The organism is Pseudonocardia kujensis (assembly GCF_021283305.1).
Lineage (GTDB): Bacteria > Actinomycetota > Actinomycetes > Mycobacteriales > Pseudonocardiaceae > Pseudonocardia > Pseudonocardia kujensis.
Genome location: NZ_JAJSOK010000042.1, coordinates 1 through 55962 on the forward strand (window position 1 = coordinate 1; position 55962 = coordinate 55962).

Genomic DNA, 55962 nt, shown 5'->3' on the forward strand with positions numbered 1-55962 from the left:
GGCCTGGCGCGACGGGGCCGGTGCGCTGCACGTCGGGCCCGCGGCGTGCCCGCATCTCGGCGCCGCCCTGTGCGACGCCCCCGTCCACGACGGACAGCTGGTCTGCCGGTGGCACGGGCTCGCCCTCGGCGCCGACGGGCGGCCCGGGTGGTCGCCGCTGCCGGCCCACGACGACGGCGTGCTGGCCTGGGTCCGGCTCGACGAGCTGCTCGCGCCCGGGGAGAGCCCCACCGACGCGCCGTTGCTGGGCCCGCGGCCGCCGGCGGAGGGCTCGTTCGCGGCCGTCGCGACCGTGATCGGGCGGTGCGAGCCGGAGGACGTGGTCGCGAACCGGCTCGACCCGTGGCACGGCGCCTGGTTGCACCCGTACTCGTTCGCCTCGCTGCGGGTGCTCGACGCGCCCGCCCCCGGGGTCTCCGAGGCCGAGGACCGCTTCCTCGTGGAGGTCGGCTTCCGGGTGGCCGGGCGGATCGGGGTGCCGGTGCACGCCGCGTTCAGCTGCCCCGAGCCGCGCACGGTCACGATGGAGATCGTCGACGGCGAGGGCACCGGCAGCGTGGTCGAGACGCACGCGACGCCGCTCGGTCCCGGCCCCGACGGCGCCCCCCGCACCGCGGTGATCGAGGCGGTCGTCGCGTACTCGGACCGGACCGGGTTCGCGCACGTCGCGAAGGTGGGCAGCGCCCTGCGCCCGCTGGTCCGCGGCACCGCCGCCCGGCTGTGGAAGGACGACATCGCCTACGCGGAGCGCCGCTACACGGTCCGCACGCGCTGACGGCTACTCCTCGTCCACGCCCCGGTCGTCCTCCCCGCGCACGGCCTCGCGCTCCGACCGGCGCGGCCACGGCGAGCCGGGCGGCTCGGTGGGGGCGGCGCTGCGACGGGGGGCGCGGAAGAGGTTGCGGACGCGGCTGGTGGCCGCACCGCGTGACGGGTCGGGCTCGGGCTCGGGTTCGGGCTCGGGCTCGGGCTCGGGGCGAGGCTCGGGCTCCCGCTCCCGCTCGGACTCGTCGCGCGGCTCCGGTCCCGGCCGCGGTTCGGCGGGCGGGACCGCCTCGGCGTCCCCGACCTCGGCGTCCCCGACCTCGGCGTCCCCGACCTCGGCGTCCCCGACCACGGCGTCCCCGACCACGGTCGCGGCCTCGGCCTCCGCCGGGCGGTCGGCCTCCCGCTCCTCGCTCTCGACCACGGGCAGCCCGGCCGGCGGGGTCTCGGCGTCGGGGTCGGCGTGGGTGAACAGCACCCTCTCGTCCGGGTCGTCGAGGTACTCCGTGCCGTCGAGGTCGTGGTTGTCCTCGAACTCGTCCATGTCGGCGTACGAGGTGGGCAGGTCCGAATCCGTGTCCGGGTCGTCGTCCCGCGCCCCGTACCCGGCCTCGTCCCCCTCCTCGTCGAGGTCGAAGACGTCGTCCCGGTCGTCCTGCTCGTCCCCGTCCCCGGGGTCGGCGCGCTCGTCCCGCCGCGACGCCGGGCCCCACTCCGGGCGCACCGACGGGCTCGGCCGCGGCACCGGGACCGGCGCGGCGGGCGGCGTTCCCCTGCCGGTGTCCCTGCCGGTGTCCCTGCGGCCCGCCCAGGTGTCCGTGTCGGCGTCGGCCGGGTCGCCGGCATCGAGGTCGTCGAGCGGCTCGTCGGCCTCGTCCTCGGGCTTGCGGCCGAGGAAGGTGTAGAGGATGTGCTCCTGCCAGCCGCCGACCGTCTGCACCCGGACGTCGGTGAACCCGGCGACCTCGAGCCGCTCCTTGAACGTGGTGGCGGAGTCGAAGCGCAGCACCGAGTGCCACAGGAACGACGCCATCCCCGGCACCCGCCCGCGCATCCGGATCCGCGGCAGGTAGTCCAGCCAGCACGCGGCGGTCCAGCGCGCCCGGGCCGCGCGGTCGCCGCGCACCGAGTACTCGTGGACCGCGAGCGGGGCTCCCGGCTCGAGCAGCTCCAGCAGGTAGTCGAGGGTGTCGTCGAGGTTGCGCTGGTGGCGCATCTGGAACACCACGAGGATCCCGTCGAAGCGCGGCTCGATCCCCTCGGCGCGCAGGGCGTCGTCGAGCGTGCCGAGGGTGCCGTGCAGGAACCGGTAGTCCGGCGCCCAGTCCAGCCGCCGCGCCATCCCGACGAGCTCGGCCGACTCGTCGACGGCCACGACCTTCCACCCCGGCGCCTCGTCGACGACCCCCTGCACCGGCGCCCCGCTGCCGCAACCCAGGACCAGCAGTGTGCGCTTGCGCCCGCTCAGCCCCATCCGGTGGATCGTGGTCCGCAGCTGCGCGCGGTACGCGTCGCTGGTGCGCACGATCCGGTCGAACGCCCGGGCGGGCTGGTCGAGGGCGGTGTCGGCCGCCGGGAGGACGGTCTCCGGCGCGCTGGTGTCCGTTCCGCTCACCCGCACGATCCTGGCCCATGCGAGGCCGTCACCCAAGGGGACGCGCGCCGCGACGAGAGCGAATAGGCTGGTCGGGCGATGGTGCGAACCCTGGCCGTGGCCGACGAGGAGATCCCCGGACTGCGCTGCGGCGCAGCCCGGCGCAGCGGCGTCGACCTCGTCCTGGCTGCGGGCGACCTCCCGTTCGACTACCTCGCCGCGATCGCCGACGCCGTGGACCGGCCCGCGGTGATGGTCCCCGGCAACCACGACCGCGACCTGAGCGGCTTCCGCCAGCGCCGCGGGCTGTGGACCAGCGCCGGGCACCCGTGCGAGTGGCCGGGGCCGGCCGGTTTCGAGAACGCCGACGGCCGCGTCGTCGACGCCGGCGGGCTGCGGATCGCCGGGCTCGGCGGCTGCCTGCGCTACCGGCCCGGCCCGAACCAGTGGACCGAGGCGGAGCAGACCCGGCGGGCGAAGCGGCTGGTCCGGCTGGCGAAGCGCGCCGTGCGGAAGGACGGCCGGGGCGTCGACGTCCTGCTCACGCACGCCCCGCCGCGGTACTGCGGCGACCGCGAGGACGGTCCGCACCGCGGCTTCGTCTGCCTGCACGGCGTGGTCGCGCAGCTGCAGCCGCGATTCCTGGTGCACGGCCACATCCACCCCTACGGTGAGGCCGTACCGGACCGGATGATCGGCACCACCCGGGTCGTCAACGTCGTCGGCAGGAAGGTGCTGGAGCTCTAGTGGAGGCGGAGGCGGAGCTTGCGGAGCCGATCAGTGGACACGGGTTTCCCGCAGGCCGACGCGGAGCACGACTTCCTGCGCCAGCGCCGCCGGCAGGTGCTCTCGCGCCTGGTGGCGTGGCTGCGCCACGAACCCGACGACGTCTCCGAGATCCTCCCGTTCGACGAGGTCGTGGCCGCGCTCGGCCGCACCGGTGAGCGCCGGTTGCCGGGCATCCAGGTCGTGGACCTCGACACGGTCGTCGGGAGCGTGGACCGCACCACGGACTTCGACCGCTGGTTCCGGCCGCGCAGCCGACACAGCCGGGAGCGCTGGGAGCGGCTGGCCCGTGCGCAACGCCGTGGCGAGACCATCCCGCCCGTCGACCTCTACCGGGTGGGCGGGCTGCACTTCGTCCGGGACGGCCACCACCGCGTGTCGGTCGCGCACGCCCTCGGCCTGCGCACGATCGACGCGCTGATCACCGAGGTCACCACGAAGATCGACCCGAACGGCATCGTGCACCGCGGCGACCTCATCACGAAGGACCTGCGGCGGGTCTTCCTCGACCGGGTGCCCCTCGGCCGCGCCCAGCTGGCCACGATCGAGGTCGCCGACGCCTGGAACTACGCCGAGCTGTCCGAGACCGTCGAGGCCTGGGGCTTCCGGCTCATGCAGAGCGAGGGCCGCTACCTCGACCGCGAGACCGTCGCCCGGCGCTGGTGGGCCGAGGAGTACCGCCCGGTCGTGCGGCTGCTCACCCAGGCCGCGCTGATCGGCGACCGCACCGAGACCGACGCCTACCTGCACCTCACCTGCCAGCGCTACCGCCTGCTGCGCACCCACCGCTGGGACGACGAGGTGGTCGAGCGGCTGCGCGCCGACCCCGGCTGAGGTCGTCGCTCAGCCGCCCCCGAAGGCCGAGTCGAAGGCCGCCCCGGGCGGGTCGAACAGGTTGCGCCGCACGAACGCCAGCGCGTCCGGTGCCCCGACGAGCCGGTCCATGCCCGCGTCCTCCCACTCGATCGACACCGGCCCGTCGTAGCCGATCGTGTTAAGCATCCGGAAGCACGCCTCCCACGGCACGTCGCCGTGCCCGGTGGAGACGAAGTCCCAGCCGCGCCGCGGGTCCGCCCACGGCAGGTGCGAGCCCATGCGGCCGTTGCGCCCGTTGCCGACCTGGCGCTTCGCGTCCTTGCAGTCGACGTGGTAGATCCGGTCCTTGAAGTCCCACAGGAACCCGACCGGGTCGAGGTCCTGCCACACGAAGTGGCTCGGGTCCCAGTTCAGCCCGAACGCCTCCCGGTGCCCGACGGCCTCCAGCGCCGCGACCGTGGTCCAGTAGTCGTAGGCGATCTCGGACGGGTGCACCTCGTGCGCGAACCGCACGCCCACCTCGTCGAACACGTCGAGGATCGGGTTCCAGCGCTCGGCGAAGTCCCGGTAGCCCGCGTCCACCATCGACTGCGGGACGGGCGGGAACATCGCCACCGTCTTCCAGATCGACGAGCCGGTGAACCCGACGACCGTGCGCACCCCGAGCTTCGCCGCGGCGCGGGCGGTCACCTGCATCGCCTCGGCCGCCCGCTGCCGGACGCCCTCGGGCTCGCCGTCGCCCCACACCCGCGCGGGCACGATCCCCTTGTGCCGCTCGTCGATCGGGTCGTCGCAGACGGCCTGGCCGGTGAGGTGGTTGGAGAGGGCGAAGACCTGCAGCCCGTGCTTCTCCAGGATGTCGCGCCGCTGCTGGACGTAGCCGTCGTCCTCGACGGCGGCCCACGGGTCGAAGTGGTCGCCCCAGCAGGCGATCTCCAGCCCGTCGTAGCCCCACTCCCCCGCGAGCCGGGCCACCTCGGTGAAGGGCAGGTCGGCCCACTGCCCGGTGAACAGCGTGACCGGTCTCATGACGCGTCCCCCTCGATCGTCTCCCAGCAGCTGCCCCCGGCCGCGGACCGTTCGACCGCGTCGAGCACCAGCTGCACCTGCAGCCCGTCGGCGAACGACGGCACCGGGTCGGTCCCGGAGCCGATGTCGCGCACCAGGTCCGCGACCTCGTGCACGAAGGTGTGCTCGTAGCCGAGCCCGTGCCCCGGCGGCCACCAGGCCTCCAGGTACGGGTGCGTCGGCTCGGTGACGTGGATGCGCCGGAAGCCGGCGGTGTCGGCCGTCTCGGTGCCGTCGTGGAACCAGAGCTCGTTCATGTTCTCGAAGTCGAACGCCAGCGAGCCGTTGCCGCCGTTGATCTCCAGCCGCAACGCGTTCTTGCGCCCGGTCGCGAAGCGGGTGGCCTCGAAGGAGGCGAGCGCGCCGCCGGCGAACCGGCCCACGAACAGGGCCGCGTCGTCGACGGTCACCGGGCCGCGCTCCGCTCCCCCGGCGCCGGACAGCCCGCCGGAGGCCGTCGCCAGCGGCCGCTCCTTCACGAACGTCTCGGTGACCGCCGAGACCCCGCTGAGCCGGTCGCCCACCACGTACTGCGCGAGGTCCACGATGTGCGCGCCGATGTCGCCCAGCGCCCCCGACCCCGCCTTGTCCCGCTGCAGCCGCCACACCAGCGGGAACTGCGGGTCGACGATCCAGTCCTGGAGGTACACCGCACGCACGTGCCGCACCGGGCCGATCCGGCCCTGCTCCACCAGCCGCCGGGCCAGCGCGATCGCCGGCACCCGCCGGTAGTTGAACCCGACCATCGACCGCACTCCGCGGGTCCGCGCCCGCTCGGCCGCCGCGACCATGGCCCGGGCCTCGTCGACGCCGTTGGCCAGCGGCTTCTCGCACAGCACGTGCTTGCCGGCGTCGAGCGCCGCGATCGCGATCTCCGCATGCGTGTCGCCCGGGGTGCACACGTCGACGAGCGCGACGTCGTCCCGGGTGAGCAGCTCCTTCCAGTCGGTCTCCACGTCCCGCCACCCGAGCTTCGCCGCGGCCGCCCGGGCCGCCGCGGGGTCGCGGCCGCACAGGACCGCCATGTCGGGGGCGAGCGGCAGGTCGAACACGTGGGCCGCCGTGCGCCACGCCTGCGAGTGCGCCGCACCCATGAAGGCGTAGCCGATCATGCCGACGCCGAGCCGCGGCGTCACGACTCGAAGCCCAGCGGCAGGTAGTCGGCGACGTTGTCCCTGGTGATGGTCGCCGAGGCCAGCGTGATCGACGTCGGGACCTCCTTCTCCACGAGGTCGCCCATCCCGCGGTTCTGCGCGACGAGCCGGGCCAGGGCGATCGCCGACGACGCCATGGTCGGGCTGTAGGTCACCGTCGCCTTGAGCACGGTGTTGTCGGCCTGGATGTCGCGCATCGCGTTGGCCGAGCCCGCGCCCCCCACCATGAAGAACTCGGTGCGCCCGGCCTGGTTGACGGCGGCGAGCACGCCGATGCCCTGGTCGTCGTCGTGGTTCCACAGCGCGTCGAGCTTCGGCGCGGCCTGCAGCAGGTTGGCCGTGACCCGCTGCCCGCCCTGCGCGGTGAAGTCCGCCGCCTGCCGGGGCCCGACCGCGAAGCCGTAGGAGGCCAGCGCGTCGGAGAAGCCCCTGCTGCGCTCCTGGGTCAGCGGGAGGTTGTCGATGCCGGCGACCTCGCCGATGACCGGGTTCGTGACGTTGGCGGCGCGGAGCCGCTCGCCGATGTAGGTGCCCGCGCTGACGCCCATGCCGTAGTTGTCCCCGCCGATCCACGTCCGGTAGGCCAGCGGCGAGTCGAAGACGCGGTCGAGGTTGATGACGGGGATGTCGGCGTCCATCGCCCGGCGGCCGAGGCTGGTGAGCTGGCTGCCGTCGTTGGGCAGGATGACCAGCGCGTCGACCTTCTGGTTGATCAGCGTCTCGACGGCGGCGATCTGCTGCGCGACGTCGTTGGTCGGGTTCACCGGCGCGAACGTGACGTCGGGGTACTGCTCGGCCTGCGCCTTGGCGTTGTTCGCGATGGCCGCGATCCAGCCGTGGTCGGCCGCGGGCGCGGAGAAGCCGATCGTGACGGGGGCGCCCGGGGTGGCGTTGTCGCCGGCGGCCGCGGCGACGTTGGCCCCGGACCCGCTCGACGGGGCCTCGTTGCTCGTGCAGGCGGCCACCGTGGCGGCCGCGCCGACGCCGAGCGCCGCGAGGAAGCCGCGGCGGCCGAGGCCTCCGGGCAGGAGGGAATCGGACATGGCTCTCGCACTCCTTCGTGGACAGCGGCCGGATCAGGTGGTGGACGAGCGCCGGGCGCGGGCCTGGATCAGCACCGCGACGACGATGATCGCGCCCTTGGCGATGTTCTGGACCTCGATCGCCAGGTTGTTCAGCACGAACAGGTTGGTGATCACCGTGAACACCAGGACGCCGAGGATGGAGCCGACCAGCGTTCCGCGGCCGCCGGTGAGGAGCGTGCCGCCGATGATCACCGCGGCGATGGCGTCGAGCTCGTAGAGCGTGCCGTGGGTGCTCGAGCCGGTCGTCGTCAGCGAGGCGATCATGATCGCCGCGATGCCGCAGCAGAGCCCGGACACGACGTAGAGCAGGACGGTGTGCCGCCGCACGTCCACGCCGGCCAGCCGGGCCGCCTCGGCGTTGCCGCCGATCGCGAAGGTCCGGCGGCCGAACGTGGTGCGGTTCAGCACGACCCAGCCCACGGCGATGACCACGGCGAAGAGGTAGACCAGCAGCGGGATGCCGAGGATGCGGGTGCTGGCGATCGCCGCGATCACCGGGTCGGTGACGATCTGGCTGCGCCGCCCGGAGATCAGCTCGGCCAGGCCCTGCGCCGAGATCAGCATGGCGAGTGTGGCGATGAACGGGACGATGCGGCCGTAGGCGATGAGCACGCCGTTGACGAGCCCGGCGCCGACGCCGACCGCCAGCGCGCAGAAGATCATCACGAGCGCGCCGAACGACTGGGTCGCCACCGTCGTCGCCCACACCGACGCCAGCGCCATCACCTTGCCGACGGACAGGTCGATGCCGCCGCCGATGATCACGAACGTCACGCCGACCGTCAGCACCCCGATGATCGACGCCGAGGTCAGCACGGTCAGCAGGTTCGACACGGTCGGGAAGGTCCGCGGGGCCGTCACGACGCCGACCACCGCGAGCAGCACCAGCACCGCGACCAGGCCCATGTTGCGCCCGACGCCGCCCTCGAACAGCACCCGCACCAGGCGCGAGGGTTCCGGGCGCGCGGGCGGCCGGGCCTCCGGTGCCTCCGGCGCCCGCGCCTGCGAGGTCGGGCTCTGGTCGTTCACGACCCCGCCCCCGCGAGTCCGTCGGCGGTCATGTCCGCTCCTTCCATCACCAGGTCGAGCACCCGGTGCTCGTCGAGCTCGGCGGCCGGGCCCGCGTGCACGATCCGGCCCTCCCGCACGACGAGCACCCGGTCGGCCAGCCCCAGCACCTCGGGCACCTCGCTGGACACCAGCACCACCGCGACGCCCTCGCCCGCGAGCCGGCGGACCAGCGCGTAGATCTCGCTGCGGGCGCCGACGTCGACGCCGCGGGTGGGCTCGTCGAGCAGCAGCACCGTGCAGCCGTGCAGCAGCCACCGGGCCAGGACGACCTTCTGCTGGTTACCGCCGGAGAGCGTGCGGGCGGGACGGCGCGGGTCGGCGGGGCGGACGTCGAGCTGCGCGGTGACCACGCCGGCGTCGGCCAGCTCGGCCTCGCCGCCGAGGAAACCGCCGCGGGCGAACCGGCGCAGGGAGGCCAGGGAGACGTTGCGCATCACCGGCTCGTCGAGCAGCAGCGCCTGGGTCTTCCGCTCCTCGGGGCACAGGCCCAGCCCCGCCCGCACCGCGGCGGGCACCGACCCGCGCGGCAGCGCCCGGCCGCGCACCCGGACCCCGCCGGTGTCCGCGCGCCGGGCGCCGTAGATCGTCTCGAGGATCTCCGAGCGGCCCGAGCCGACCAGGCCGGCAAGGCCCACCACCTCGCCCGCCCGCACGGTGAACGCGACGTCGGCGAACTCGCCCGCGCGCCCCAGGCCGTCGACCTCGAGGACGACCTCGCCCGCCGGGCCGGTCGACGGCGGGAACACGTACTCGAGCGCGCGGCCGGTCATCAGCCGGATGACGTCGGCGGTCGGGGTGGTCCGGGCGGGGAGGTTCCGGGCGACCGTCCGGCCGTCCTTCAGCACGGTCACCCGGTCGCCGATCTCGCGGATCTCCTCCAGGCGGTGCGAGATGTAGACGACGGCGACGCCGTCCGCGGTGAGCTCGCGGATGACGCGGAAGAGGTTGCGCACCTCCTCGGGATCGAGCACGGCCGAGGGCTCGTCCATCACGATCAGCCGGGCGTCACGCGCCAGTGCGCGGGCCATGCCGACGATCTGCTGGCCCGCGGCGGACAGCTCGCCGAGCTCGCGGCGCGGCGGGATCTCCGGGTGGCCGAGGCGCGCCAGCAGCCGGCGGGCGGTCTTCTCGGCGTCCCGGGGGCGGGTGAACCCGAGCCGGGCGGGCTCGTGGCCCAGCACGACGTTCTCCGCGACCGACAGGCCCGGGACCAGGTCGAGCTCCTGGTGGATGGTGGCGATGCCGGCGGCGTCGGCGGCGTGCGGCGAGCCGAAGGCGACCGGCGCGCCGGCCCAGGTGATCGCGCCGGCGTCCGGACGGTGGGCGCCGGCCAGCACCTTGATCAGGGTCGACTTGCCGGCCCCGTTCTGCCCGAGCAGGCAGTGCACCTCGCCGGCCGCGACGTCGAGATCCACACCGTCGAGCGCGCGCACGCCGGGGAACGTCTTCACGATCCCGCGCATCGTCAGCAGTGACGCCACGGGGGAAACGTAGAAGCGTTGACCAGCGCCGTACAACGACCGAATAATGCCGCTTCACGCTGTTTATCGGACGATATCGGGGCGTGACGATGGCGTTGCCGCACTCGACCGCACCCCGGGCCCCGCTGCCCGGGCCCACCCTGCTGCCGCCGTTGCGGCTGAGCGCCCCGTCCCAGTCCGGGCGCATCGTCCCGGCGCTGCTGCTCAGCACGGTCGCCCGGCTGGTCGCGTCGGACACCGCGGTGAGCAAGGCCGACCTCGTCGCCGCGACCGGCCTGGCCAGGACCACTGTGAGCACCGCGGTCGACGAGCTGCTCGCCGGCGGCCTCCTCCGCTTCGACGGGCTGCGACCGACGGCCGGCCGGGGGCGCCCCGCCGAGCGGCTCGCGCTCGCGGCGGAGGGCGGTCAGGTGCTGCTCGCCGACGTCGGCGCGCGGGGCGCGCACCTCGCCGTGACCGACCTCAGCCAGCGGGTGCTCGCGCACGCGCACGTCGACCTCGACGTCACGGACGGGCCGGACACGGTGCTCCGGACGGTGGAGACGCAGCTCACCCGGCTCCGCGGCGACTCGACCGTTCCGGCCCGGGCCGTCGTGATCGGCCTGCCCGGGCCGGTCGACAACCATCTCGGGATCCCGGTGCGGCCGCCGATCATGCCCGGCTGGCACGCCTACCCCGTGACCACGCGGCTCCGGCAGACCTTCGGCTGCCCGGCGGTGCTGGAGAACGACGTGAACCTGCGCGCGCTCGGCGAGGCCCGCGCGCTGCCGGCCGACCAGGTCCCGCTGCTGTTCGTGAAGATCGGGACCGGCATCGGCGGCGGGCTCGTGACCGGCGGCGGCTCACTGCACCACGGCGCCGACGGGGCGGCGGGCGACATCGGACACGTCCGGGTCCGCGGGGCGCCCGACGACGCGTGCGTCTGCGGCAACGTCGGGTGCATCGAGGCCGTCGCCTCGGCCGGGGCCATCGCGCGCCGCCTCGGCCACCGCGACGCCGCGCCGTCGATCGCCGACCTGCGGGCGATGCTCGGGCGCGGCGACGCGCGCGCGGTCGCGGCGGTGCGCGAGGCGGCCGGGCTGATCGGCGAGCTGGTGGCGACGCTCGTGCACCTCTACAACCCGGCCCGGGTGACCATCGGCGGCTCCCTCACCGCCGCCAGCGACGAGCTGCTCGCCGGGGTCCGCAGCGTGGTCTACCAGCGCGCGCTACCCCTCGCAACGCGCAACCTGGTGCTGACCAACAGCGTGCTCGGCGAGTACGCGGGCGTCGCCGGCGCCACCGTCCTCGGCATCGAGCGGGTGCTCTCCGCCGAGTCCATCGGCCTCCTCCTCCCCGCCCCCCGACCCGCTCTCCCTCCCGCGGGTCGCGAGCACTGACACCGCGAGTCGCGAGCATTGGCACCGCGAGTCGCGAGCATTGACACCGCGAGTCGCGAGCTCTGACTCCGCGAGTCGGGAGGTCCTGCATCTCGCGACTCGCGGCGCAGGAGCTCCCGACTCGCGGTGCAGGAGCTCCCGACTCGCGCGAGGGCCTCAGACGGTGGCGGGGGCGGCCTCGCTCGTCGTCAGGTTCTTGCCGGTCTTGGGGTCGAAGACCTGCAGCTTCGAGGTGTCCACCCACACGTCGACGGACTGGCCCTCACGGGCCGAGGACGTGGCGGACAGCCGGGTGACCAGCTGGCCCGCGTCGCCGCCCGGAACGTCGGCGGTACCGGCGTCGGCGGCCAGCTCGGCGAGCTCGTCCGAGGTCGCCTGCTCCTCCACGCTGAAGTAGGCGAACTTGTCCGAGCCCATCGACTCCAGGACGTCGACCTGGGCGGTGAAGGTGGAGCCCTGGTGGCGGATGCCCTCGTCGATCAGGGCGGAGTCCTCGAAGTGCTCCGGCCGGATGCCGACGATCACGTCCCGCTCGGCGCCCGACGCGGACAGCGTCTGCCGCAGCTGGTCGGACAACGCAAGGTCACCGAGGGCCGTGCGGAGCGAGTCGTCCTCCAGCCGCGCCGGCAGGAAGTTCATGGCCGGCGAGCCGATGAACCCGGCGACGAACAGGTTGGCCGGGTTGTCGTACAGGTGCTGCGGCGAGCCGATCTGCTGCACCACACCGCTGCGCATGACGACGATCCGGTCCCCGAGCGTCATGGCCTCGGTCTGGTCGTGCGTGACGTAGACCGTGGTCGTCTCCAGCCGCTGCTGCAGCTTGGAGACCATCGTCCGCATCTGGACGCGCAGCTTGGCGTCGAGGTTCGACAGCGGCTCGTCCATGAGGAAGGCCTTGGGGCTGCGGACGATCGCGCGCCCCATCGCCACGCGCTGCCGCTGGCCGCCGGACATGTTGGCGGGCTTGCGGTCCAGGTGCTGGGTGAGGTCGAGGATCTTCGCCGCGTCGGTGACCTTGCGGTCGATCTCCGCCTTGTCGACCTTGGCCAGCTTGAGCGGGAAGGCCATGTTCTCCCGCACCGTCATGTGCGGGTAGAGCGCGTAGGACTGGAACACCATGGCGATGTCCCGGTCCTTCGGCGCGCGCTCGTTCATGCGCTGGCCGCCGATGCGCAGCTCGCCGTCGGAGATGTCCTCGAGCCCGGCGATCATGTTGAGGGTCGTGGACTTCCCGCAGCCGGAGGGCCCGACGAGGATGATGAACTCGCCGTCGGCGATCTCGATGTTGACGTCGTCGGCGCCGAGGGTGCCGTCGGGGTACCGCTTGTAGACGTGGTCCAGGACGATGTCGGCCATCGGGTTATCCCTTCACTGCGCCGGAGGTCAGCCCGGCGACGATCCGGCGCTGGAAGAACAGCACGAAGACGATGATCGGAATGGTGAGCAGCACGGCCGCGGCCGCGATCGAGCCGGTCGGCTCGGCGAACTGCGAGGCGCCGGTGAAGTTCGCGATCGCCACCGTCGCCGTCTGCGAGCGGCTCGTCGACGTCAGCGAGATCGCGAACAGGAAGTCGTTCCAGCAGAAGATGAACACGAGGATCGCCGTGGTGAACACGCCCGGCGCGGCCAGCGGGACGATGACCGAGCGGAAGGCCTGCAGCGGCGTGGCGCCGTCCATCTTGGCCGCCTTCTCCAGCTCCCACGGGATCTCCCGGAAGAAGGCGGAGAGCGTGTAGATCGCCAGCGGCAGCGCGAACGTGATGTACGGCAGGATCAGCCCGATCCAGGTGTCGAAGATGCCGATCCCGCGGAAGATGTCGAACAGCGGGCTGACCAGCGAGATCTGCGGGAACATCGCGATCAGCAGCGAGACGCCGACGAGGACCTTCTTGCCCGGGAAGTCCAGCCGGGCGATGGCGTAGGCCGCCATGGTCCCGATGACGACGGCGAGCACCGTGGAGATCAGCGCGATGCCGATGGAGTTCCGCAATGCCGCCGTGAACAGGCCGATCTGGAAGATCTGGGCGTAGTTGTCGAGCGTCCAGCTGCGCGGGAAGAAGTTCCCGTCCGTGATCGTGTCGGTGGTCTTGAAGCTCAGCGACAGGATCCACAGCACCGGCACCAGCGCGTAGAGCAGCACGACCAGGTCGGCGACCGCCCACCAGGTCTTCTTCTGCCCCTCGGACATGCCCGCGCCCTTGGACGAGCCCTTCGCCGGGGCGGCCGGTCGGGACTCCACCGCTGGGCTGATCGTGCTGGCCATCAGCGCTTCCCCTCGTCGGACCCGGGCGCCGCGGCGCCGAATATCTTGATGAACAGGAACGCGATCAGCGCGACGGCGATGAAGATGAGCACGCTGATCGCCGAGCCGATGCCCAGGTTGAAGGCCTTGAACAGGTTGTCGTAGCCCAGCATCGACACCGAGCCGGTGCCGTTGGAGCCCTGCGTGAGGATGTAGATGTTGTCGAACACGCGGAAGGCGTCGAGCGTGCGGAACAGCAGCGCGACCAGGATGGCCGGCTTCATCATCGGCAGGATGATCCGCGTCAGCCGCTGCCACGGACCTGCGCCGTCGACCTGGGCGGCCTTGAGCAGGTCGTCCGGCACGAGGGCGAGGCCCGCCATCAACAGCAGCGCCATGAACGGCGTGGTCTTCCAGACCTCGGCCAGGATGATCAGCAGGATCGCCGACACCTGCCCGGTCAGCGGCGCGGCGCCCTCGGGCAGCATCGCCGCCAGGTAGCCCTTGTCCGGCGTCCAGGCGAACTGCCAGCTGAAGGCCGCGACGACCGTGACGATGCCGTACGGGATGAGCACGACGGTCCTGGTCAGGCCGCGCCCGACGATCGTGCGGTGCATGACCAGCGCCAACGCCAGGCCGAGCACGAACTCGATCGCCACCGAGACGATCGTGATGATCATCGTGACCAGGAAGGCGCGCCACCAGTACTCCGACGTGAGCACGGCGGCGTAGTTGGCGAACCCGGCGAACGCGCGGTCGGCCGGGAACCGCAGGTCGTAGCGCTGGAAGGACAGCCAGATCGCGTAGACGATCGGGTACGCCGTGACCGCGACCATGATGATCGCGGCGGGCGCGCAGAGCAGGAGCCCGAGCCGGCGCTCGGCCTTCTTGCCCTCCGACAGCGCCGGCTTGCCCTTCCGGTGCGCCCCGCCCTGCTGCTCGGTCTGCTGTGTCGTCGAGGCCGCGAGGGCCCCGCTGTCGATGCTCACGGGACCAGCCCTTCGGAGTTCTGCGCGCGGACGATCTGGTCGGCGAGCTCGGCCGGGACCGCCGCGGGGTCGATGTCCGCGGGCGGGTTGAGCTGGTCCGAGATCACGATCGAGATGCTCTGGTAGGCCGGGGTCTTGGGCCGCACGCCCGCGTTGTCCAACGACTCCTTGATGGCCTGCCAGGCCGGGTACTCCTGCTGGAAGGACGGGTCAGAGTACAGCGCCTCCAGCGTCGGCGGGACGCCGCCGTCGACGGCGTTGCGCAGCTGGTTCTGCCGGTTGCGCAGACACTGCACGGCCTCGAACGCCAGGTCCTTGTGCAGCGACGTGCTGCTCACACCCAGGTTCAGGCCGCCGATGGTGACCTTGGCGGGCTCGCCCGGGTTCACCGACGGGTACGGCGCCCACTTGAACACGTCGACGACCTGGCGTCCGGTGTCCGTCGCGGCGGGCCTGCCCTGCTCGTCGATGAAGGTGCCGCCACCGCCGCCGTCCGGCGGCGGAGTGTTGATCGAGGCGTAGACGAACGGGTAGTTGATCTGGAACGCGGCGGTGCCGGCCTCCATCGCCAACCGGCCGTCGTTCTCCTTGGCCACCGACAACGACGGGTCCGACGCCGGCGACGCCGCCACCCGCTTCATGATCGCCGCGGCCTTCTCCGCGTCGCCCGAGCCGGGCTGCTCGGCGATGAGGACCTTGCCGTTCTCGTCGACGATCTGGCTGCCGGCGCTGTTGACCAGCGTGTTGAACCAGACGGTGAGGCCCTCGTACTGGGCGCCCTGGACCTCGATGTAGGAGGGCAGGCCCTTCTGGTGCAGCTCCTCGGACATCTGGATCATCTCGTCCCACGTCTTCGGCGGGGTGGGCACGAGATCCGAGCGGTACCAGAGGATCTGGGTGTTGGTGTTCAACGGGGCCGCCCACAGGTCGCCCTGGTAGGTGCCGGTCTCGAGCGGGCCGGCGAGCGTGCCCTGCTCGACCTGCGCGCGGACGTCCGGCGGGAACTTCTCCAGCCAGCCGGCCTTGGCGAACTCCGCGGTCCAGGTGACGTCGATGCCCACGATGTCGACGGCGGTGTCGCCCGCGACGAGCCGGCGGGCCAGCTGGAGCCGCTGGTCGTCCGCGCCCTTGGGGAGGGTCTGCTGGGCGATCGTGTACCGGCCGTTCGCCGCCGCGGTGCAGTCCTTCGCGGCCTCGGCGTACTGGGTCGCGCCGTCGGCCGGGGTGTAGAAGTTCAGCGTCGGCGGCCCGGCCGCCTCGGCCCCGCAGCCGGCCAGCATCGCCGCGGTGAGCACCGCACCGCCCGCGGCCGCCCAGCGGCCCCGCCCGCGACGCCGTCTGCGGCGCCGCACGTCGGTTCCCCCGCCCCTCGTGCCCGGCGGCTGCCCCATTCCGGCCTCCCGTTCCGTCGACGCGCAGGCGCCGGTAGGGACGCGGCGGCGCAGCATCGCACAGTCGTGTGACCCCGATCACGTGGAGCGATCGGTAGGGGAAACCTATGTCGGGTCCGGGCACCCCGCAATCCGAGATGGCGGCAGTGACCAAGCCGAGACCTGATCAGACCGAAATGGACACCAACGGACGAGTCCGGCTTGCGCTCAGGCGCCCGCGGCGGTACCCATCGCCAGCTTGGCCAGCAGCTCGCGGGCCTTCTCGGCGTTGCGCGGCTGGCACAGCACGTCGTACCGGCCGGCGACCATCTGGCTCGACGAGGTGAAGTCCCGGCGACCGCGGGTGCCCCAGTACTGGGCCGCCGCGAAGGCGAGGCCGAACACGATGCCGCCGAGCAGGGCGACCACGATTCGGACGATGCCACCGCCCCCGGTGCTGAACAGGCTGAGCAGCAGGCCCACGAACAGACCGAACCAGGCGCCGGACGCCGCGCCCGACAGGAGCACACGACCCCAGGTGAGCCGCCCGACGATCCGCTCGACGAGCATCAGGTCGACGCCGACGATCGTCACGTCCCGCACGGGGAAGTCGCTGTCGGCGAGGTGGTCGACCGCCCGCTGCGCCTCCTCGTAGGTGGCGTACGAGCCGACCGGCCAACCGGTGGGCGGGGTGGGCAGGTTGGGCAGGCCCGGTGCGGGCTGTCCGCTTCCGCCGAACGGGGTGGTCACGGGCTCTCTCCTCGGTACGGCCGACTGGACACCTCGGACATCTCGGTGCCCATGGTGTCAACGACCGGGACCGCGCCGAAGTGCCCTCCGCGCTGGTCACGATAGAGGCACACCGCCTGCAGCGCTGCCACCACGCCCATGATCACCGCGCCGGACCCCGGTTCGGCCGGCGTCGTGGCCGTCCGAGGTCACCCCCGGCGTACGTCGGTCGGCCGAGTCGGGTCGTTCGGAGGTGTGCCCGCACGACGCGAACGTCGGCCCTGGGATCCGGGGGACGCACGGAAAAGGCCTGGCAAAGGCGGACGGCGCCTCCCGGGCGGGAGACGCCGTCCGCACGAGCGGGCTCAGCGGGAGCGGTACTCCTTGAGCAGGCCGCGGGAGATGATCGTCTTCTGGATCTCGGAGGTGCCCTCGCCGATCAGCAGGAAGGGCGCCTCGCGCATCAGGCGCTCGATCTCGTACTCCTTCGAGTACCCGTAGCCGCCGTGGATCCGGAAGGCCTCCTGGGTGACCTCGGCGCAGTACTCCGAGGCCAGCAGCTTGGCCATGCCCGCCTCGACGTCGTTGCGCTCGCCGCGGTCCTTGAGCCGGGCCGCGTTGACCATCATGAGGTGGGCGGCCTCCACCTTGGTGCCCATCTCGGCCAGCTTGAACGCGATGGCCTGGTGCTCGGCGATCGGCTTGCCGAAGGTGGCGCGCTGCTGCGCGTACTCCACCGCCAGCTCGAAGGCCCGGATCGAGATGCCGCAGGCGCGGGCCGCGACGTTGACCCGGCCGACCTCGACACCGTCCATCATGTGCGAGAAGCCCTTGCCGGCCTCCCCGCCGAGGATCTGCGAGCCCGGGATCCGGAAGCCGTCGAACACCGCCTCGGTGGTGTCGACGCCCTTGTACCCCATCTTGTCGATCTTGCCGGGGATGGTGAGCCCGGGGACGACCTCGCCGAAGCCGGACGGCTTCTCGACCAGGAACGTGGTGAGGTTCTGGTACGGCTTCGGCTGCCCGAGGTCCGTCTTCACCAGCAGCGCGATCAGGTTCGACGAGCCGCCGTTGGTCAGCCACATCTTGGCGCCGTCGATGACGTAGTCGTCGCCGTCCTGCTTGGCGCGCGTCTTGATCGCCGCGACGTCGGAGCCCAGGTCCGGCTCGGACATCGAGAAGGCGCCCCGGGTCTCCCCCAGCGCCATCTTCGGCAGGTACTTCTGCTTCTGCTCCTCGGTGCCGTGGTGCATCAGCATGTACGCCACGATGAAGTGGGTGTTGATCACGCCGGAGACGCTCATCCAGCCGCGCGCGATCTGCTCGACGACCAGGGCGTAGGTCAGCAGGGACTCGCCCAGCCCGCCGTACTCCTCGGGGATGGTGAGGCCGAACAGCCCCATCTCCTTCATCCCGTCGACGATGTCCTGCGGGTAGGCGTCCGCGTGCTCGAGGGCGGTGGCGTGCGGGATGATCTCCTTGTCCACGAACGTGCGGACGGTGGAGATGATCTCCTCCTGCACGTCGGTGAGACCGGCCGTCTGGGCCAGGCGGGCCATGTGCTTCCTCCTCGCTGAAGTCGTGCGCTACCGGGCCCTCACGCCTCCGGCGGGGTCCACTTGTCGCTGCGCTGCATACCCGCGGCGCGGCCCTTGCCCGAGATCACCAGGGCCATCTTGCGGGAGGCCTCGTCGATCATCTCGTCGCCGAGCATCGCGGCTCCGCGCTTGCCGCCGGCCTCCGAGGTGAACCACTCGTAGGCGTCGAGGATGTTCTCGGCGTGGTCGTAGTCCTCCTGCGACGGGCTGAAGACCTCGTTGGCCGCGTCGATCTGGCCCGGGTGCAGCACCCACTTGCCGTCGAAGCCCAGCGCGGCGGAGCGGCCGGCGACGCGCCTGAAGCCGTCGACGTCCTTGATCTGCAGGTACGGACCGTCGATGGCCTGCTTGTCGTGCGCGCGGGCCGCCATCAGGATCGACATGAGGATGTGGTGGTAGGCGTCGCCGACGTCGTAGCCGGGCGGCTGCTCGCCCACGACCAGGGACTTCATGTTGATCGACGCCATGAAGTCGGCCGGGCCGAAGATGATGGTCTCGACGCGCCGGCTCGCGGTGGCGATCTCGTTGACGTTCGTCAGGCCCAGCGCGTTCTCGATCTGCGCCTCGATGCCGATCTTGCCGACCTCGTAGCCCATGGTCTTCTCGATCTGCGTGAGCAGCAGGTCGAGCGCGACGACCTGCTGCGGCGTCTGCACCTTCGGCAGCATGATCGCGTCCAGGTTGGCGCCGGCGCCCTCGACGACCTCGACCACGTCGCGGTAGGTCCACTCGGTCGTCCAGTCGTTGACCCGGACCACGCGGGCCTTCTCGCCCCAGCCGCCCTCGTTCAGCGCGGCGACGATCGTCTTGCGGGCGCCGGGCTTGGCCAGCGGCGCGCACGCGTCCTCGAGGTCCAGGAAGACCTGGTCGGAGTTCAGCGTCCGGGCCTTGTCGATGAACTTCTGGCTCGAACCTGGGACCGCCAGGCAGGACCGGCGGGGGCGGAGCGGGCGTGTGCTCGCGGACTCCACAGACGTCACTGTCGAACTCCTCGTCGCTGATCGGGGCTCGTTGGATGCTGGCACGTCCGGGCGCCGAGCGCGCCGTCAGGTGATTGGTTTCTCACCCACGGGAGGTGGACGGCGGTTACCCGTCGGTACCACCCCTCCGGTCGGACGGTCCGAGCGGGTGGGTGGGGTGGCGCGGCCGACGGGGCACCGTCCTCCGGTCGCGCACCCGGGACGGCGTGACACATCCGGCACACATCCGGCGCGGCCCCGTTCCCCACCCGCGAGGGCGGCCGCACACGCCGTCGACCGGGTGTCCGGGGCCGAAGGGGGTGTGCGACGCCCCGGTCGGGCGCGGGAGCTGGCGGGGGGTCCGGCCGAGCCCAGTGGTCGTGCAGTCGGTCAGGGGAGGGCGGTGAGCTCGCCGCGGGAGACCGGGACCACGCCGCCGCGCACGGTGGTGGCCACCGCCCGCCCGTCCTCGGCCCGCACCTCGACGTCGAGCACGGAGGGGCGGCCGATCTCGGCGCCCTGGGCGATGGTGAAGCGCGACGGGACGTCGGGTGCGAGCAGTCCGCGGTCGGTGAGGAACACCCCCAGCGCGACGGCGGCGGAGCCGGTCGCGGGGTCCTCGTCCACCCCGACCCCGGCGCCGAACATGCGCAGGTGCACCTGCCGGGCGTCGCCGGAGACGCTCGCGACCACCAGCCCGGTGAGGTCGGCGGTCTGCGCGCGCACCGCCTCGGCGTCGGGCACCGCACGGGCGACGGCGTCGGGCCGGACGAGCAGGAACGCGTACGGCACGCCCGCCGAGGCGACGCCCGGCGCCGCCGCGCCGTCGACGTCGTCCGGGGTCAGCCCGGCCGCGGTGGCGAGCAGGGCGGCGTCGAGGTCCTCGCCCACCTCCGGTCGGCCGCCCGCGACGCGCGCCCCGTCGGCGTCGACCGCCACGGGCAGGAGCCCCGCCCCGCACTCCTGCACGACGTCGCCGTGCCGGATCGCGCCGTCCCGGGCGAGGACCCAGGCCGCCCCGACGCTCGGGTGCCCGGCGAACGGCAGCTCGACGGCCGGGGTGAAGATCCGCACCCGGTAGTCGGCCTCCGGGGTGGTCGGCGGCAGCGTGAACACGGTCTCGGAGAGGTGGAACTCGGCGGCGATCGCCTGCATCGCCGCCGCGGAGGGTTCGTGCTGCTCGCAGCGGACCACGGCGAGCGGGTTGCCCGCGTACGGGCGGTCGGTGAACACGTCCACGACGTCGAAGCGGAGGCTCGGCACGACACGCAGGGTAGGGCCGCTCCGACCCCGGCCCCACCTGGGACGACGGCCTAGTCTGTGCCCATGGGCGCGGCGCGGATCTTCGTGGCACGGATGGCGGGCCTCGCCGTGTTCGGGCCCGACGGGGAGCGGATCGGCAAGGTGCGCGACGTCGTCGCGACCCTGCGGCTCGACGCCACCCCGCCCCGGGTGCTCGGCCTGGTCGTGGAGCTGTCGAGCCGGCGCCGCATCTTCGTCCCGATGCTGCGCGTGGCCGACGTCGATCCCGCCGCCGTCACGCTGGCCACCGGCTCGGTCAGCCTGTCCGGCTTCCACCAGCGCCCCAACGAGACTCTCGTGCTCGGGCAGATGCTCGACGCCCCGGTCGCCGTCCGCGAGTCCGGCGAGGCCGCCGTCGTGGTCGACGCGGCGATGGAGCAGACCCGCAGCCGGGACTGGGTGGTCAGCCGGCTGGCCCTGCGGACCGGTCCGCGCCGGCTCGGCCGCCGCAACCCGGTGCAGGTGCTGCCGTGGAGCGCGGTCCAGGGGCTGACCCTGTCCGACCGACAGGGCACCGAGGGCCTGCTCGCGGTGTTCGACTCCATGCGCCCGGCCGACGTCGCGGCCGCCCTGTCCGAGCTGCCGCGCAAGCGGCAGCGCGAGGTGGTCGACGCGCTCGACGACGAGCGGCTGGCCGACGTGTTCGAGGAGCTGTCGGAGAACGACCAGCGCGTGCTCTTCGCGCACCTGGACTCCGAGCGGGCCGCGGACGTCCTCGAGGCCATGTCCCCGGACGACGCCGCCGACTTCCTGGGCGAGCTCGACGACGAGGAGGCGGGGCGGCTGCTCGCGCTGATGGAGCCCGAGGAGTCCGAGCCCGTCCGGCGGCTGTTGACGTACGAGACCCGCACCGCGGGCGGTCTCATGACGCCGGAACCGATCGTCCTCCGCCCCGACGCGACCGTGGCCGAGGCACTCGCGCACGTCCGGAACCCGGACGTGCCGCCGGCGCTGGCCAGCATGGTCTTCGTCTGCCGCCCGCCGAGCGCCACCCCGACCGGGCGCTACCTGGGCTGCGTGCACAGCCAGCGGCTGCTGCGAGAGGCGCCGTTCGAGCTGGTCGCGGGGCTGGTCGACAGCGAGCTCGCCCGGCTGGAGCCCGACGCCTCGATCGAGGAGATCACCCGCTACTTCGCCACCTACAACCTGGTGGCGGGCCCGGTCGTCGACCCGGAGGACCACCTGCTGGGCGCGGTCACCGTCGACGACCTGCTGGACCACCTGCTGCCGGAGGGTTGGCGGGACCAAGCGCTCGGGCACGTCGAGCCCGGGGTCGGCGAGCTCGCGCGCAACGGAACGGGACCCACCGGGTCCGCACGGACGGGGGTCAGGGATGCCTGAGCTGCAGACCGGCCGCCGCCTCGACCAGCCGCTGCTGGGCCGGCGGCGGATCGAGTTCGACCCGGACGGCTTCGCGAGCGCCGCGGAGCGCATCGCGCGCTTCCTCGGCACCGGGCGCTACCTCGCGATCCAGACCGTGATCGTGATCGTCTGGATCGGGCTGAACCTGGTCAGCTGGTGGCTGCAGTGGGACCCGTACCCGTTCATCCTGCTCAACCTGGCCTTCTCGACCCAGGCGGCGTACGCGGCGCCGCTGATCCTGCTCGCGCAGAACCGGCAGGACGACCGGGACCGGATCGCCCTCGAGGAGGACCGCCGCCGCGCCGAGCGCACCAAGGCCGACACCGAGTACCTCGCCCGCGAGCTCGCGGCGCTGCGGCTCGCGGTCGGCGAGGTCGCCACGCGGGACTACCTGCGCGGCGAGCTGGAGCGGCTCACCCAGAACCTGGAGGCCACCGTCGACGCGGCGGTGCGCGGCGAGCAGACCGACCGCCGGCCGGAGAAGCGCCTGGAGAAGCGCGAGGCCAAGCCCGGCCGCCGCCGCTGACCGCGCCTGCCCGATCCCGCGGGTCGCGGCCCCGAGCTCCCGCGAGTCGCGAGAACCGGCAGCGCGAGTCGCGAGAACCGGCAGCGCGAGTCGCGAGAACCGGCAGCGCGAGTCGCGAGAACCGGCAGCGCGAGTCGCGAGAATCAGGCCACGACCAGGCGGGCGCAGATCCGCTCGAGCGCCGCGAGGTCGTCGGCGTCGAGCCGGGTCGCGAAATGGCTCGTCACCCCGCGCAGGTGGGTGCGCGCGGCGGTGCGCAGGCGGTCCAGGCCGGCCGGGGTGAGTCCCGCGGCGACCCCCCGGCCGTCGGACTCCACCCGCGCGCGGCGCACCAGCCCGGCGCGCTCGAGCCGGTCGACCAGCCGGGTCACCCCGGAGCGGGAGAGGAGCACGGCGTCGGCCAGCTCGGTCATGCGCAGCCGTCTCCCGGGGGCCTCCGCGAGCTGGACCAGCACGTCGTAGGCCGCCAGCGAGAGCTCCTGCTCCGCGACGAGTTCGGTCTCCAGCGCCCGGGTGATCGTGGCGTGCGCTCTCAGGAACGCCCGCCACGACGCCATCTCCTCCGGCCTCGGCACGACCTGCGCCGACCGGTCCTTCCCCCCGTGCGCGGACCCCGTGGTGTGCAGGCCGTCGGAACCGGCCCGCCCTTCGGCGATGTCCGTCACGTCGGTAGATGCTACGGACGCGAGAGCCGGCGCGGGACCGCACGTAGCATGGGAGGGGACACGCCGTGACCGTACTCGCGGCACTCGTCGACGAGGAAGGTTCAGCGGAGACCCAGATGTCCCTCATGGGAAACACCAGCACCGAGACCGTCGAGCAGGCGATCCGCGCCGCGCTGAGCAAGGTCGAGGACCCCGAGATCCGCAAACCGATCACCGAGATCGGCATGGTCAAGGGCGTCACGGTGTCCCCGGACGGCGTCGCGCAGGTGGGCGTCTACCTGACGGTCGCCGGCTGCCCGATGCGCGAGACCATCACCAACCGCGTGACCGCCGCGGTGTCCGCGGTACCCGGGGTGAGCGAGGTCCGCGTCGAGCTGGACGTGATGAGCGACGAGCAGCGGACCGCCTTGCGCCGGCAGCTGCGTGGCGACTCCGACGAGCCCGAGATCCCGTTCGCCCAGCCCGGCTCGCTGACCCGCGTGTACTGCGTGGCGTCCGGCAAGGGCGGCGTCGGCAAGTCCTCGGTCACCGTCAACCTGGCCGCGGCGATGGCCGCGAAGGGCCTGCACGTCGGCGTGGTCGACGCGGACATCTACGGGCACTCGGTCCCGCGGATGCTGGGTGCGGCGGACCGGCCGACCAAGGTCGACAACATGATCATGCCGCCGCAGGCGCACGGCGTGAAGGTCATCTCGATCGGCATGTTCGTCGCCGACAACACGCCCGTCGTGTGGCGCGGCCCGATGCTGCACCGCGCGCTGCAGCAGTTCCTGGCGGACGTGTTCTGGGGCGACCTGGACGTCCTGCTGCTGGACCTGCCCCCGGGCACCGGCGACATCGCGATCTCGACCGCGCAGCTCATCCCGAACGCCGAGCTGCTGGTGGTCACCACCCCGCAGCAGGCCGCGGCCGAGGTGGCCGAGCGGGCGGGCTCGATCGCCGTGCAGACCCGGCAGCGGATCGCGGGCGTGATCGAGAACATGTCCTGGCTCGAGATGCCCGACGGGACCCGGATGGAGGTCTTCGGCGCGGGCGGCGGGCAGACCGTCGTCGACCGGCTGACGCAGACCCTCGGCGCCCCCGTCCCGCTGCTCGGCCAGGTGCCGCTCGAGCCGGGTGTGCGCGAGTGCGGCGACTCCGGCACCCCGATCGTGCTGCGCAGCCCGGAGACGGCGGCGGCGCAGGTGCTCAACGGCATCGCGGAGAAGCTGACCGTCCGCTCCCGGGGCCTGGCCGGGATGAGCCTCGGACTCTCCCCCGTCCGCAAGTAACCGCGTGAGAGAGCCATGACGCGACGTGGCCTCAGGCCCGATCGCGTCATGGCTCCTTGATGCGCGAATGAACCGACCCTAGGTGCGTTATGGAACCATACGCGCTGACGAGCCGGCTCCCAACGCGCTATAGAACCATAATGCGCTGACGAGCAAGTTCTGGACGCGTTATGGAACCATGATGCGCCGACACGCCGGTCCCGAACGCGTCATGGAACCATAATGCGCTAACAAGCCGGCCTCGGCGCGTTACGGAACCATAACGCGCCGACGAGCCAGCTCCCAACGCGCTATGGAACCATAACGCGCTGACGAGCAAGTTCTGGACGCGTTATGGAACCATAACGCGCTTAGGATCCGGTTCCCAACGCGCTATGGAACCATAATGCGCTAGCAAGCCGGTCCCGAACGCGCTATGGAACCATAACGCGCTGACGAGCAAGTTCTGGACGCGTTGTGGAACCATGATGCGCTCCGGCACATCCGAAATGCGCATCATGGTTCCCTCGTACAAGCGGTCAGACCGCGTTCGCGAGGGCCTTGCTCCAGAGCGCCACGCCCTCGTCGACCTGCTCGGCCGTGGTGATGAGCGGCGGGATGAACCGCACGACGTTGCCGAACGGGCCGCAGGTGAGCAGCAGCAGGCCCTGCTCGGCCGCGGCCGCGTGCGCCTTGACGGCGGTGGCGGCGTCGGGCGAGCCGTCGGGCGCGGTGAACTCGACGGCCACCATGAGGCCGAGGCCGCGGACGTCGCCGACGCCCTTGACGTCGGCCGAGGCGCCCCGCAGGCCCTCGAGCAGCCGGCGCCCCTGCACGGCGGCGTTGTCGACCAGGCCCTCCTCCTGCACCACCTCGAGGGTGGCGAGCGCGGCGGCGCAGGCGACGGCGTTGCCCCCGTAGGTCCCGCCCTGCGAGCCCGGGCGCGCCTTGCTCATCAGGTCGCGGGAGGCCGCGATGCCGGACAGCGGGAACCCGCTGGCCAGGCCCTTGGCGGTGATGAGGATGTCCGGGGTGAGGCCCTCGGTGTGCTGGTGGCCCCAGAACTTCCCGGTGCGGCCGAAGCCGGTCTGCACCTCGTCGGCGATCAGCAGGATGCCGTGCCTGTCGGCGCGCTCGCGCAGGCCGCGCAGGAAGGCCGGCGGCGTGGGCACGTAGCCGCCCTCGCCGAGGACCGGCTCGATGATGAACGCGGCGACGTCGGCGGCCGGCGCGGTGCTGACGAGCTGACGGTCGAGCTCGGCCAGCGCGAACTCGACGGCCTGCTCCTCGCTCCAGCCGTAGCGGTAGGCGTAGGGGAACGGCGCGAACACCGTGCCGCCCATCATCGGGCCGATCCCGGAGCGGATCTTGGCGCCCGACGTCGTGAGCGCGGCGGCACCCATCGTGCGACCGTGGAAGCCGCCGTCGAAGGCCAGGATCAGCGGGCGGCCCGTGGCGTGCCGGGCCAGCCGGACCGAGGCTTCGACGGCCTCCGAGCCCGAGTTGAGGAAGAAGACGCTGTCGAGCGCCGGCGGCAGCACGTCGCCGAGCCGGTCGGCGAGCTTCAGCAGCGGCTGGTGCATCACGGTCGTGTACTGGCCGTGGATGAGCGTGGCGACCTGCTCCTGGGCCGCGGCGACGACCTTCGGGTGGCAGTGCCCGGTGGAGGTGACGCCGATCCCGGCCGTGAAGTCCAGGTACCGACGCCCCTCGGTGTCGTAGAGGTGGACGCCCTCGCCGCGCGCGGCCTGGACGGGCGTGGCCTGGGTGAGGACCGGGGACAGCTGTGCCATGGAACTCCGCTCCACGAGTCGAGGATTGTCGCGTTGTCGACAATCTCAGGGAACCATGCCGGACCCTACCCCGGCAAGGGGCGCTACGCCGACAGCAGCCCGACGAGCACGACCAGCACCGGGACGCTGACGATCGTGGTGGTCAGGGCGGCATCCCGGCCCAGCCGGACGCCCCGGTCGAAGCGCACGGCGTAGCCGAAGACGTTCTGCGCGGTGGGGAGGGCCGCGCACACCACGACGGCGGTCAGCGCAGGTCCCGACAGCCCCAGCACGACGCCGCCGAGCACGAGCGCGAGCAGCGGGTGCACCAGGTTCTTCAGCACGACCACGCACCACAGCGAGGGCCCGACGTCGCCGGTCCCGGGCCGCGCCGCACCGCGCAACGAGATGCTGAACGCCAGCAGCATCCCGGGCACCGCAAGGTCCGCGATGAGCTGCAGGGGCGCCATGACCGGCTCGGGCGGCAGCCAGCCCGTCCCCGAGACGACCAGTCCGGCCGCGGTCGCGACGGCGATCGGGTTGCGCAGCGGCGCCGTCAGCGTCCGGACCCACGAGGTCCGCTCGCCGGACACCACGTCGAGCACGGTCGTGTAGACCGGCGTCAGGACCGCGAGCTGGAACAGCAGGACCGGGGCGACGGCGGCGGCGTCGCCCAGCGCGTAGGTGGCGATGGGCAGGCCGAGGTTGCCGGCGTTGACGTACCCGCTGGCCATCGACCCGATCGCGGTCTCCCCCGCCGGCCGCCGCCGGGCCAGCCCGACCGGGAGGTAGAGCAGGCAGGCGAGGGTGCTGGTCGCCGCGGTGACGACGAGCGCCGAGGAGAACACCGCGCCGACGTCCGCCCGGGCGAGCGTCACGAACAGCAGCGCGGGCGACGCCACGAAGAACGCGGTGCGGGAGAGCACCTGGGTGGCCGACGGGCCGAGCACCCCGGCCCGGCCGATCCCGTAGCCGACGGCGATGACCACGCCGATGACGAGGAAGCCTTCGAGGATGCCCGTCACGAGCGCGCGAGGAAGCCGGTCACGGGTGCCGACCCTACGACCCCGGCACGCCGCGCGGCAGATCTCCCGTCGCAGGTCACAGGGGGCGTGCGCGGCTCAGCTCAGGCGGGCAACGCAGGGGGCGTTGCGACGTCGAGGATGCGGTTGACGGCGTCGGCCATGTGAGCCTCGAGGACCCGCGTCATGAGCTCGGCGTCGCCGGTGGCGAGCGCGTCGCGCAGGGTGCGGTGCTCGGCGAGCAGGTCCTCCGACGGCGGTGCGGTCTGCTGGAGCGCCGCCAGGCACATCCGCGTCTCCACCAGCAGGGTCCGCGACATCCGGTGCAGTCGCGGGCTGCCCGACGCGGCCACGAGCTCGGCGTGGAAGTCGTGGTCGGCGTCGGCGAGGGCGACGGCGTCGCCGGCCGCGGCGGCGGCCTCCATCGCCGTGATCGCCGCGGTCAGCCGGGCGACCGCCGGACCGCGGTCGGGCTCGGCGAGCAGGAGCAGCGCGGCGGCCCGCTCGACCGCCGTGCGCGCGGTGTAGACGTCGCGCACGTCGGCGGCGTCGAGGTCGCGGACGAAGAGCCCACGGTGCCGCTCGCTGCGCAGCAGGCCCTCGGCCACCAGCCGCTGCATGGCCTCGCGCAGCGGCCCGCGGCTCACCCCGAGCCGCGCCGCCAGCTCGACCTCGCCCAGCTGGGTGCCGGGCGGGAACGTGCCGCGCATGATCGCCGCCCGGATCCGGTCGGCGACGATCGCCGCGGTCGACCGGCGGTCGATGGGCTCCAGGTCGCCCATCCGGATCTCCGGACTGCTGCCCGTCATCGGCTCAGCCCGCCTCCGGTCCCGCCGCGAACAGCGCGCCCAGCCCGGAGCGCGCCCGGTCGGCGCCGGCGAGCCGCAGCCCCTGCCACACGCTGACCTGGTTGGCGGTGAGCACCGGCCTGCCCACCCGCTCGTCGAGCCGGTCGAGCACGTCGATCGTGTGCAGCGCCGTGTCGGGCATGAGGATCGCCTGCGCCCCGGCGGCGGCCGGGTCGCCGGCGACGGCCGCGGCGAAGTCCAGCACGACGTCGTCGGGCAGGGTGCCGACCTCGGCCGCGGTGACGATCCCGCGCGAGGTCAGGGTCAGCACGCGGATCCCGGCCTTGCCGAGGAACTCGACGAACCGCTCGGCCACGTCGTCCGGGTAGGTGGCGCCGACGGCCACCGTGTCGATCCCGAGCCGGCGGCAGGCGTCGACGAACGCGAACGACGTGCTCGACGCCGGGACCTGCGCCACCTCCTGCAACGCCTTGACCTGCGCCGCCGCACCGTCCCAGCCGAAGACGAAGGAGCCGGACGTGCAGGCCCAGATGATCGAGTCCAGTGGGCCGGCCTGCGCGGCCACGGCCTTGGCCCCGTCGGCGAGGATGTCCTCGGACCCGACGTCGAGCAGGGCGTCGACGCGGTGCGCGTCCTCCCGCATCAGGGTGTGCACCAGCGGGAGCCGGCTGCCGTCGCCGAGCCGCTGCTCGGCGCGCGGGTAGTCGTCCTCGGCGGAGTACCCCGGGTACAGGATCCCGACGGTCGGGGTCACGGAGGTGGTGGGTGTCACGGGCGTTCCTCGCGGGTCGGGCCGGGCAGGTTGTCGACAATCGTACAAGCCAGGCCCGGCCGGGTCACGCCACCGAGCGCTGCAGGGGGACCTCGAGCAGTCGCCCGCCGCCCACGGCCTGCCGGCCGATGGCGCGCAGCGAGGCCCACATCGTGACCTGGTTCGCCGTGATCACGGGCTTGCCCAGGGCCTGCTCGAGGGGCTCGATGATGTCGTAGGTGGGCAGGTTGGTGCAGCTGATGAACAGCGCGTCGGCCTCCGGCCGGTCGACCGCCTTGACGATCGACACGACCTGTTCGTACCCGACCCGCCAGATGTTGCCGAGCAGGCCGAGGCCCTCGCTGGCGACCGTCGTGACCCCGTTGTCGGCGAGGAAGGTCACCAGCCGGTCGGTGACCGCGGCGATGTACGGGGTGGCGATCGCCAGGTTCTGCACCCCGAGCAGGTGCAGGGCGTCGACCAGGGCGCCGCTGGTGGTCGTGGCCTCCGGGGCGCCCGCCTCGATCATCGTCCGGCGGAGCACGAACTCGCCCGCCACACCGCTGACGAAGCTGCCGGAGGTGCAGGCGAACGTCACGACACCGGGTCGCGGCGTGAGCACGTCCCGGGTCGCGCGGCGCACCGCCCGCCGGTCGCCGACGGCGACCGCCATCTCGACCGTGACGGGCGTGGTGAAGAACGGCAACCGGGTCAGGTAGAGCGAGACGTCGTCGGGCGCCCAGCGCCACAGCTCGCGGTCCAGCGCGAAGTCGAACGGGGCGACGACCCCGACACCCGGTGTGTCGTCGGTCGACCCGTCGTCGCCCGACCCGGCACCGTGACCGGCGTCCGGATCGACGAGACCGACGGAGAGTTCAGCGGGCATCGGGCCACTCCACTAGAACGCTCCGAGTAGATCGTCCTACTCGGAGGAACCCTCGGGAAGCCGCTCGTACACGAGCCGCTCCCCCACGCTGCCGGAACGCCACACGTCGTGGCACGCCTCCGCCATCGCCGGCAGATTCTCCACGATCGTGGCGTAGACGTTGCCGGGGACCCATCCCACGTCGCCGTTGAGCAGGAGGTTGTTCCGGCCGTAGAAGATGGCCAGGTCGATGCCGCCCGCGGCCTGGTCGATGTCCTGGTCCTCCTTGAAGGAGGCGTCGAGCATCCCGCCGTGGAAGTCGAAGTAGCAGACGTCGCCCGGGATCGGGGTGACCGTCGGGTTCTCCTGGCCGATGGTCGGGCCGAAGCGCGGGACGATCGAGTAGACCTCGTTGCGGGCGTACTTCGCGTGCTGCGCCGGACCGCCCAGCGGACCGTCGGCCAGCGCCTCCCAGACCGCGGCGGTGGTCCGTGGGGCCTCCTTCTCGAGCAGCTCGGCCACGCAGGACACACCGCGGCGCTCGAGGCTGATCCGGATGTACTTCGGCAACGCACACACCTCATACGGCATCGAGGACAGCAGAACCACTCCGCAACACGCGGATTGTTGACAATCATACGAGCGCTTCCTAGCGTGTCAATCGTCTCCCCTCGCTCTCGGAAGGATCTTCGGCGTGCCCGTTCCCGCAGGTCAGCCCGTCATCGCGGTGCTGACCGGAGACGACCCACCGACCGGCCTCGACGACCGCGCGGAGGGCGCCGAGATCCGTCTCGCCGGCCCGTCCGGCCTGGCCGAGGCGCTGTCGGGGGCCGACGTCCTGCTCGTCTGGGACTTCCTCTCCCCCGCCGTTCCCGCGGCCTGGCGGGCGGCCGACACCACCGCCGTCCGCTGGGTCCACACGGCCAGCGCGGGTGTGGACAAGGTCACGTTCCCGGAGATCCTCACGCACCCCGCGCAGATCACGAACGCCCGCGGGGTCTTCGACCGGCCGATCGCGGAGTACGTGACCGGCGTGGTGCTGGCCTTCGCGAAGGACCTGCCGACCACGCTGCGGCTGCAGGGCCGGCGGGAGTGGCGGCACCGGGAGACCTCGACCGTGCACGGCCGCACCGCGGTCGTCGTCGGCAGCGGGCCGATCGGGCGGGCGATCGCGGACATGCTCGGCGCCGTCGGGCTGCACACCGAGCTGGTCGGCCGCCGGGCCGCGGAGGGGGTCCACGCCTTCGACGCGCTGCCCGGGCTCCTGCCCTCCGCCGACGTCCTCGTGCTCGCCGCCCCGCTCACCGACGCCACCCGCGGGATGCTCGACAAGGCGGCGCTGGACCTGCTGCCCGACACCGCCCGCGTGGTCAACGTCGGTCGCGGCGGCCTCGTCGTCGAGCAGGACCTGGTGGCCGCGCTGCAGGACGGCCGGATCGCGGGCGCGGCGCTCGACGTCTTCGAGACCGAGCCGCTGCCCGCCGATTCGCCCCTGTGGGAGATGGCGAACGTGATCGTCTCCCCGCACATGTCCGGCGACGTGGTGGGCTGGCGGGGCATGTTGGTGGACCAGTTCCTCGACAACCTCGCGCGCTACCGGGCGGGCGAGCCGCTGCAGAACGTCGTCGACAAGTCCCTCGGCTACGTGAAGGGTTCCTCGTGAGTACTGCTGATCTCTCCGCCACCGAGCTGCTGGCCGGGTACGAGAAGGGCGAGATCTCCCCGGTCCAGGCCACGCAGGACGCGTTGGACCGCATCGAGGAGCACGACGCGAAGGTCAACGCGTACACCCTCGTCGACGCGGACTCGGCGCTGGCCTCGGCCCGCGAGTCGGCGGAGCGCTGGCGGGCGGGCGCGCCGGTCGGCCCGCTCGACGGCGTGCCGACCTCGATCAAGGACATCCTGCTCACCAAGGGCTGGCCGACCACCCGCGGCTCGTGGGTGGCGGAGGCGCCCGAGCCCTACGACGTCGACGGCCCTCCCGTCGCCCGCGTCCGCGAGGCCAGGGCCGTGCTCCTCGGCAAGGTGACCACGCCCGAGTACGCGTGGAAGGGCGTCACGGACTCGCCGCGCTGGGGAGTGACCACGAACCCCTGGGACGCCACGAAGACCGCCGGCGGCTCCTCCGGGGGCTCCTCCGCGGCGGTCGGGCTGGGGATGGGCGCGCTGTCGCTCGGCACGGACGCCGGCGGCTCGGTCCGGATCCCCGCCGCGTTCACCGGCACGGTCGCGCACAAGTCCACCTACGGCCGCGTCGCGCACCACCCGGGGAGCCCGTTCGGCACCCTCGCGCACGTCGGACCGATGACCCGCACCGCGCTCGACGCCGCGCTGCTGCTCGACGTGATCTCCGGGTTCGACGCCCGGGACCCCTGGCTGCTCCCGGTGTCGATCGAGGGGGCCCCGCCGCGCTCCTTCGCGGAGCAGGCGCTGGAGGGCGTCGCCGGCCTGCGGATCGCGGTCAGCCCGACCCTCGGCTATGTCGACGTGCATCCGGACGTGAGGTCCGCCTTCGAGGCGGCCGCCGACGTGTTCGCCCGGCTCGGCGCGACCGTCGAGCGCGCCGACCCCGGGTTCGCGGACTGCGTGGAGCCCTTCCACGTCCTGTGGTTCGCCGGCGCGGCCAAGTGCCTCGAGCCCTACTCCGCCGAGCAGCGCGCGCGGATGGACCCGGCGCTGGTGGAGATCGCCGAGGAGGGGGCGCGGTACTCCGCGACGGACTTCCTGGGCGCCATGGCGGTGCGCAACGACATGGGCTCGCTGATGGGCGGCTTCCACCGGGAGTACGACCTGCTGCTCACCCCGACGCTGCCGATCCCGGCGTTCGAGGGCGGCCGCGAGACGCCGTCGGGCGAGGGCCGCTGGACGAGCTGGACGCCCTTCACCTACCCGTTCAACATGACCCAGCAGCCGGCCGCGACCGTGCCCTGCGGGCTGACCGGCGAGGGTCTCCCGGTGGGTCTGCAGATCATCGGTCCGCGGCACGCCGACGGCCGGGTCCTGGCCGCCGCCCACGCCTTCGAGCAGGCCACCGACCACCACAAGGCGGTCCCGACCCTGCTGAGGTGACGCGCCAGGGGCCGAAAGCGCGCATCATGGTTCCCCAACGCGGATTCAGGGGCCGAAAGCGCGCATTATGGTTCCACAACGCGCTGGAGTGGCAGGCGTCAGGTGGCGTCGGGGTCGATCGGGGGGCGCTCGTCCTGGGCGAGGCGCTCGACCGGCCTGGCCGCCGGCGGGGCCGCGGGGGCAGTGCCACTCGTGCCGCCACTCGTGCCGCCGCCCGTGCCGCCGCCCGTGCTGCCGTTGGACCCGTTGTTGCCGTTCGTCCGGAAGGCGTTCATGCCCAACGGGTCCGGGTCGTCGTCGAACAGGGTGCGGCGCACGGCGGTGCGGGGGTTGAAGTTGCGCAGCCCGCGCAGGTCCTCGAGCGGCTTGCGGAGCTCGTCGAACTCCGGGCCCAGCTCGTTGCGCAGCTTCGTCTGCGCGCCGGTGGCGTACTCGCGCACCTGACGGACCGTCTTGCCCAGCCACGCCGCGGCGGACGGCAGCCGCTCGGGGCCCAGGATGAACAGCCCGGCCACGACGAGGACGAGGATCTCTCCCCAGCCGACGCTGTCGAACACGGATCCAGCCTACGCGGTGTCAGTCCGAGGCCAGCGTCGCGTTCACGCTCAGCGGCCGCCCGTCGCGCACGAGCTGGATCGGGACGACGTCGCCGGGGGTCTTCTCGCGCACCGCCACGATCAGCTCGTCCGCCCCCGCGATGGCCCGGTCGCCGACCTTGACGATCACGTCCCCCTCGACGATCCCGGCGCCGGCGGCGGCCCCGCCGGCCACGACGTTCTGCACCTGCGCACCGTCGGCCTGCCCGTCCGTCACCGAGCGGACGTTCACGCCGAGGTCGGCGTGCGTGACCCGGCCGGACCGGATGAGCTCCTCGGCGATGTTGCGCGCGGTCTCGATCGGGATGGCGAAGCCGAGGCCGATCGAGCCGCCCTCGGACTGCGCCGACCCGCCGAGGCTGCGGATCGCCGTGTTGATCCCGACGACGGCGCCGGTCGAGTCGACGAGCGCGCCGCCGGAGTTGCCGGGGTTGATCGCGGCGTCGGTCTGCACGGCGTCGATGACGGCGACGGCGTTGCCCTCGCCGTCGAGCCGGACCGGCCGGTCGAGCGCGCTGACGATGCCGGTGGTGACGGTCCCGGCCAGCCCCAGCGGGGACCCGATGGCGATCACCGCGTCGCCGACGGCCAGCGCCCCCGAGGACCCGAACTGGGCCACCGTCGGGTTGGTGACCTGCACCTTCACCACCGCGAGATCGGTCTTGGGGTCCCGCCCGACGATCGCGGCGGGCGTGCGGCTGCCGTCGCTGAAGACGGCCTGGATCGTGGCGCCCTGGGCGTCGGCGGCGGGGGCGACGACATGGTTGTTGGTGAGGATGTAGCCCGCGGGGTCGATGACCACCCCGGACCCGGTGCCGCCCTGCTGGCCCACCTTGATGTCGAGCGAGACGACGGCCGGCAGCACCCGGGCGGCGATGTCCGGGACCGAGCCGGGCGGGCGCTCCTTCCCCTCGGCGGTCGCGCTGAGCGTGGCGCCGGGCTCGGTGAGCGAGTTCGCGCCCTCCGCGGTGTACCGGCCGACCAGACCGCCGAGCGCGCCGATCAGGAGGGCGAGCACACCGAGGATCGCGAGGGCCTTCGGGTCGACCCGGCGGCCGAACAGCACCTCGCGGACGCTGAGCCGGGGGCCGGTTCCCCGCTCCGGCGCCGGATCCGCCTCGCCCGGGGGTGGCGGGCCGAGCTCCACGGGACTCTCCGGGCGCCGCCACGGGTCCTCGCGACCGTCGGTGCCGGCGGCGTCGCCGGTGGGCCAGAACGCGTCGTCGTCTCCGGGGCGCTCACCGGTGGCACCGGGCGGGCGCTGCAGCGCGGGAGTCTCGACGGCGGGCCGGCCGAACGCGCTGGCCAGCGCCGCGGTGGGGGCAGGGGCCACCCTGGAGCGGGCGCGCCCGTTGCTGGCGCCGCGCTCGGCGAACGCGCCCTCGACGCCGCTGGGGCGGCCGAACACCGCGGCGGTCTCCGGGTCGACAGCGGGGCGGTCCAGGCCACGCGGCTGCAGCCGGGGCGGGTCCTCCCGGGGCGGCTCGGCGGGGCTCTCCCCGCTCGTCCCGCGCTCGTCGGCCGGGTCCTGCGCGTCGCTCATGGTGCGGACCAGCCTGCCCGACGGGCGGTGAAGTCCGCGTAGCCGGGCCGGATCACCCGGACGCCGGGTCAGCGCTCGGTGCGCGGCTCGCTCGCCGGGGGCGCCGGGCTGGTCGGTGTCGCGGCCGGGGTGACCGACGGCGCGGCACCGTTGCGGATCGCGACGGGCTGGAAGGTCGCACCCGTGCCGAGCCGGGCGGCGCCGTCGGAGCCGGGCGTGCCGCCCAGGACGGTGCCGCCGAGCACGCCGTGCTCGGGCTGGGCCGGTGCGCCGGGCGCGACGGCGGACGAGGGCAGCACGCCGAAGGCCAGCGCGCCGAACGCCAGGCCCGACGCCGCCGCGGCGCCCACCCGCAGCCGGCGGCCGCGCGAGGCCGGCAGGTGACCGCCCTCGAGGCCGGCGGGCCCGGCGAGGCGGCCGGTCAGGTCGGGGGTGCGCCGCACCGAGGCGGCGGGCGGCGCGGTGGACGGGTGGGCCCGCGCGTCGGGCATCCCCTCGGGGCGCAGCACCGACACCAGCCGGCCGTCCGACGTCATGGCGAGACCGGGCGGCGGGGGCGGCAACTCGGCCTCCTGCGGGATGTTCCGCAGCATCGAGAGCAGCGACGAGGGCACGTGCGGTTCGTCGGCCGAGCGCAGCACGGAGCGCACCTGGCGCTGGGCGACCACCTCGGCGGCGCACTCCCCGCAGGAGGCGACGTGCGCGGCGGCCCGCCCGTGCGCCGCGGCGGAGAGCTCGTCGTCGACGAAGGCCACCACCGCGTCCTGCGAGAGATGGTCGACACCCCAGTGCGGGGCGCTCCGTCCGAACCTCCGACGCGCGTCGGCCATGAACTGCCTACCTCTCCCCGGCCGCCACCAGCTCGCGACCCTCCGTGCTCTCCGTGCTCTCCAGCGCGCGGCGGCGCTCGATCGCCTGACGCAGCGCCGCCCGACCGCGGTGGATCCGGCTCCTCACGGTACCCAGCTTGACCCCGAGGGTGGCACCGATCTCCTCGTACGAGAGACCCTCGACGTCGCACAGCACGACCGCGGCGCGGAACTCCGGCGCCAGCTCGTCGAGCGCCGCCTGCAGCGTCGGGTCCAGGTGCGTGGCGGAGAACACGTCCTCCGGCTCGGGGCCGCCGCCGGGCAGCCGGTCGGTGTCCTCGGGCAGGCCCTCCATGCGCAGCCGGGCGCGGCGGCGGACCATGTCGAGGAACAGGTTCGTGGTGATGCGGTGCAGCCAGCCCTCGAACGTGCCGGGCCGGTAGTTGGCGAGGGAGCGGAAGACCCGGATGAAGGTCTCCTGCGTGAGGTCCTCGGCGTCGTGCGGGTTGCCCGTGAGCCGGTAGGCGAGCCGGTAGACCCGGTCCGCGTGCTCCCGGACGACCTCGTCCCAGCTCGGAGGGGTCCAGTCGGCCCCCTCGCCGGGCAGCGACGACCCGAGCGACGGCTCGGCGTCGAAACCCACGGTGGCCGGTCGGTCGGTCATGATGGGGAGCGCACCTCCTGCGGCGGGTCGTGCCGTTCGGTCAACGGCGGGCCGGCGGGGATGGTTCCCGGCCCCGGCGCGGAACCGACGACCCCGGTCCCACGACGACCACGGTGCCGGATGCCCGTGACAGGAGCGTGATAACCGTCTGAGAAGAACCTGTGAACCTCCACGCGGGTGATCAGCTGCGCTTCCCGCGCGAAGGCCGGCCGTTCGCCCAGTATGTTCAACGCCCATGACCGCCACTGCGGCCGATGTGGACGGCTACCTGGCCGAGGACGAGGTGCTCGCGCACGCGCGCGCCCGCGGCCTCGCGGCCGGGGCCGACCCGGTCAGCGCGGGCACCGGCGCCGCGCTCGCCCTGCTCGCCGCGACGACCGGGGCGCGGGCCGTCGTCGAGATCGGCACCGGGTCCGGGGTCTCCGGTCTCTGGCTGCTCCGCGGGATGGCGGCCGACGGCACGCTGACCTCGATCGACGTCGATCCGGAGCTGCAGCGGGCGGCCCGCCGCTCCTTCCTCGACGCCGGGCACGGGCCCGGGCGGCTGCGGCTGATCAACGGGCTGGCGCTGGAGGTCCTCCCCCGGCTCACCGACGGCGGCTACGACCTGGTCGTGGTCGACGTCGCGCGCAGCGGCGGCGGGGCCCGCATCGCGCCCGGCGCCGCGGACTACCCGGGTTACCTCGCCGAGGCCATCCGACTGCTCCGTCCGGGCGGAGTCCTGGTGCTCGACGGCGTGCTGGCGGCCGGCGCACCCGAGGCGGCCGACCGCGCCGCGGGCGACCCCGCGGCCGACGGCGACGACCCGGCCCACCGTGCCGCGGCGGGCCTGCGCGAGGCGGCCCGGCAGGTGCGCGAGGACGAGCGGCTCGTGGCGGCGCTGCTCCCGCTCGGCGACGGCCTGCTGGTCGCGACCCGGCGGCAGCGCATCTAGAGCGCGGTCACGCCCTTCCCCAGCACGACGACGCCGCCCGGGCTGACGGTGTAGCGCGCCCGGTCCAGCGCCAGGTCGACGCCGATCAGGGCGCCGTCCGGCACCACGACGTTCTTGTCGAGGATGGCCCGGCGCACCACCGCACCCCGCCCGATGCGCACGCCCGGCATGATCACCGAGTCCGAGATCTCGGCCCCGGTCTGCACGGTCACGCCGGGGCTGACCGTGGAGCGGCGCACGATCGCGCCGGAGATGATCGAGCCCGCGCCGACGATCGAGTCCTGCGCGATCCCGCCCTCCACGAACTTCGCGGGCGGCAGCGGCGGCGTGGCCGTGCGGATCGGCCAGCGCATGTTGTAGAGGTTGAAGACCGGGTGGATGCTCACCAGGTCGGTGTGCGAGTCGTAGTAGGCGTCGATCGTCCCGACGTCGCGCCAGTAGCCCGAGTCCCGGTCGGTCGCGCCCGGGACGACGTTGTCGGCGAAGTCGTAGACGTGCGCGTCGCCGTCCTTGACCATGCGCGGGATGATGTCGCCGCCCATGTCGTGGTCGGAGTCGCCGTCCTCGGCGTCGGCGCGCAGGGCGTCGATCAGGGCGTCCGTGGTGAAGACGTAGTTGCCCATCGACGCGAAGGTGACCTCGGGATCGTCCGGCACGTGCGGCGGGTCGGACGGCTTCTCCAGGAACCCGACGATCTTGCCGCTCTCGTCCGAGTCGATGCAGCCGAACGCCTTGGCCTCGACCCGCGGCACCCGGATCCCCGCGACCGTGACACCCGCGCCCGTGGCGATGTGCTGGGCGATCATCTGGCTCGGGTCCATGCGGTACACGTGGTCGGCGCCGAAGACCGCGATGTAGTCCGGCCGCTCGTCGTAGACCAGGTTGAGGCTCTGGAAGATGGCGTCGGCGCTGCCGGTGTACCAGCGGCGGCCGAGTCGCTGCTGCGCCGGCACGGTGGTGATGTACTGCCCCAGCACGCTCGAGAGCCGCCAGGTGGTGGAGATGTGCCGGTCGAGCGAGTGCGACTTGTACTGGGTGAGCACGCAGATCTGGTGGATCCCGGCGTTGACCAGGTTCGACAGCACGAAGTCGATCAGCCGGTAGTTGCCGCCGAACGGCACTGCGGGCTTGGCCCGGTCCGCCGTCAGCGGCCAGAGCCGCTTGCCCTCACCCCCCGCCAGGACGATGCCCAGGACGTTGGCGGGCATCCCACCCGGAGCCAGCATCCGCGAGGAGGTCGTCACCGCTGTCCCCCGTCCCTCGTCGCACCGCGGCCCCTCGGTCGGGACCACCGTCGACGGTCCTGCCGGCCGCCCTGTCGGCGCCGGGGCGTCTCGAACCTGAACCCTAGTGCGCCAGGGGTGTACCCGGCCATACGGAGCGGACTCCTCGTGGACTCCCTCCGTGGTGTGCGAGCGCGGATCTACCGATAGCGTGTGGCCGCGTGCGGATCGGTCTGCTCACCCGCGAGTACCCCCCGGACGTCTACGGCGGGGCGGGGGTGCACGTCGCCCATCTCGTGCCGGCGCTGCGCGCGCTGGTCGACGTCGACGTCCACTGCTTCGGCTCCCCCGACGGGCCGCCGCGCGACGGCGTCCGGGCCTATCCCACGCCCGGCGGGCTCGCCGGCGCCAACGCGGCGCTCCAGACCCTGGGCACCGACCTGACGATGGTGGCGGGCCTCGAGGGCGTGGACATCGCGCACTCGCACACCTGGTACGCCAACATGGCCGGGCACCTCGCCAAGCTCCTCTACGGCATCCCGCACGTGGTCACCGCGCACTCCCTGGAGCCGCGCCGGCCGTGGAAGGCCGAGCAGCTCGGTGGCGGGTACGCGCTGTCGTCCTGGGTGGAGCGGACCGCCTACGAGGCCGCCGACGCCGTCATCGCGGTCAGCGAGGGCATGCGCGCGGACGTCCTGGAGTGCTACCCGGCGCTCGACCCGGCCCGCGTCCACGTGGTGCACAACGGGATCGACACGGATTTCTACCGGCCCGACCCGGGTCGGGAGGCCCTCGTCGCGAACGGGGTGGACCCGGACCGGCCGAGCGTGGTGTTCGTGGGGCGGATCACCCGGCAGAAGGGCCTGGCGCACCTCATCGCCGCGGCGCACGACGTGGCCGAGGAGGCGCAGGTCGTGCTCTGCGCCGGCGCCCCGGACACCCCGGAGATCGCGGAGGAGACCGAGAAGGCGGTCGGCGAGCTCGCGGCCTCCCGACCGGGCGTGATCTGGGTGCGGCGGATGCTGGGCACCGCAGAGGTCCGGCAGCTGCTGTCCGCCGCGACCGTGTTCGTGTGCCCCTCGGTCTACGAACCGCTGGGCATCGTGAACCTCGAGGCGATGGCGTGCGGCACGGCCGTCGTGGCCTCGGACGTCGGCGGCATCCCCGAGGTCGTCGCGGGCGGGGAGACCGGGCTGCTCGTGCACTACGACGAGAACGCGGTCCCGGCCTTCCGCGCCGGCCTCGCCGCGGCGATCAACGAGCTGGTGCGGGACCCGGAGCGGGCCGCGGCGATGGGCCGGGCCGGGCGGGAGCGGGCGGTCCGGGAGTTCGCCTGGGCCACCGCCGCCGAGCGCACCCTCGCGATCTACCGGGGCCTGTAGACCGCAGGTCGCGCCCAGGGCGCCCGCGAGTCGGGTCAGCGGGCGGAGCGCTGGCGGGCCCGGTGCGCGGCGACCGCGGAGCGGTTGGCGCAGGCCGGCGAGCAGTACCGGCGGGCGGCGTTGCGGGAGGTGTCCGCGAAGACCCGCTCGCACCCGTCGGCGGCGCAGCGGCCGTGCCGGTCGAGGCCGTACTCCGACAGCAGCATCGCGAGCGCGAACGCCGTGGTGGAGCGGAGCCGGTCGAGGACGGCGGCGTCGGGCGGCGAGTAGTGCAGGTGCCAGCCCTGCCCGTCGTGCCGGGTGAGGTGCGGTCCGATCCGCACGTCCGAGAGCAGGGCGTTCACCGCCGTGGCCGCGGTGTCGAGGTCCTCGGCGTCGAAGACGGTGCGCAGCCGGCCGGCCCACCCGCGCAGGTCGGTCTCGATCGACGCGGGCGCGCGCCCGGCGATGTACCCGTGCTCCACCAGCACGCGACGCAGCTGGTCCGGCGGCGCCGCCTCGTCGAGGGTGCCGCGCGGCGGCGCCGTCACGGTGTTGACGAGCGCGACGGCCGCACCGAGTGCGTCACTCCGGTAACCGATGAAATCCACTGGCCTCTTACACCTGCTACCCTCGAAGAGTAAGCCGTCAACGACGGATGCATATTACCGAATCGGGGGGACCCCATGCGCTGTGCGCAGTGCGGACAGACCGCCGGCGCCACCACGCTCTCCACGCACCGCACCTCGGAGGGATGGGTGCGCTACAAGCGGTGCGCGTGCGGAGCGGTGTCGATCGAGATGCTGACGATCCGGGCCGAGCCGGAGCGGCTTTTCCCCGGCGAGCCGGGCACGGTGACGAGCACGGTCGGGGACACGCTCGGGAGCAGGCTCGCGGACGCCTCGGGGCTGCGCTCCCGCGGCCTGCACGCGGTCCGGGCCTGACGCGACCCGGACCGCATCCGGTCGACCCCTCGGGTGCGGACGGGCCTCAGCCCGTCGCGCCGCGCAGGGCCTCGCCGAGGTTCTCGGCCTCTTCGGGCGTCATCTCGACGACGAGGCGGCCGCCGCCCTCGAGCGGCACCCTCATCACGATGCCCCGGCCCTCCTTGGTCACTTCCAGGGGTCCGTCGCCGGTCCGGGGCTTCATCGCCGCCATGTCCTGCTCCCTCCGTCTGTCGTCTCGTGCAGGGCGCCGATGCGCTGGGGAGCGCGCACAGGCGGGATGGTGGCCCTCATTCTTCCCCATCGCGGATCTCGACACGCAACCGAGGCGATCAATCGTGTGGCGTTCACGCAGCGCAACCGCCCTGTCGCGGATCGCGCAGGGCTAGTCCGGGGTGGACGCGGGGCTCTCCGGGGCGCCCGGTCCGGCCGCCCGGAAGCAGTCCGCGACGTGGTCGTCGACCAGCCCGGCGGCCTGCATCAGTGCGTAGCAGGTGGTGGGCCCGACGAACCGGAACCCGCGGCGCTTGAGCTCCTTCGCCATGGCCTTCGACTCCGGCGTGACGGCCGGGACGTCGGCCAGGGTCGCCGGCCGGACGTGCTCGTCGGGGGCGAAGGACCAGAGCAGCTCGTCGAGCGGGGTGTCCAGGGCGAGCACGGCCCGGGCGTTGGCCAGGGTCGACTCGATCTTGGCCCGGTTGCGGACGATCCCCGCGTCGCCGAGGAGGCGCTCGACGTCCCGCTCGCCGAACGCCGCCACGGCGGCCGGGTCGAAGTCGGCGAACGCCTTCCGGAAGTGTGGCCGCTTGCGCAGGATGACCAGCCAGGACAGTCCCGACTGGAACGCCTCGAGCGTGAGCCGCTCGAACATCGCCCGCTCGCCGTGCAGCGGGAAGCCCCACTCCTCGTCGTGGTAGGCCATGTAGTCCGGCGCGGAGGTCGCCCAGCCGCAACGGCTCACGTCATCGGACACGGTCACGGGCGGGACGCTACGCGGTGGGTCCGACGGTTTCGGCGAGCCGGGCGAGCCGGCGCAGCGAGAAGCGGAACCCCGCGGCCGTCACGGGGCGGACGAGGGGCCAGCCGAGCGCCCCGAGCCGGCCGAACGGCAGCTCCAGGCCCTCGGTCCAGGTGAACCGGCAGCGGTCAGCGCCCTGCGCCGCCACGACGAACGAGCTGTCCCCCGTCACGACGAGCCCGGTGTGCCGGACGTCGACCCGCCCGCCGCCCTCGGGTGCGGGCTCGACCGCGGTGACGGTCATGGTGTCGACGACGCCGACGTCGCCCACCCCGGTCACGGCCACGACCACGGACCCCGGCGTGCGGCCGTCGCCGGAGACCACCCGCACCCGGGTCGCGAGGATCCACTCCCGCTGCCGTTCCCAGTCCGTGACGAGGTCCCAGACGGTCGCGGCCGGGGCGGCCACGTCGACGGCGAGGACCAGGTCCCGGCGCGCCCTCACCGGTCCTCCTCCGCGTGCGGCCGCGCGGCCTCGAGCTCGCGCACCCGCAGGGCGAGCGCGTCCCGTTCGTCCGTCACGCGGTCACGCTCGTCGGTGACCCGGTCGAGCTCCTCGGCCAGCCGGTCGAGCACCCAGTCGACCTCGCCCATCCGGTAGCCGCGCAGGGCCTGCTGGAAGCGCAGGTCGCGGACGTCGTCGCCGTGGACGGCGTCGGCGGGCAGCCTCGTCGGCGTGCTGCCGGGGGCGAGCGGGGCCATCTCCTCGCCGCGACCGAACACGAGCCCGGCGAGCACGAACACGACCGCCGCCACCACCGCGACGACGAGCAGGTAGATGAGCGCGGTCCCCACCCGCGCATCACATCACGGGCGGGGACGGCGCGCGAGCAGACCCGCTGCGGGCGGGGTCCCGGTCAGGCGACCTGGTCCGGGGCCGCGACGAGCGTGCGCATCGGCGGCCGCTCGGTGGGGTCGAGCTCCCGGCTGTTGGGCACCCACTCCCCGCCGACCTGCACGAACTGGGTGAGCGCGGCACCGGTGTCCGGCAGCCCGGAGCGACGCAGCGCCGTGGCCGTGATCTGCCGCGACATCACGCCGAGGTCCATCAGGTTGCGGTTGCGGTGCTTGCGCACCCCCAGGTTGACCTGCGCGATCGCGTCGAGCCCGAAGGACTCCACCGTGTCGAGCAGCAGCCCGATCTCCACCCCGTAGCTCGTGGCGAACGGGACGGACTCGAGCAGCTCGCGGGTGCCGGCGTACTCCCCGCCCAGCGGCTGCACGATCCCGGCGAGCTCGGGCCGCAGCGCCGACAGCAGCGGGCGGGCGACCAGCTCGGTCACCCTGCCGCCGCCGTGGTCCAGGGCACCGCTGTCGCTCACCTCCAGCCGCAGCGGTCGCCGGTAGAAGCCCTTGACCAGGTGCACGCCGTCGGCCAGCAGCAGCGGGCCGAGCAGCGAGGGGACGAACCCGGGGTCGAAGTCGACCAGGTCCGAGTCGATGAAGCAGATGACGTCGCCGTCCGTGGCGGCGAGCGAGCGCCACAGCACCTCGCCCTTGCCCGGCACCGGCTCGAGATGGGTCACCACGTCCGTGCGCAGCGCGACCCGGGCGCCGTTCGCGCGGGCGATCGCGATGGTGTCGTCGGTGGACCCGGAGTCCATGACCAGCAGGTCGTCGACCAGGGGCCGGTCCCCCTCGGTGAAGGGCCGGATGCCGGCGACGATCGCCCCGATCGTCGCCTCCTCGTTCAGCGCGGGGAGCACGACGGAGACCTTCCGGCCGCGCTTCGCGGCGATCAGGTCCTCGACGGTCCAGTCGGGTGTCTGCCAGGTGCGACGGGCGAACCAGTCCTCGGTGATGGGCATCATGGTTCTCCTCGGGTGCGTCTCGGGCGTGGTCTACGCGAGGGACGGACGGACAACTCGATGGAGCGGCCGGGCGCAGCGGGGGTGAGCGCCGACTGACCCGATTAGTTCTGGCTCCGATTACTGCGGAGGTATCGCGAGGTTACGGCGCCGTGAAGAGCGGCGCCGCCGTTCCGCGGACGACGTGGTGCAGGCACTCAAACCCTTCTTCCGGGTGATTCGGCTCCCTTTCACGCCTGCGCCTACGCCAGGGCCCGCACCGTGCGGGCCGGGGGCCGGGTACCCGCGATCGACGCGACCATGTCGAGCACGCGCCGGGTCTCCGCCACCTCGTGCACCCGGAACACGCGGGCCCCGGCGGCCGCGGCGAGGGCGGTGGCCGCGAGCGTGCCCTCCAGCCGGCCGTCGACGTCCGTCCCGAGGGTCTCGCCCACGAAGTCCTTGTTCGACAAGGCCATCAGCACCGGCCACCCCGTGGCGACCAGGGTGTCGCAGTGCCGCAGCAGGGCGAGGCCGTGCCAGGTGTTCTTGCCGAAGTCGTGCGTCGGGTCCACGAGGATCCCCTCGCGGGGCACGCCCAGCGCCACCAGGCGCTCGGCCTGGCCGGTCACCTCGGCGACCACGTCGGCCACCACGTCGGCGTACCGCACCCGGTGCGGCCGCCGCCGCGGGACCGCGCCCCCGGTGTGCGAGCAGACGATCCCGACGCCCGTCTCCGCGGCCACCTCGGCCAGCGTGGGGTCGGCGCCCTGCCAGGTGTCGTTGAGCAGGTCCGCGCCTTCCGCCACGGCCAGCCTCCCGACCTCGCCGCGCCAGGTGTCCACGCTGATCACGACGTCCGGGTGCCGCGCGCGCACCGCCGCCACGAACGGCACGACCCGGCGGGTCTCCTCGTCGACGTCGACGACGGCGCCCGGACCCGCCTTGACCCCGCCGATGTCGACGATGTCCGCGCCCTCTGCGACGGCGGCGTCGACCCGGGCCAGCGCGGCGTCGTCGGCGAAGGTGGCGCCCCGGTCGTAGAAGGAGTCCGGGGTGCGGTTGACGATCGCCATCACCAGCGCCCGGTCGCCGGCCGGGGTGCGGGTGCCGAAGCGCAGCGGCGGCAGGGTCGGCGTGCTCACGCCTGCGATCGTGACACGGATGCGCCGTCGAGGGCGGCGGCCGCAGGGGCGCAGGCGTCGAGCGCCTCGTCGACCGTGCGTGCCACGACGAGCCGCTCCACCGGCGCCCGGCCGGCGAACCCGGCCTCGACCAGGCCGGACACCCAGTCGAGCAGGCCCGACCAGTGCCCGTCGGGATCGAGCACGACGACCGGCTTGCCGTGCAGGTCGAGCGATCCGGCCGTCCACACCTCGAACAGCTCCTCGCACGTCCCGATCCCGCCGGGGAGGGCGAGGAAGGCGTCGGCGTGCGCCTCCATGAGGGCCTTGCGCTCACGCATCGTCTCGGTGACGAGGAGCTCGTCGGAGTCGTGGTCGGCCCACTCGCGCTCCACCATCGACCGCGGGATGACGCCGACGGTCCGCGCCCCGCCCTCCCGCGCGGCGAGCGCGACCGCGCCCATCATGGAGCGGCGGCCGCCCCCGGACACGAGCGTCCAGCCGCGCGCGGCGATCGCGGTGCCGGTGCGGGTGGCGAGGTCCAGATAGCGCTGCGGCACCCCGTCCGAGGAGCCGCAGTAGACGCACACGGCGTGCGGGTCGCGCCCGCCCCACGCGATCGCCGTCCCGTCGACCGCCATCAGTGCGCCTCCTCCCAGGCCCGATACGCGTCGTGCACCACCTTCACGGCGTCGTCGACGTCGTCGGTGAGGTGCAGGAGGCCCAGGTCCTTCTCGCCGATCTTCCCCGATTCCAGCACCGGCCCGGCGATCCAGTCGTAGAGGCCCTGCCAGTAGTCCCGGCCGAGCAGCACGACCGGGAACTTGGTGACCTTCTTCGTCTGCACGAGGGTGAGGGCCTCGAACAGCTCGTCGAGCGTGCCGAAGCCGCCGGGGAGACAGACGAAGGCCTGCGAGTACTTCACGAACATCGTCTTGCGGACGAAGAAGTAGCGGAAGTTGATGCCCAGGTCGACCCAGTCGTTGAGGCCCTGCTCGAAGGGCAGCTCGATGCCGAGCCCGACCGAGAGCCCGCCGGCCTCCTGGCAGCCCCGGTTCACGGCCTCCATCGTGCCCGGCCCGCCCCCGGTGACGACCGCGTAGCCGGCCTCGGCGAGCGCCGTGCCCAGCGCCCGGCCCGCGGCGTACTCGGGGTGGTCGCGCGGGGTGCGCGCGGAGCCGAAGACCGTGACGGCGCGGGGCAGCTCGGCCAGCATGCCGAAGCCCTCGACGAACTCGGCCTGGATCCGCATGACCCGCCACGGGTCCGTGTGCACCCAGTCGCTGGGGCCGCGCGAGTCCAGCAGGCGCTGGTCGGTGGTCGTCGGTTCGATCTTCTGCTCGCGGCGCAGCACGACCGGACCGCGCAGCCTCTCGTCCGGGCGGGAGCCGGACCCGTTGGCGCTCATGAGCGCCAGCGTACGGAGCGGGTGTGAACGGGCGTGGTCAGGCCGCAGACGATCAGCACGGACCATCAGCACCGACCATCAGCACGGACGATCAGCGCAGGAAGGTCCGGAGCACCTCGGTGCAGCGGGCGACGGCCGTGACGTCGACGTGCTCGTCGCGGGTGTGCGCGAGGTTGGGGTCGCCGGGGCCGTAGTTGACCGCCGGGATCCCGAGCGCGGCGAAGCGCGCGACGTCCGTCCACCCGAACTTCGCCCGCGCGGTCGCACCCGTGGCGGCCAGGAACTCCTGCGCCGCAGGCTCGGACAGGCCCGGCAGCGCCCCCGGGGACGAGTCCGTGAGGGTGACGTCGAAGCCCTCGAGGACCTCGCGGACGTGCTGTTCGGCCTGCGCGACGGACCGGTCCGGCGCGAACCGGAAGTTGACGGTGACCACGCACTCGTCCGGCACGACGTTGCCCGCGACCCCGCCCCCGATCCGGACGGCCTGCAGGCCCTCGCGGTACTCGCAGCCGTCGATGCCCACCCGGCGGGGCGCGTACTCCGCGAGCCGCCGCAGGATCTCGCCGGCGTGGTGGATCGCGTTGTCCCCCAACCAGGATCGCGCGGAGTGGGCCCGACGCCCGGTCGTCCGGACCTCGACGCGCAGGGTGCCCTGGCAGCCCGCCTCGACCTCGCCGTCCGTGGGCTCGCCGAGGATCGCGAGATCGGCGCTGAGCCAGTCCCGGTGGTGGCGTTCGAGGCGGCCGAGCCCGTTGCGGACCGCCTCGACCTCCTCGCAGTCGTAGAACACGAGGGTGAGGTCGTGCCGCGGCTCGGTGAGCGTCGCGGCGAGGTGCGCGAACACCGCGTCGCCGGCCTTCATGTCGCTCGTCCCACAGCCGTAGAGGAGGTCGCCCTCCCGCCGACTCGGGACGTTGTCGGCGATCGGCACGGTGTCGAGATGACCGGCGAGCAGGACGCGTCGCTCGCGGCCGAGGTGGGTGCGGGCGAGCACCGCGTCGCCGTCCCGCAGGACCTCGAGGTGCGGGGCCTGGGTGCGCAGGGCCGCCTCGACCGCGTCGGCCAGCGCCCGCTCCTCGCCGGACACGCTGGCCACGTCGACCAGCGCGGCGGTCAGCGCGGCGGGGTCCTCGGTCAGGTCCAGGGCGACGGTCGGGGCGCTCACGGGCCCTACTGTTCCACGGGCGTCAGGAGGCGGCGTCTCCCGTGCCCTGCACCGTCCGCTGCTCCGTGCCCCGCTCGGTCCCCTCCCCGACGACCCCCTCCCCGACGACCCCGGCGAGCTCCTCCTCGACGACCGCGGCGAGCCTGGGCAGGACGTGGTCCCGCCACCCGGGACCCATGCGGTCGAACGCGAACCGGCCCTGGCGGTCGTCGAGGTCGAAGCCGGAGTGCTCGAGGACCAACCGGGTCCCCCGACCCTCGGGCACCAGCGTCCAGGTGAGCGTCCAGGTGCCGTTGAAGGTGTAGACGAACCGCTCCGGCTCGCGGACCTCGAGGACCTCGCAGGCCACGTCGCCCCAGCCCGGCATCGCGAGGGTGAAGCGGTGCCCGACCTCGGCCGCCACGTCGCCCGGCGCCCACCAGCGCGCGAGCAGCCCGGGCTCGGTCAGCGCCCGCCACACCGTGGCGGGCGGGCGGGCCACGAACTGGTCCACGGTCACCGCCGCGATCAGGCTGCCGTTCATCGGTCCTCCGTCTCGGGGGCCCCGTCGGAGGCCCTGTCGTCGTCCATCTCGTTCTCGACCTCGGTCTCGGTCTCGTTCTCGGTCTCGTTCTCGGTCTCGAGCTCGGTGTCGGTGTCGGTGTCGGTGTCGAGCTCGTTCTCGAGCTCGAGCTCGGTCTCGTTCTCGGTCTCGAGCTCGGTCTCGAGCTCGGTCTCGACGAGGGCGGCCAGGTCGCGCAGCCGGCCGCGCCAGTAGCGCTCGAACGGCGCGAGCCACTCCCCGATCCCGGCCAGCGGCGCGGGCTCGAGGTGGTAGTGCCGCTCCCGCCCGCTCGGCTCGTCCCGCACCAGCCCCGCCCGCCGCAGCACGCCCAGGTGCTCGGCGACCGCCGGCCGGCTCAGCGTGAACTCCCCGGCCAGCGCCCCCGCGGTGCGCGGGCCCTCGGCCAGCAGCTCCAGCAACCGCCGGCGGACCGGGTTCGCCAGCGCGAGGAAGACGTCGTCGGCCACGAGCGTCATGATGCGTCGGAGAACTCCGACATGTCAACTTCTTCCGACGCTTCCTCGCCCCGACCTCGCGCACCCTCGCGCCGCGGAAGAACGCGACAACGCTGTTCGTGATCAGTGCTCGTGGACTGGGACGGTCGAATTCCGACCCGCTACGCCCGCGATCCGCGAACACGATCCGGGGCGCCCTTTCTGATCACCGGTCACGGACGCGGAGAGTCGCAAATCGAGCGTCCCAGTCCACGATCGGCGATCACAGCACTGGCCACCCTCCGGGATCACCGGTCCCGGACACGGCCAGTCGGAAATCGACCCTTCCCGTCCACGACGAGCGATCAAATGAGGAGCGGCCCCCTCGGTCCGGCACGTACCGCACCCGACTCGACAGGCCCGCGCTCCCGGAGCTCAGCCTTCATCCGAGGAACACGATTCCATGATCAACCGTCGTGGACCACGACGGTCGGATTCCGACTCGAGACGTCCACAACCAGCGATCACGAGCCCGACCCGCCTTCATGATCAACCGTCGTGGACCACGACGGTCGAAAATCGACCCTTCCCGTCCACGACGAGCGATCACAAGCCACGCCGGCCCTACCGCTCGTCCGCCCGGACCGGCCGGCCGGAGACCAACCGTCTCCGTCCACGATCACTGACCACGATATGGCCAGCCTCATGATCGCCTGTCCCGGACCCGGACAGTCGGAAACCGACCCTCCCCGCCCACGACCAGCGATCACGAGCCCGAGCCGCCTTCATGATCGCCGGACCCGGACCACGACGGTCGGATTCCGACCCTCCCCGTCCACAACCAGGGATCACGAGCCACGCCGGCCCCACCGCTCGTCCGCCACGGACCGGCCGGCCGGAAGCCGACCGTCTCGGTCCAGGATCACCGACCCCGACACGACCAGGCCTCATGATCACCCGTCCCGGACACGGCCAGTCGGAAATCGACCCTTCCCGTCCACGACGAGGGATCACGGGTCGGCCTGCGTCACGGTCGTCCGCGCCGAGGAGTGTCCTCGGGCCCGCGATCCTCCTGCCCCGGGCTCGCACCCGGAGGAGGGCCGGGTGCGTCCGGCCGGTTACATTCGACGCCCGTGAGCACCGAGTTCCGCACCGATCCCGCCTCCGGCACCGGCCTGGCCACCGTCACGGCCGACGGGACCGTCCTCGACGTCTGGTACCCGGCCCCCGCACTGGGCGCGGACGCCCCCGACACCTCGGCCGACCTGGAGCCGCTCGCCGGGGAGGACGCCGACCGCGGGGTCACCGTGACGGTGGTGCGCACCGAGATCGGCTCGCTCGCCGACAAGCCGGTCGACGCCGCCGACGTCTACCTGCGCCTGCACCTGCTCTCCGGCCGCCACGTGAAGCCGCACGAGGTCAGCCTCGAGGGCCAGTTCGGGCTGCTCGCGAACGTCGTCTGGACGAACTTCGGCGCCTGCGCCGTCCCCGGCTTCGAGCTGGTCCGCGCCAAGCTCCGTGCGCGCGGCCCGGTCACCGTCTACGGCGTCGACAAGTTCCCGCGGATGGTGGACTACGTGCTCCCGGCCGGCGTCCGGATCGCCGACGCCGACCGAGTCCGGCTCGGTGCGCACCTCGCCGAGGGCACCACCGTGATGCACGAGGGCTTCGTCAACTTCAACGCCGGCACGCTGGGCTCGTCGATGATCGAGGGCCGGGTGTCGGCCGGCGTCGTCGTCGGTGACGGCTCGGACGTCGGCGGCGGCGCCTCGATCATGGGCACGCTCTCCGGCGGCGGCACCGAGGTCATCGCGATCGGCGAGCGCTGCCTGCTCGGTGCGAACGCCGGCATCGGCATCTCGCTGGGCGACGACTGCGTGGTCGAGGCGGGCCTCTACGTCACCGCGGGCACGAAGGTCGCCCTGCCGGACGGCACCTCGGTGGCCGCCCGCAGCCTGTCCGGCCAGAACGGTCTGCTGCTGCGTCGCAACAGCGTCTCCGGCGCCGTGGAGGCCCTCCCCCGCACCGGTCAGGGCATCGCGCTCAACGAGGCGCTGCACAAGAACTGACCCGTCCGGGCGCCGGTGCCGGCGTTCACCTCCGTCGGCTACGGTGGCCGCTCGTGTCCGCTCCCAGCACGTCCCCGGTCGCCCTCACCTGCGCCGACCTCCCGGCCCCGCTGACGGCCGCGCCGTCGGACTCGGCGGTGCACCACGTCCGCGCCGCCCTCGACCTGCGCCTGCGAGCCCTGCTCGCGCACGACCCGGGCACCCGGGAGGGCAGCGACATCGAGGACCTGCACCAGATGCGGGTCGCGGTGCGGCGGATGCGGGCAGCGCTGAAGGCGGCCCGCCCGCTGCTGGACCGCACCTGGGCCGACGGGCTGCGCGCCGAGCTCGGGTGGCTCGGCCGGGCCCTCGGGCCGGTGCGCGACCTGGACGTCCTGCTGCTGCGGCTGCGCGGTGAGATCGCGACCCTCCCCGCACGGGAGCAGGCGACCGGCGAGCAGCTCGTCGCCGCCCTCGACGCCGAACGCGAGGACGCGCGGGCCGCCATGCTGGCGGTGCTGGAGTCCGGCCGCTACCGGGCCCTGCTCGAGCGGCTGGCCGACGCGATCCGGCTGCCGCTGCCGACTCCCTCGGCCACCCAGGCGCAGCCCGAGCTGATCGACCTGGTGCGCGCGGAGGTGCGCCGGCTGCGCAAGGCGGTGCGCCGCGCCGGCGACGACCCGCCGGACCAGACGCTGCACGACCTGCGGATCCTCGGCAAGCGGGTGCGCTACACCGGCGAGCTGGTGGAGCCCATGCTCGGCGCGACGGTGAAGCGGCTGCTCAGGGCGACCGCGGGCCTCCAGGAGGTGCTCGGCGACCACCAGGACGCGTGCGTGGCCGAGGAGCGCATCCGCGCGCTGCTCGACGGCCTCGGCGAGTACCCCGACGCACACGTCGTGTTCGTGGCGGGCCGGCTCGTCGAGCGGGAGCGGGCCCGGGCGACCGAGAAGCGCGCCGAGTGGTGGGCGGCGTGGGAGCACGTCGCCGCGCGCGCCGCCGAGATCTGACGAGCGGGGGGCGGAAGGTCTCAGCCCTCGAGCCGCCGCACCGCCTCGTCGATCCGCTCGTCCGTGGCCGTGAGGGCGATCCGGACGTGCTGCGCGCCCGCGGGCCCGTAGAACTCGCCCGGCGCGCACAGGATCCCGCGCTCGGCCAGCGACCGGACGGTGTCCCGGCAGGGGCGGCCCTCGGTCGTCCACAGGTAGAGCCCGGCCTCGGAGTGGTCGATCCGGTAGCCGGCGCGCTCGAGGGCGCACCGCAGCCGGGTCCGCCGCTTCTCGTAGATCTTCACCTGCTCGGCGACGTGGGCGTCGTCCGCCGCCGCCGCCGCGAGCGCCGCCTGCACCGGGAACGGCACGATCATGCCGGCGTGCTTGCGGATCTCCAGGAGCGTCTTCACCAGCGCCGCGTCGCCCGCGACGAACGCCGCTCGATAGCCCGCCAGGTTCGACGTCTTGGACATCGAGTGCACGGCCAGCAGGCCCTCGTGCCGGCCCTGGCTCACCTCGGGCGAGAGCACCGAGGCGACCGGCGCGCCGAAGGACAGGCCCAGGTAGCACTCGTCGGAGGCCACGACCGCGCCGACGGCCCGCGCGGCGTCGACGGCGGCGCGGAGGGCGGGGGCGTCGAGCACCCGCCCCGTGGGGTTCGACGGCGAGTTCAGCCAGACCAGCTTCGTGCCGGTGGGCGGGGCCTCCCCGTCGGCCAGCCGGACCACGGTGGCACCGGCGAGCAGCGCGCCCACCTCGTAGGTCGGGTAGGCCAGCTCGGGCACCGCGACGACGTCACCGGTGCCGAGGCCGAGCAGCGTCGGCAGCCAGGCGACCAGCTCCTTGGAGCCGATCGTGGGCAGCACCGCGGCCGGGTCGGCCCCCGCGACCCCGAAGCGGCGGGTCAGCGAGTCCGCGATCGCCTCGCGCAGCGAGTCGGGCCCGTAGGTGGTCGGGTAGCCGGGCTCGTCCGCGGCCGGGCCGGTCAGGGCGGCACGGACGACGGCCGGGACCGGGTCGACCGGCGTGCCGACCGAGAGGTCAACGATGCCGCCGGGGTGGCCGGCGGCGAGCGCCTTGACCTCGGCGAGGGAGTCCCAGGGGAAGTCGGGGAGCGCGATGCCCCGCCGAGGGTTCGCTCGCTGCCGCTCGCTCACTCGTCGTGCTCGACCGGCGCCATGCTCTTGATCGGCTCCGGGTCGGCCTCGGTCAGCCCGACCTTCGAGGCGCCGCCGGGCGAGCCCAGCTCCTCGAAGAAGTCCGCGTTGGCCTTGGTGTACGCACCCCACTGGTCCGGGACGTCGTCCTCGTAGTAGATGGCCTCGACCGGGCAGACCGGCTCGCAGGCACCGCAGTCGACGCACTCGTCGGGGTGGATGTAGAGCATGCGGGCGCCCTCGTAGATGCAGTCCACGGGACATTCCTCGATGCACGCCTTGTCCTTGAGGTCCACACAGGGCTCGGCGATCACGTACGTCACGGAAGGTCCTCCACAAGCGGGGCGCTGTTCTGGCGCGGGCGTTCTCCGTGGCAGGTTAACCCGCGGGTACCCACTCACACACGGGAAGGCAAGCCTCACTCGATGGTCCCAGACGAGCACTCCGGGCGGCCCGGGATCGCCGCGAAGATCGACGCCGCCCTGGGCGAGCGGGTCGCGCTCCGGCACCGGATCGGCGAACGCGAGGGCCGCCCGCTCTACACCGACGCCGTCGGCCCGCTGTCCGACGGCGGCGCGGGCACGGTCGTCGTCGACACCCGGAAGGGGCCGGTGCGGGTCGAGCGCGCGGCGGTCGTTGCGGTGCGGGTCGTCCCGCCCGCCCCTGGCCGCCGGGCCTCGTGGAGTGCGGTGTCCCGCCTGGAGAACCTGTGTGCCGACGCCTGGCCCGCCGTCGTCGAGGAGCCGCTGGGCGGGTGGCGGCTGCGCGCGGCCGGCGGGTTCACCGGACGGGCGAACTCGGCGCTGGCCGTCGGCGACCCGGGCCTGCCGATCCCCACCGCGCTCGAGCGGGTCCTGGGGTTCGCCGCCGATCACGGCCTCGTCCCGCGGCTGCAGACGCCGATGGGATCGCCCTGGTCCGAGGCCGCGCGGCGGGAGGGCTGGGTGCTCGACGGCGGCCACCAGGCCGGGCCGGAGGTCGCGGTCCTGGTGGCGGATCTCACGGCGCTGGCGGCCCGGTCGACCGTCCCGGTCGAGCTCACGACCCGCCCGACGGAGGGCTGGTGGGCCGTCGTCGGCGCGCCGGAGAGCGACGCGGAGCGACACGTCCTCACCGCGGCGGCCCGACCGGGCTTCGCCGTGGCCCGGGCGGCGGACGGGAAACCCACGGGAGCGGTCCGGGCGGCCGTCGTCGAGGACCACCTGCACCTGTCCCGGCTCGCGACCCTGCCCGGGTCCCGACGGCAGGGGGTCGGCACCGCGCTGACCGCGGCCGCGGCCGCGTGGGGCCGGGAGCAGGGCGCCCGCTGGGCGGTGCTGCAGGTCAACCTGCAGAACCACGGCGCCCGCGCCTTCTGGGCGCGGCTGGGCTGCACCGAGCACCACCGCTACCACTACCTCGGGCCGGGCCGGGCCGGTTAGACCTTGGCGAGCCCCCGGCCCGCGAGCCAGCGCTGCGCCTCGCGGGCGGCGCGCTTGAGCCCGGACCACTCGCCGAGGTACTTCCCCAGCACCCCGACGACCGGGAGCATGCCGAGCGCCTCGTGGTAGAAGCGGCCGTGCGGGCGCTTGTCGAGCTCGTCCTCGACCGAGTAGAGCGCCCGGCCGAGCCGCCACACCGCGGAGCCGATCCTCGCCGCGGTCGGCCGGCTCCCCTTCGCCAGGTCGCCCTCGATCTCGGCGGCGCGGGCGTCCGCGGCGGCGTCCTCGGCGGCCGTCGGGCCGCCGCCCAGGTCCGGCCGGCGCCGGAACAGCACCCAGGCCAGCAGCGACACGAGGTGGTCCTCGTCCGTGACGCCGTGCTCGCCGGCCACCGCGACCAGCAGCATCCCCTGCGCCGCGGCGCCGATCGCCGCCCCGACCGGCAGCGTGCGGGCCAGCGCGCCGCCCAGGCCGGGGATCGCGGCGACCCCGGTGGCGAACCGGCCGACCCGGTAGATCCACCAGCGCTGCCGCGCGGCCACGTCCATCCGGGCCCAGGCCGCGGTGCCGGGCACCGGGGCGGCGGCCAGCGCGTCGAGGATCCTGTCCCGGGTGGAGCGCTCGCCGTCGTCGCCGGCGCGGCCGCGCAGGCCGAAGGGGTCGGAGTCGCGCAGCGCCGACAGGATCGGCCGGGTGGCCCGCACGAAGGGCCGCAGGATCCCGACGACCGCCGCGTCGGGGATGGGTCCGTCGCTCACGACCGGATCATCCCGTGCGGGTCGCCGTTGCGCTCGGTCGAGCGCCGAACACGCCGCCGGTCCGCGGCCTCGACGATCCTGCGCAACGGCAGCAGCCCGGCCAGCAGTCCCGCAACCAGCAGCAGGAGGGACTGCCAGGTCGCCGGCAGCAGCACGTCGCCGCCCGGGCCCGCGAACCCGAGCACCCCGAGGACCACGACCCAGACCACCAGCGGCGAGGCCGCCACGGCGGTGGCCGTCGAGACGTCCGCGGCTGCGTGGACGAGCCACGGCATCGTGAGCAGCACCAGCACCGTGCCGACCGGGGCCGGGACCGACCCGATGTACAGCGGCTGGAGCAGCAGTTCCAGGGCCGCCAGCAGGGCCGCCGCCACCAGCACCGCCGCGAGCGTGAGCCACCGCATCAGTCGAGCCCCGCGAACAGGTCGTCGGCGGGGGCCGGGCCCGCCCCCGACGCCAGCGCGTACTCCTCGACCTCGATCAGCGGCTGCGCGACGTCGTTGCTCATCGCGAACGCCACGGCGCCGTCCTGCTCCCACACCGCGATCTGGGTGGCGTGGGCCCGCATCGCCGCGACGAGCGCGGCCCGGTGCGCCGACACGTCCAGCCGGGTCGTGACGACGTCGTCGGGCGCGCTGGGCAGCTCGTCCGGCTCGGGGATCCGGAACGGCATGCCGGGCAGGCCCTCGATCGCCGCCAGCCCGGCGTCGAGCGCGGAGCGGGACCGGACCGCGTGGAACACCCGCGCGACGAACTCGGGCCGGGCCTTCGCGGCGGCCATGGTGAGGGCGTGGGCGCGGACGTGGTCGGGATGCCCGTAGCCGCCGTCGTCGGCGTAGGACACCACGACCTGCGGCTGCAGCGCGTCGACGACGGCGAGCAGCTGCGCGAGCTGCTCGTCGAACGCCCCGGGCGCGGCGAGGGCCCGCGGGTGCAGCACGGCCGGGGTGAGCGCGCGGGTGCCCTCGCCGTGCTCCATGCCGCTGTCCCGCCAGCGCCCGAGCCCGCCCAGGAACCGGTGCTCCGGGCTGCCCAGCGCCGCGAGCGCGCCGGCCAGCTCGTGCACCCGGTAGCCGCCGAGCTGGTCGCCGCGGTCCGGAGCGAGCTCGCGCAGCTCCGGCGGGATGACCTCGCCCTCCTCGCCCAGCGAACACGTCAGGACGACGCAGGCCGTGTCGGGGTCGGTGGCGTACCGGGCGATGGCGCCGCCGGTGGTCAGGGTCTCGTCGTCGGGATGCGCGTGGACGAACAGCACCCGGCGGGCAGGGAGCGCGGGAAACGCAGGGAACACGGGCGACACCGCGGGAGCCTACGTCCTCACAGCAGCGCCCTGCGCTCGGCGTAGTGGCAGGACACCGGGTGCCCCTGCCCCCGCTCGACGAGGGCCGGCGGCTCCTCCACGCAGCGCGTCCGCTCCGCGTCGGACAGCTCGTTCGCGAACTTCGGGCAGCGGGTCCGGAACCGGCAGCCCGACGGCGGGTTGGCCGGGCTGGGCAGGTCCCCGACCACCGTGATCCGCTCCCGGGCCCGCTCCTTGCGCGGGTCGGGCAGCG

Annotated in this window: 59 protein-coding genes (1 of these 59 only partly in view); 15 read left to right on the forward strand and 44 right to left on the reverse strand. The window is 73.6% G+C overall.

What is annotated here, in order from left to right; genetic code table 11:
- Positions 1-775: DUF5914 domain-containing protein (locus LWC35_RS25010; protein ID WP_232872695.1), on the forward strand; the 775-nt coding region annotated here is incomplete at its 5' end.
- 3 nt (positions 776-778) lie between these two features.
- Here the strand turns inward: LWC35_RS25010 and LWC35_RS25015 are convergent.
- Complete coding sequence (locus LWC35_RS25015) at positions 779-2380, reverse strand: class I SAM-dependent methyltransferase (protein ID WP_232872696.1); 1602 nt, start codon at positions 2378-2380, stop codon at positions 779-781.
- Between the two features lie 78 nt (positions 2381-2458).
- Here LWC35_RS25015 and LWC35_RS25020 point away from each other — a divergent pair, with 78 nt between their 5' ends.
- Both LWC35_RS25020 and LWC35_RS25025 read left to right on the forward strand, forming a co-directional pair.
- Entirely contained in the window at positions 2459-3106 is a 648-nt protein-coding gene (locus LWC35_RS25020; RefSeq protein WP_232872697.1) for a metallophosphoesterase family protein, read from the forward strand.
- Positions 3107-3139: 33 nt separating this feature from the next.
- Complete coding sequence (locus LWC35_RS25025) at positions 3140-3979, forward strand: chromosome partitioning protein ParB (RefSeq protein ID WP_232872698.1); 840 nt, start codon at positions 3140-3142, stop codon at positions 3977-3979.
- Between the two features lie 9 nt (positions 3980-3988).
- On the opposite strand, the gene LWC35_RS25030 is transcribed toward LWC35_RS25025, so the two are convergent.
- The 5 genes from LWC35_RS25030 to LWC35_RS25050 all read right to left on the reverse strand — a co-directional run bounded on the left by LWC35_RS25030 (position 3989) and on the right by LWC35_RS25050 (position 9802).
- Positions 3989-4990: a sugar phosphate isomerase/epimerase family protein gene (locus LWC35_RS25030; protein WP_232872699.1), complete on the reverse strand. Its 1002-nt coding sequence runs from the start codon at positions 4988-4990 to the stop codon at positions 3989-3991.
- Positions 4987-6141 carry a Gfo/Idh/MocA family protein gene (locus tag LWC35_RS25035; RefSeq protein ID WP_232872742.1) on the reverse strand — a complete coding sequence of 385 codons (1155 nt, stop codon included), beginning with the start codon at positions 6139-6141 and terminating at the stop codon, positions 4987-4989. Before LWC35_RS25035 ends, LWC35_RS25030 begins: the two co-directional genes overlap by 4 nt.
- 20 nt (positions 6142-6161) lie before the next feature.
- Positions 6162-7226 (reverse strand): substrate-binding domain-containing protein, encoded by a 1065-nt coding sequence (locus LWC35_RS25040; protein WP_232872700.1) that lies wholly within the window; start codon positions 7224-7226, stop codon positions 6162-6164.
- Positions 7227-7259: 33 nt separating this feature from the next.
- Entirely contained in the window at positions 7260-8174 is a 915-nt protein-coding gene (locus LWC35_RS25045) for an ABC transporter permease (RefSeq protein WP_232872743.1), read from the reverse strand.
- Positions 8175-8293: 119 nt separating this feature from the next.
- Positions 8294-9802, reverse strand: a complete 1509-nt coding sequence (locus LWC35_RS25050; protein ID WP_232872744.1) for a sugar ABC transporter ATP-binding protein — start codon at positions 9800-9802, stop codon at positions 8294-8296.
- Between the two features lie 107 nt (positions 9803-9909).
- Between LWC35_RS25050 and LWC35_RS25055 the strand changes: the two genes are divergently transcribed.
- Positions 9910-11199 carry an ROK family transcriptional regulator gene (locus tag LWC35_RS25055; protein WP_232872745.1) on the forward strand — a complete coding sequence of 430 codons (1290 nt, stop codon included), beginning with the start codon at positions 9910-9912 and terminating at the stop codon, positions 11197-11199.
- Positions 11200-11355: 156 nt separating this feature from the next.
- Here the strand turns inward: LWC35_RS25055 and LWC35_RS25060 are convergent, their stop codons facing one another.
- The 8 genes from LWC35_RS25060 to LWC35_RS25095 all read right to left on the reverse strand — a co-directional run bounded on the left by LWC35_RS25060 (position 11356) and on the right by LWC35_RS25095 (position 20349).
- Entirely contained in the window at positions 11356-12555 is a 1200-nt protein-coding gene (locus tag LWC35_RS25060) for an ABC transporter ATP-binding protein (RefSeq protein WP_232872701.1), read from the reverse strand.
- A gap of 4 nt (positions 12556-12559) precedes the next feature.
- The gene (locus LWC35_RS25065) at positions 12560-13387 is read right to left on the reverse strand and encodes a carbohydrate ABC transporter permease (protein ID WP_232872746.1); all 828 of its coding nucleotides are present in this window, start codon (positions 13385-13387) and stop codon (positions 12560-12562) included.
- 74 nt (positions 13388-13461) lie between these two features.
- Complete coding sequence (locus LWC35_RS25070) at positions 13462-14430, reverse strand: carbohydrate ABC transporter permease (RefSeq protein WP_372463096.1); 969 nt, start codon at positions 14428-14430, stop codon at positions 13462-13464.
- Positions 14427-15782, reverse strand: a complete 1356-nt coding sequence (locus LWC35_RS25075) for an ABC transporter substrate-binding protein (RefSeq protein ID WP_232872702.1) — start codon at positions 15780-15782, stop codon at positions 14427-14429. The genes LWC35_RS25070 and LWC35_RS25075 overlap by 4 nt, the downstream gene beginning before the upstream one ends.
- A 246-nt stretch (positions 15783-16028) precedes the next feature.
- Positions 16029-16550 carry a YflT domain-containing protein gene (locus LWC35_RS25080; protein ID WP_232872703.1) on the reverse strand — a complete coding sequence of 174 codons (522 nt, stop codon included), beginning with the start codon at positions 16548-16550 and terminating at the stop codon, positions 16029-16031.
- Positions 16551-16894: 344 nt separating this feature from the next.
- On the reverse strand, positions 16895-18088 hold the full coding sequence (locus LWC35_RS25085; RefSeq protein ID WP_232872704.1) for an acyl-CoA dehydrogenase family protein: 1194 nt from the start codon (positions 18086-18088) through the stop codon (positions 16895-16897).
- A gap of 38 nt (positions 18089-18126) precedes the next feature.
- Complete coding sequence (locus LWC35_RS25090; RefSeq protein ID WP_232872705.1) at positions 18127-19107, reverse strand: HpcH/HpaI aldolase/citrate lyase family protein; 981 nt, start codon at positions 19105-19107, stop codon at positions 18127-18129.
- A gap of 369 nt (positions 19108-19476) precedes the next feature.
- Positions 19477-20349 carry a PhzF family phenazine biosynthesis protein gene (locus LWC35_RS25095; protein WP_232872706.1) on the reverse strand — a complete coding sequence of 291 codons (873 nt, stop codon included), beginning with the start codon at positions 20347-20349 and terminating at the stop codon, positions 19477-19479.
- Positions 20350-20412: 63 nt separating this feature from the next.
- Between LWC35_RS25095 and LWC35_RS25100 the strand changes: the two genes are divergently transcribed.
- Positions 20413-21729: a magnesium transporter MgtE N-terminal domain-containing protein gene (locus LWC35_RS25100; RefSeq protein ID WP_232872707.1), complete on the forward strand. Its 1317-nt coding sequence runs from the start codon at positions 20413-20415 to the stop codon at positions 21727-21729.
- Positions 21722-22276 carry a DUF1003 domain-containing protein gene (locus LWC35_RS25105; protein WP_232872708.1) on the forward strand — a complete coding sequence of 185 codons (555 nt, stop codon included), beginning with the start codon at positions 21722-21724 and terminating at the stop codon, positions 22274-22276. The genes LWC35_RS25100 and LWC35_RS25105 overlap by 8 nt, the downstream gene beginning before the upstream one ends.
- 143 nt (positions 22277-22419) lie before the next feature.
- Here the strand turns inward: LWC35_RS25105 and LWC35_RS25110 are convergent, their stop codons facing one another.
- A complete protein-coding gene (locus LWC35_RS25110) occupies positions 22420-22833 on the reverse strand; it encodes a MarR family winged helix-turn-helix transcriptional regulator (protein ID WP_232872748.1) in 414 nt (137 codons plus the stop codon).
- Between the two features lie 224 nt (positions 22834-23057).
- Between LWC35_RS25110 and LWC35_RS25115 the strand changes: the two genes are divergently transcribed.
- Positions 23058-24212, forward strand: a complete 1155-nt coding sequence (locus LWC35_RS25115; protein ID WP_372463097.1) for an Mrp/NBP35 family ATP-binding protein — start codon at positions 23058-23060, stop codon at positions 24210-24212.
- A 518-nt stretch (positions 24213-24730) separates the two neighbouring features.
- On the opposite strand, the gene LWC35_RS25120 is transcribed toward LWC35_RS25115, so the two are convergent.
- From LWC35_RS25120 to LWC35_RS25145, 6 genes are all read right to left on the reverse strand, one after another.
- Complete coding sequence (locus LWC35_RS25120) at positions 24731-25984, reverse strand: aspartate aminotransferase family protein (RefSeq protein WP_232872709.1); 1254 nt, start codon at positions 25982-25984, stop codon at positions 24731-24733.
- 83 nt (positions 25985-26067) lie between these two features.
- Positions 26068-26988, reverse strand: coding sequence for an AEC family transporter (locus LWC35_RS25125; RefSeq protein ID WP_232872710.1), 921 nt, complete (start codon positions 26986-26988; stop codon positions 26068-26070).
- 101 nt (positions 26989-27089) lie between these two features.
- Entirely contained in the window at positions 27090-27794 is a 705-nt protein-coding gene (locus tag LWC35_RS25130) for a GntR family transcriptional regulator (RefSeq protein ID WP_232872711.1), read from the reverse strand.
- Positions 27795-27798: 4 nt separating this feature from the next.
- On the reverse strand, positions 27799-28548 hold the full coding sequence (locus LWC35_RS25135) for a maleate cis-trans isomerase family protein (protein ID WP_504939460.1): 750 nt from the start codon (positions 28546-28548) through the stop codon (positions 27799-27801).
- A gap of 82 nt (positions 28549-28630) precedes the next feature.
- The gene (locus tag LWC35_RS25140; RefSeq protein ID WP_232872713.1) at positions 28631-29431 is read right to left on the reverse strand and encodes a maleate cis-trans isomerase family protein; all 801 of its coding nucleotides are present in this window, start codon (positions 29429-29431) and stop codon (positions 28631-28633) included.
- 36 nt (positions 29432-29467) lie between these two features.
- Positions 29468-29980, reverse strand: coding sequence for a DUF3830 family protein (locus tag LWC35_RS25145; RefSeq protein ID WP_232872750.1), 513 nt, complete (start codon positions 29978-29980; stop codon positions 29468-29470).
- A gap of 124 nt (positions 29981-30104) precedes the next feature.
- Here LWC35_RS25145 and LWC35_RS25150 point away from each other — a divergent pair, with 124 nt between their 5' ends.
- Entirely contained in the window at positions 30105-31073 is a 969-nt protein-coding gene (locus tag LWC35_RS25150; RefSeq protein WP_232872714.1) for a D-2-hydroxyacid dehydrogenase, read from the forward strand.
- The gene (locus LWC35_RS25155) at positions 31070-32479 is read left to right on the forward strand and encodes an amidase (protein ID WP_232872715.1); all 1410 of its coding nucleotides are present in this window, start codon (positions 31070-31072) and stop codon (positions 32477-32479) included. Before LWC35_RS25150 ends, LWC35_RS25155 begins: the two co-directional genes overlap by 4 nt.
- A 98-nt stretch (positions 32480-32577) precedes the next feature.
- Here LWC35_RS25155 and tatB read toward each other — a convergent pair whose 3' ends face one another.
- The 4 genes from tatB to sigE all read right to left on the reverse strand — a co-directional run bounded on the left by tatB (position 32578) and on the right by sigE (position 36091).
- On the reverse strand, positions 32578-33036 hold the full coding sequence (gene tatB / locus LWC35_RS25160; protein ID WP_232872716.1) for a Sec-independent protein translocase protein TatB: 459 nt from the start codon (positions 33034-33036) through the stop codon (positions 32578-32580).
- 19 nt (positions 33037-33055) lie between these two features.
- Entirely contained in the window at positions 33056-34618 is a 1563-nt protein-coding gene (locus tag LWC35_RS25165; RefSeq protein WP_232872717.1) for a S1C family serine protease, read from the reverse strand.
- A 68-nt stretch (positions 34619-34686) separates the two neighbouring features.
- Positions 34687-35448: a hypothetical protein gene (locus LWC35_RS25170; protein ID WP_232872718.1), complete on the reverse strand. Its 762-nt coding sequence runs from the start codon at positions 35446-35448 to the stop codon at positions 34687-34689.
- 7 nt (positions 35449-35455) lie between these two features.
- A complete protein-coding gene (gene sigE, locus LWC35_RS25175) occupies positions 35456-36091 on the reverse strand; it encodes an RNA polymerase sigma factor SigE (RefSeq protein WP_232872719.1) in 636 nt (211 codons plus the stop codon).
- A 235-nt stretch (positions 36092-36326) separates the two neighbouring features.
- On the opposite strand from sigE, the gene LWC35_RS25180 reads away from it, so the two are divergent.
- Positions 36327-37025 carry an O-methyltransferase gene (locus LWC35_RS25180; protein WP_232872720.1) on the forward strand — a complete coding sequence of 233 codons (699 nt, stop codon included), beginning with the start codon at positions 36327-36329 and terminating at the stop codon, positions 37023-37025.
- On the opposite strand, the gene glgC is transcribed toward LWC35_RS25180, so the two are convergent.
- Positions 37022-38251, reverse strand: coding sequence for a glucose-1-phosphate adenylyltransferase (gene glgC, locus LWC35_RS25185; RefSeq protein ID WP_372463100.1), 1230 nt, complete (start codon positions 38249-38251; stop codon positions 37022-37024). The genes LWC35_RS25180 and glgC overlap by 4 nt on opposite strands.
- Positions 38252-38469: 218 nt before the next feature.
- Between glgC and glgA the strand changes: the two genes are divergently transcribed.
- On the forward strand, positions 38470-39630 hold the full coding sequence (gene glgA / locus LWC35_RS25190; protein ID WP_232872721.1) for a glycogen synthase: 1161 nt from the start codon (positions 38470-38472) through the stop codon (positions 39628-39630).
- 35 nt (positions 39631-39665) lie between these two features.
- Here the strand turns inward: glgA and LWC35_RS40460 are convergent, their stop codons facing one another.
- Entirely contained in the window at positions 39666-40220 is a 555-nt protein-coding gene (locus LWC35_RS40460) for a CGNR zinc finger domain-containing protein (protein ID WP_232872722.1), read from the reverse strand.
- Between the two features lie 75 nt (positions 40221-40295).
- On the opposite strand from LWC35_RS40460, the gene LWC35_RS25200 reads away from it, so the two are divergent.
- Positions 40296-40553, forward strand: coding sequence for a hypothetical protein (locus LWC35_RS25200; RefSeq protein WP_232872723.1), 258 nt, complete (start codon positions 40296-40298; stop codon positions 40551-40553).
- Positions 40554-40599: 46 nt separating this feature from the next.
- On the opposite strand, the gene LWC35_RS25205 is transcribed toward LWC35_RS25200, so the two are convergent.
- The 11 genes from LWC35_RS25205 to LWC35_RS40465 form a co-directional block, all read right to left on the reverse strand.
- Positions 40600-40767, reverse strand: a complete 168-nt coding sequence (locus LWC35_RS25205; RefSeq protein WP_081923922.1) for a DUF3117 domain-containing protein — start codon at positions 40765-40767, stop codon at positions 40600-40602.
- 171 nt (positions 40768-40938) lie between these two features.
- Complete coding sequence (locus LWC35_RS25210; RefSeq protein WP_372463098.1) at positions 40939-41532, reverse strand: DNA-3-methyladenine glycosylase I; 594 nt, start codon at positions 41530-41532, stop codon at positions 40939-40941.
- 10 nt (positions 41533-41542) lie between these two features.
- Positions 41543-42016, reverse strand: a complete 474-nt coding sequence (locus LWC35_RS25215; RefSeq protein ID WP_232872724.1) for an SRPBCC family protein — start codon at positions 42014-42016, stop codon at positions 41543-41545.
- On the reverse strand, positions 42013-42366 hold the full coding sequence (locus LWC35_RS25220; RefSeq protein WP_232872725.1) for a DivIVA domain-containing protein: 354 nt from the start codon (positions 42364-42366) through the stop codon (positions 42013-42015). The genes LWC35_RS25215 and LWC35_RS25220 overlap by 4 nt, the downstream gene beginning before the upstream one ends.
- Before the next feature lie 62 nt (positions 42367-42428).
- Positions 42429-43382, reverse strand: a complete 954-nt coding sequence (locus LWC35_RS25225) for a glucosyl-3-phosphoglycerate synthase (RefSeq protein ID WP_232872726.1) — start codon at positions 43380-43382, stop codon at positions 42429-42431.
- 239 nt (positions 43383-43621) lie between these two features.
- The gene (gene folP, locus LWC35_RS25230; RefSeq protein WP_232872753.1) at positions 43622-44434 is read right to left on the reverse strand and encodes a dihydropteroate synthase; all 813 of its coding nucleotides are present in this window, start codon (positions 44432-44434) and stop codon (positions 43622-43624) included.
- A 65-nt stretch (positions 44435-44499) separates the two neighbouring features.
- A complete protein-coding gene (locus tag LWC35_RS25235; protein ID WP_232872727.1) occupies positions 44500-45123 on the reverse strand; it encodes an LOG family protein in 624 nt (207 codons plus the stop codon).
- The gene (locus tag LWC35_RS25240) at positions 45123-45890 is read right to left on the reverse strand and encodes an LOG family protein (RefSeq protein WP_232872728.1); all 768 of its coding nucleotides are present in this window, start codon (positions 45888-45890) and stop codon (positions 45123-45125) included. The genes LWC35_RS25235 and LWC35_RS25240 overlap by 1 nt, the downstream gene beginning before the upstream one ends.
- Positions 45891-45981: 91 nt before the next feature.
- The gene (dapE, locus tag LWC35_RS25245) at positions 45982-47055 is read right to left on the reverse strand and encodes a succinyl-diaminopimelate desuccinylase (RefSeq protein ID WP_232872729.1); all 1074 of its coding nucleotides are present in this window, start codon (positions 47053-47055) and stop codon (positions 45982-45984) included.
- Between the two features lie 22 nt (positions 47056-47077).
- Positions 47078-47578, reverse strand: coding sequence for an SRPBCC family protein (locus LWC35_RS25250; RefSeq protein ID WP_232872730.1), 501 nt, complete (start codon positions 47576-47578; stop codon positions 47078-47080).
- Positions 47575-48066: an ArsR/SmtB family transcription factor gene (locus tag LWC35_RS40465; RefSeq protein ID WP_308194663.1), complete on the reverse strand. Its 492-nt coding sequence runs from the start codon at positions 48064-48066 to the stop codon at positions 47575-47577. Before LWC35_RS40465 ends, LWC35_RS25250 begins: the two co-directional genes overlap by 4 nt.
- Positions 48067-49166: 1100 nt before the next feature.
- Between LWC35_RS40465 and dapD the strand changes: the two genes are divergently transcribed.
- Both dapD and LWC35_RS25265 read left to right on the forward strand, forming a co-directional pair.
- Entirely contained in the window at positions 49167-50102 is a 936-nt protein-coding gene (gene dapD, locus LWC35_RS25260; RefSeq protein ID WP_232872731.1) for a 2,3,4,5-tetrahydropyridine-2,6-dicarboxylate N-succinyltransferase, read from the forward strand.
- A gap of 53 nt (positions 50103-50155) precedes the next feature.
- A complete protein-coding gene (locus LWC35_RS25265) occupies positions 50156-51091 on the forward strand; it encodes a CHAD domain-containing protein (protein WP_232872732.1) in 936 nt (311 codons plus the stop codon).
- 20 nt (positions 51092-51111) lie between these two features.
- On the opposite strand, the gene dapC is transcribed toward LWC35_RS25265, so the two are convergent.
- Positions 51112-52230, reverse strand: coding sequence for a succinyldiaminopimelate transaminase (gene dapC, locus LWC35_RS25270; protein ID WP_308194664.1), 1119 nt, complete (start codon positions 52228-52230; stop codon positions 51112-51114).
- Positions 52227-52553 (reverse strand): ferredoxin, encoded by a 327-nt coding sequence (gene fdxA, locus LWC35_RS25275; RefSeq protein WP_037042923.1) that lies wholly within the window; start codon positions 52551-52553, stop codon positions 52227-52229. The genes dapC and fdxA overlap by 4 nt, the downstream gene beginning before the upstream one ends.
- Positions 52554-52655: 102 nt before the next feature.
- Between fdxA and LWC35_RS25280 the strand changes: the two genes are divergently transcribed.
- The gene (locus LWC35_RS25280) at positions 52656-53651 is read left to right on the forward strand and encodes a GNAT family N-acetyltransferase (RefSeq protein WP_232872733.1); all 996 of its coding nucleotides are present in this window, start codon (positions 52656-52658) and stop codon (positions 53649-53651) included.
- On the opposite strand, the gene LWC35_RS25285 is transcribed toward LWC35_RS25280, so the two are convergent.
- The 4 genes in view from LWC35_RS25285 to LWC35_RS25300 are tightly spaced (at most 17 nt apart) and all read right to left on the reverse strand, a layout consistent with a single transcriptional unit that may run on beyond the window.
- Complete coding sequence (locus LWC35_RS25285; protein ID WP_232872734.1) at positions 53648-54409, reverse strand: hypothetical protein; 762 nt, start codon at positions 54407-54409, stop codon at positions 53648-53650. The genes LWC35_RS25280 and LWC35_RS25285 overlap by 4 nt on opposite strands.
- Positions 54406-54813 (reverse strand): hypothetical protein, encoded by a 408-nt coding sequence (locus LWC35_RS25290; protein WP_232872735.1) that lies wholly within the window; start codon positions 54811-54813, stop codon positions 54406-54408. The genes LWC35_RS25285 and LWC35_RS25290 overlap by 4 nt, the downstream gene beginning before the upstream one ends.
- Positions 54813-55709: an N-acetyl-1-D-myo-inositol-2-amino-2-deoxy-alpha-D-glucopyranoside deacetylase gene (gene mshB, locus LWC35_RS25295; protein WP_232872736.1), complete on the reverse strand. Its 897-nt coding sequence runs from the start codon at positions 55707-55709 to the stop codon at positions 54813-54815. The genes LWC35_RS25290 and mshB overlap by 1 nt, the downstream gene beginning before the upstream one ends.
- A 17-nt stretch (positions 55710-55726) precedes the next feature.
- Positions 55727-55962, reverse strand: partial view of an ABC transporter ATP-binding protein gene (locus LWC35_RS25300; RefSeq protein WP_232872737.1) — the 3' end only. 796 nt of this gene lie beyond the right edge of the window; only the last 236 of its 1032 coding nucleotides appear in the window; the start codon falls outside the window, past its right edge; the stop codon is at positions 55727-55729.

Bases quoted from the DNA above. Each gene is read 5' to 3' on its own strand.
- LWC35_RS25020 (WP_232872697.1), top strand. From the start codon at position 2,459: ATGGTGCGAACCCTGGCCGTGGCCGACGAGGAGATCCCCGGACTGCGC.
- LWC35_RS25030 (WP_232872699.1), bottom strand. From the start codon at position 4,990: ATGAGACCGGTCACGCTGTTCACCGGGCAGTGGGCCGACCTGCCCTTC.
- LWC35_RS25035 (WP_232872742.1), bottom strand. From the start codon at position 6,141: ATGATCGGCTACGCCTTCATGGGTGCGGCGCACTCGCAGGCGTGGCGC.
- LWC35_RS25040 (WP_232872700.1), bottom strand. From the start codon at position 7,226: ATGTCCGATTCCCTCCTGCCCGGAGGCCTCGGCCGCCGCGGCTTCCTC.
- LWC35_RS25045 (WP_232872743.1), bottom strand. From the start codon at position 8,174: ATGGGCCTGGTCGCGGTGCTGGTGCTGCTCGCGGTGGTCGGCGTCGTG.
- LWC35_RS25050 (WP_232872744.1), bottom strand. From the start codon at position 9,802: ATGCGCGGGATCGTGAAGACGTTCCCCGGCGTGCGCGCGCTCGACGGT.
- LWC35_RS25055 (WP_232872745.1), top strand. From the start codon at position 9,910: ATGGCGTTGCCGCACTCGACCGCACCCCGGGCCCCGCTGCCCGGGCCC.
- LWC35_RS25060 (WP_232872701.1), bottom strand. From the start codon at position 12,555: ATGGCCGACATCGTCCTGGACCACGTCTACAAGCGGTACCCCGACGGC.
- LWC35_RS25065 (WP_232872746.1), bottom strand. From the start codon at position 13,387: ATGTCCGAGGGGCAGAAGAAGACCTGGTGGGCGGTCGCCGACCTGGTC.
- LWC35_RS25085 (WP_232872704.1), bottom strand. From the start codon at position 18,088: ATGGCCCGCCTGGCCCAGACGGCCGGTCTCACCGACGTGCAGGAGGAG.
- LWC35_RS25100 (WP_232872707.1), top strand. From the start codon at position 20,413: ATGGGCGCGGCGCGGATCTTCGTGGCACGGATGGCGGGCCTCGCCGTG.
- LWC35_RS25105 (WP_232872708.1), top strand. From the start codon at position 21,722: ATGCCTGAGCTGCAGACCGGCCGCCGCCTCGACCAGCCGCTGCTGGGC.
- LWC35_RS25110 (WP_232872748.1), bottom strand. From the start codon at position 22,833: ATGGCGTCGTGGCGGGCGTTCCTGAGAGCGCACGCCACGATCACCCGG.
- LWC35_RS25115 (WP_372463097.1), top strand. From the start codon at position 23,058: ATGTCCCTCATGGGAAACACCAGCACCGAGACCGTCGAGCAGGCGATC.
- LWC35_RS25120 (WP_232872709.1), bottom strand. From the start codon at position 25,984: ATGGCACAGCTGTCCCCGGTCCTCACCCAGGCCACGCCCGTCCAGGCC.
- LWC35_RS25130 (WP_232872711.1), bottom strand. From the start codon at position 27,794: ATGACGGGCAGCAGTCCGGAGATCCGGATGGGCGACCTGGAGCCCATC.
- LWC35_RS25140 (WP_232872713.1), bottom strand. From the start codon at position 29,431: ATGCCCGCTGAACTCTCCGTCGGTCTCGTCGATCCGGACGCCGGTCAC.
- LWC35_RS25165 (WP_232872717.1), bottom strand. From the start codon at position 34,618: ATGAGCGACGCGCAGGACCCGGCCGACGAGCGCGGGACGAGCGGGGAG.
- LWC35_RS25170 (WP_232872718.1), bottom strand. From the start codon at position 35,448: ATGGCCGACGCGCGTCGGAGGTTCGGACGGAGCGCCCCGCACTGGGGT.
- sigE (WP_232872719.1), bottom strand. From the start codon at position 36,091: ATGACCGACCGACCGGCCACCGTGGGTTTCGACGCCGAGCCGTCGCTC.
- LWC35_RS25180 (WP_232872720.1), top strand. From the start codon at position 36,327: ATGACCGCCACTGCGGCCGATGTGGACGGCTACCTGGCCGAGGACGAG.
- glgC (WP_372463100.1), bottom strand. From the start codon at position 38,251: ATGCTGGCTCCGGGTGGGATGCCCGCCAACGTCCTGGGCATCGTCCTG.
- LWC35_RS25200 (WP_232872723.1), top strand. From the start codon at position 40,296: ATGCGCTGTGCGCAGTGCGGACAGACCGCCGGCGCCACCACGCTCTCC.
- LWC35_RS25205 (WP_081923922.1), bottom strand. From the start codon at position 40,767: ATGGCGGCGATGAAGCCCCGGACCGGCGACGGACCCCTGGAAGTGACC.
- LWC35_RS25225 (WP_232872726.1), bottom strand. From the start codon at position 43,382: ATGATGCCCATCACCGAGGACTGGTTCGCCCGTCGCACCTGGCAGACA.
- folP (WP_232872753.1), bottom strand. From the start codon at position 44,434: ATGGCGATCGTCAACCGCACCCCGGACTCCTTCTACGACCGGGGCGCC.
- LWC35_RS25235 (WP_232872727.1), bottom strand. From the start codon at position 45,123: ATGGCGGTCGACGGGACGGCGATCGCGTGGGGCGGGCGCGACCCGCAC.
- LWC35_RS25240 (WP_232872728.1), bottom strand. From the start codon at position 45,890: ATGAGCGCCAACGGGTCCGGCTCCCGCCCGGACGAGAGGCTGCGCGGT.
- LWC35_RS25250 (WP_232872730.1), bottom strand. From the start codon at position 47,578: ATGAACGGCAGCCTGATCGCGGCGGTGACCGTGGACCAGTTCGTGGCC.
- LWC35_RS25280 (WP_232872733.1), top strand. From the start codon at position 52,656: ATGGTCCCAGACGAGCACTCCGGGCGGCCCGGGATCGCCGCGAAGATC.
- LWC35_RS25290 (WP_232872735.1), bottom strand. From the start codon at position 54,813: ATGCGGTGGCTCACGCTCGCGGCGGTGCTGGTGGCGGCGGCCCTGCTG.